Source organism: Herbaspirillum sp. VT-16-41, from assembly GCF_001994935.1.
Lineage (GTDB): Bacteria > Pseudomonadota > Gammaproteobacteria > Burkholderiales > Burkholderiaceae_D > Herbaspirillum > Herbaspirillum frisingense.
The window spans coordinates 1-48,764 of record NZ_MUXB01000222.1 but is presented as its reverse complement, the minus strand read 5'-3'; the positions used below and the strand labels follow the sequence as shown (position 1 = coordinate 48,764).

Sequence of the window (48,764 nt, the reverse complement as noted above, 5' to 3'; positions counted from 1 at the left end):
TCGTAAAACTGGTCATAAGACTATCCTCTATTTTAAGAGAGTCTTCGTGTCCTGAGATTCAAGGGGCTATTCCAAGCGCGTCGTCATCTTCCCCGGGCGTCAACGTCACGTGCTCCAGGCCGTTGTGTACCTCATTGGCATTGGCCAGCCACTGCCAGAGGATGTCCTTCTCTTCGATACCGGGGCGGTCCGTGACCACGGCAGGAAACGGCATGCCCTTTCTCACATAGGCCTGCCGATCCCAGCGATTGAAGGAAGCATGCAAGGGATGTGTATCCGGTAGATAAGGACGCCATATGCCCGTGCGCGGGCAAGGTGAATGGCTTCTGTAGTAGCGCTCCGTTTTCGGGATATCGCTATAGCGCGCTGCGCGGCGGGCCACACGGGGATCGTCCTTGATTGGCGCCGGTGGCAATTGGTCGATGGCCTCGCCCAGATAATGGAAGCGGATGCGCCCATCTTCATCTTGCAGGCCGGTCCGGCTGCGATCGAAGAGCTCCCCCTTCAGATAGCGCATCGGTAGCTGCTGCGCATCCCACGCACGATGACGCTTGCTGACTGGATGCATCAGGCGGGCGATCCAGTAGCCGGTCTCGGGGGCGGCCGTGCTTTCATACTGCGGCACGATCTGGCGTTGTGGTTGCTCGGGGAGTTGCCGGCCCGGTTCGATATGGGCACGGCCGGTAAGCAGCCAGGCTGGGTTCGGTTGGGGCGGAGGTGGTGCGGTGGGTCGGGGAAGAATTGGCTTGGCCGCATCGAGCAGGGTGTTGCGGTCGCCGTTCCACATGGGGAGCTTGGCGGGGGGAAGTGGAAGAATCTTGTCCAGGTTGGGGAAACGGAGGTCGGGATTGCGTCTTAAAGCGTCAAGGAGAACAAAGTATCGTTGTGAGCGATTCTTATCCATTGCACCGCCAGCCAATCTTTCGCCATCATCAAATGCACTGAATAAGTAATTTGCTGACTTGACGCTTCCGAGCCTCACACCTTCCTGCAAAATGCGTAACGCACGCTCATTATTTAGACCAAATTCTACATTTTCACCTCTGATGGCGGCACCCAACTGAAAGGCTGCTTCGGCGTTGCTTTGTTGAAAACCGCACTCTAGGATCTTTAGCGCGACTTTGCGGTTTCCCCAAAAACTAGGGGGACTATCGTAAATTGCATCCAGTTTTTCGCCCAGATACGCCATGGCGCTTGGGCTACCCATATCAGCTGCCAATTCCCAAAATGCATAGGCCCGACTGACATCCTGTTTTACGCCTATGCCATGCATGTGATAGGTCCCCATCACATCAAATGCAGCTGGTATGCCGAGTAGCATAGCGCTCTCCACTATCTTTACTGCCCGCTCCCTATCACGCGCGACTCCCAATCCGTGGGCATAGGCATTGGCTAAATTGAGCATGGCCTTCCAGTGGTTCCTCTCGGCCGCCTGTTGCCATAGCCGAACGGCCTTGACGTAGTCCCTTTGGTTTGGCCATAAGGTATGACTCGTCAGGGCGAGCCCTTCCTGGAACCACTGTTCCGCTTGTTCGTCGATTCCTGGAACGACATCACTTTCATACTTGCAGACAAAATCTTTGCGGTGAGGATCAAATGCCTTAAGTGGCATGTTTCGTGACGGATTTTCCATGGAGCAGGCAAATTCTGTAGAAAAAAAGAAATTGAGGATCAGGAGTTTGATGGGTACTTTCATCAATAGCCTATGCAAGCCGAAACTTGCTGACGCGTTCATCTTTAAAGGGAAAAAGGAAGCCGATAGATGGTTCGCCCCGAGTTCTATTTTTTGAGTTTTCGCCCATCAGGGTCTCCCACTTCTCAACCGCATTGGCAATTTCACTATGACTCCCCCCACCCCCATCCTGCTTCCCACCCGTATGCCTCCCCCACACATGCTTCCTGATCTGCGCACTCATCGCAGGATCATCGCAAGCCACATTGATCTCCGCATCCACTGCCATCGAGCGCAGATTCAGGTTGGCGCTGCCCACCGTAAACATGGAGTCGTCGATCACCATCAACTTGCTGTGGATATAGATTTCACGATAGCGCTCGCCCAGCCTGGCTGACTCACCCTCCTTCAAGGGAGTTCGTGAGCGCCACGCATGGTCGTAGGTCCACAAGGTGCCGATGAGCGTACGCATGCCCAATGTCTTCAGTTGCTCGCTGACGTTCTCCTTGCTGGTACCGGTCGATGCAGCGCTTTGGGCCAGGGCCGAGGGCCCTGCCGGTTTGAGCATGGGGTTCGGCACTTCACCCTTGGCGCGCTTCTCGCTGGCATAGCGCTCCCAGTCACGCTGCTTCTGGAGTTCGTCTTCGATCAGCTTGTCCTGATTGGGCATGGACTCTCCATGGCCCAGGGCGCGTACCGTGTCGTAGGTACGTGGCACCATCTGCGCCAGTTCCGGGGCCGGAATCACCGCCATCACATGCAGCACCGGTACATCGTCCAGGCTCAGGCCGGCGCGCTGGCATCCCTGGACGAAGTTGTTACGGTTTTCCTTGAGTTCCTGCGCCCACTCGGTGTACTGGAAATACTGGTTTTCCACATACAGGTAACTGCGCGCAAAACTGCTGGCCTGGCGATACAGGCGCTTGATGGTCTTGTCGCCTTCTTCCGGCTGGCTGCGCACGATCTGGGCATTGACCGTGGCCTGGCCTCTCAGGGGCTCCCACAGGCCAGGAGGCGGGCGATGCACGTCGTGCTCACGCTTGAGCGAGGAGCCTCGTCCCTTGGCGCGGTTCCAGGCATCGGTGAAGTTCTTGCTGATGCCCACCAGCGCCTCTCCCTGGATGCGGCAGGCATAGTCCTGGTAGGGCTTGAGGCCAGGTTGGCCATCCTTGGTACCACCTTCCCACGACTCGCCGCGGCGTGGATCGTGGAACAGGTGTTCTTCGGTATCCCAGTAGTCGGTCACCGAATTCAGGCCCATCACATACCCGACCGCATGCACACCGCCTTCGTGTTCGTAATCGATGAGAATGGTCTTCTGGTGATCCGTGGCGACCACGGCCATGCCGACGGTCTCCAGCAGGCCGCGCTTGCCGGGTTCCTCGGACAGGCTGCCCAGCACCGCGCTGACGTCGCCATCGCGAGTGCGCAGACTCAGATTTTCGATCAGGCCCTGTTCGGCTTCGTGGTACCACTGGGCGTTGAAGGCTTCGCGCATGCCCTGGGGATCGTCGGCCGACGGGGGCAACTTTTCTTGCCTACCCATGCGGTACAGGTTGCGCACGTTGGGTTCATAGGGGCTGGACTGCCGGAACCCCGGCATGTTCTTGGCCAGCGAGCTGCCGATGAAGCCGTACCACGACAACAGCCGCACCTGCACCGGCTTGCCGCCGTTGTAGCGGCCTGCGGCAACATTGCGCAGCAGTGTGCCCCAGCTCTCGCCACGTGGCCATTGACCTCCTTCACGCTCCAGCTCCATGGCCGGGTCGAAGCCCCAGCAGATGATCTCCACACTGGTGCGGGCTTGCTTGATGTCGTTGAGGATGCTGCGAAAGCCTTCCTCGCCGCAGTAGAGCATGGTCAGCTTGTTGCAGCGGTGGATGGGAGCGTGCTTGTCGTGCTCGCTTTCGAGCAGCCATTGCGCACTGCCCCAGCTGATGGGCGAGGCTTCACTGATGGGGACGCGGGATTTGCGGTGGGTGGTGGGCATGATCGTAGAAGGGTGAAGAAGCGAGAGACAGTCCAAAAAGTCGGCCAGTATCGGCCGACTGTCTGGTCTATCTCGCTTCCTGCTTCGATCTAATGCCTTCCTACCGTAGATATTCGAGGCCCGGGGTAATCACACCGGGGGTTCCATGTCATCGGCCACAACGCCCGGAATATGTAGATGAATCCGCAAAGGCCCTAGAGCCGGCCCTTGCCAATGCGCTGCGCCGCGAACGCCCGTGCTGCTTCAATGGCCTGTTCGCGGCTGTGGGCCGGCAGATTGGTCTCCACCCGCTGCCGTTGGACCACGCAGATACTGCGGCGCGAACTGGAACGGCCGCGGTAGATGGTGACGAAAGGCATCCAACCGGTATTGGACAGGTTGGAAAACGCCTCCAGCACGATCTCGTATTGCCCCATCACTTCGATATCCATTCTTCCTCCGTAGTCGGTTTCCCTTCATCTGGCGCGGGCCGGGAACAGCCGGGATGGACGCAGGATAGAAAGCCTGCGGCCTGCGCGCCACACCATGGCGTGCTGTGCTGTAGCGCGCAGGGCCGCATCTGTACTGCTTTTGCGGCTGTTGTGGTGGTTTTTCCGCGACTGCGAACTGTGTTCCCCCTGGCTGACGGGCTGTGTATGTACCGCGCCCGTGGTGCCGACCCTAGACTGCGTTCCAATCGACCCAATGGCGCCCGCAATGGCGTGAGGAAGGAACCGCATCATGAGAACCAACAGGCAGGGAGGCGATGGCTACAGTCGCACCATGATCGAATGGTGTGCCTATGCGGCCGCACTGGGTTTTTCGGCCTTGCTGATCGCCAACTTCGTGTGGTCCGAGCGGCGTCTGATCCATGCCGACGAGACCACGCGCATGCAGACCCAGGCCCGCATCATCGAAGAAAATCTGGCCCATCAGTTCCAGGGCGTGCGCAATGCGCTGGAGAGTGCCCGCAATGCCCAGGCCGACGGTGCCAGCTGTCATGCGGATTGCCAGAGCCTGCTACTGCAATCGCTCAAGCGCGCCATGCCGGGTGTGCGCGCCATCGTGGTGCTCAATGGCAGCGGCCATATCGTGCGCTCGGCCGACGACATCGCCGATCGCCGTCTGGACGACCGCGATTTCCTCTCGCAGATCCCGCGCATGTCGTCGGGGCAGGTGATGTATGTCTCGCAGCCCTTCGAAAATACGCCGGGCGTGTTCAACATCAAGCTGTCGCTGCCCATCACCACGGCCGATGGCCGCGTCGAGGGCGCGGTCAGCGCCATCCTCAATCCCGAATACTTCGATGCCGTGATGCGTTCGGCGCTCTACGCGGACGACATGAGCATTGCCATCACTGGCGAAGACGGGCGGCGCCTGCTGTTCGTGCCGGCCAATGCGGCCCAGATGCGACAGGCCGGGCAGGGCCGCGCGGGGCCGGACGATTTCCTGCGCCAACATCTGCGCAGTGGCGAGATCACCAGCGTGCAGACCGGCAAGGACGCCCAGGGCCAGGCGCGCATGATGGTGCAGCGGACCATCACCAGCCGCGAGCTGGGGCTGGACAAGACCCTGGTCATCAGCCTCTCGCGTAGCGTCGACCATATCAATGCCGGCTGGCATGAGCCGGCACATTCGTTCCTGCTCATGTGGCTGCTGTTCGCCCTGGCGGCGGCGCTGGTGCTGGCATTGTTGCAGGGACGGCGGCGTGCGGTGCAGGTGCTCACCCACCAGCGCGAGCTGCAGCATGCGGAGATGACCGAACGCATGGAGCTGGCCTTGTCCGGGGCCAATCTGGGGCTGTGGGACTGGCATATCCAGGCCGATACGCGCAGCGTCGACGGGCGTGCCAATGCCATGCTCGGCTATCCGCCCGAGCGCCAGTTCGACGCCCCGGGCGAATGGCGCACACTGGTCAACCCGGAGCACATGGCGGCCCTGGATCATGCGTTGCGCCTGCATCTGGCCGATAGTCGCCATTGCTTCGAGGCCGAATACCAGATGCGCCACAAGGAAGGGCACTGGGTCTGGATACAGTGCCGCGGCAAGCTGGTCGAGCGCGATACGCACGGCCGTCCGCTGCGCATGGTGGGCACGCGCATGGACATCAGCGCACGCAAGGCGGCCGAGGAGGAGATTGCGCGCCTGGCCTATTACGATGGCCTGACCGACCTGCCCAACCGGCGCCTGCTGCTGGATCGCCTGTCACAGGCGGTGGCGCGGTATGCGCGCGCCGGGCAGTATGGCGCGGTGATCTTCGTCGACCTGGACAACTTCAAGGGCCTCAACGACACCATGGGTCACGATACCGGTGATCGCCTGCTGGAACTGGTGGCCATGCGCCTGCAGCAGGTCACGCGCGAAATCGATACCGTGGCCCGCCTGGGTGGGGATGAATTCGTCATCCTGCTGGAAAACCTGGGCAGCCAGATCGAGGAAGCGGAGAACAATGCCGAATGCGTCTGCCGCAAGATCCTCACCGCGCTCAATGCCGGCTACGAACTGCAGGGCAGTGAGGTGCGCAGTACGCCCAGCCTGGGGGTGGTGCTGTTCGGGGCCGGCCGGCATACCGTCAATGACCTGCTGCGCCAGGCCGACATGGCGATGTACGAGGCCAAGGCCGCCGGGCGCAATACCTATCGCTTCTTCTGTCCCTCCATGCAGGAAGTGCTGGACCAGATGGCGATGCTGGAAAACGATCTGCGTCACGCCCTGGTACGGCGCGAACTGCGCCTGCATTACCAGCCCATCGTGCGTGCCGACGGCAGCCTCGCCGGTGTAGAGGCGCTGATGCGCTGGCAGCATCCGCAACGCGGGATGGTGTATCCGGCGGCCTTCATCGGCCAGGCGGAAAAGGCCGGCCTGATCGTGGAGTTCGGACAATGGGCGCTGACCACTGCCTGCGAGCAGCTGGCCGCCTGGGCTGGCGATGCGCAGACGGCCCACCTGACCATCGCGGTCAATGTCAGCGCGCGCCAGTTCCGCCAGCCTGACTTCGCGCAATGTGTGCTGGACATCCTGGAGCGCACCGGTGCCAATCCGCGCCGGCTCAAGCTGGAGTTGACCGAAAGCATGCTGCTCACCGACGTCGATACGCTCATCACGCGCATGGCCATGCTCAAGGAGACCGGCCTTGGCTTCTCGCTGGATGATTTCGGTACGGGCTATTCGTCGCTGAGCTATCTCAAGAAACTGCCGCTGGACCAGTTGAAGATCGATCGATCCTTCGTGCAGGACATGCTGCAGACGCCGCATGCCTGGTCCATCGTGCAGACCATCGTCAACCTGGCGCAAGGCCTGGGGCTGGATGTGGTCGCGGAAGGGGTGGAGACCGGCGAGCAGTGGGCGGCCTTGCGTCGTCTGGGGTGGGGGAAATTGAGGAAACGGGAAAAATTGTACGCTAAGGCTTTTCAGCGTTTCGCAAAGGCCGATACTGCCCTATTTCCAGTCGTTTGCTTTGCCGCCAGAGATAGTCTCCAGTCAGATTGATGTGCTCCCAGCCCAGCGGTGATAAGAATGACAACAGTGCATCCTCAATATCTTTTCCTTGCGCTCGCAACGCCTCAATGACGCGTTCCAGATATACGGTATTCCAAAGCACAATGGCGCTAGTGACGAGCGTGAGGCCGCTTGCACGGTAACGCTGCTGCTCATAGTTGCGGTCGCGGATCTCCCCCAGACGATTGAAGAAGACGGCGCGTGCCAAGGCATTTCTGGCTTCGCCCTTATTTAGGCCGGCATGTACTCTGCGGCGCAGCTCGACATCCTGAAGCCACTCCAGAATAAATAGCGTCCGTTCAATTCTCCCGAATTCCCGCAATGCAATAGCAAGTCCGTTTTGGCGAGGATAGCTACCGAGCTTGCGGATCATCAAGGAGGCAGTCACGGAACCCTGCTTGATTGACGTGGCGAGCCGCAATACTTCGTCCCAATGGGCACGTAGATGCTTAATGTTAAGCGTCCCTCCGATCATCGTCCTTAACGCATGGTAGTCCTGCTCTCTTGATGGCACATACAGCTTGGTATCGGCCAGATCTCGAATTCGTGGCGCAAACTTAAATCCGAGCAAATGCATCAATGCAAAGACGTGATCCGTAAAGCCAGCGGTATCTGTGTAATGCTCCTCGATGCGGAGTTCTGACTCGTGGTAAAGCAAGCCATCAAGGACGTAAGTCGAGTCGCGCACGCCGACGCTGATAGGCTTGCCGTAGAACGGCGAATACTGGTCGGTAATATGGGTATAGAAAAGGTGTCCTGGTTCGGTACCGTATTTTGGGTTGACATGCCCGGTGCTTTCAGCCTTCCCGCTGGCGCGAAATCGCTGAGCATCGGAAGAGGATGTCGTCCCACTACCCCAGTTCGCTGCGAAGGGATTGCGCAATTGAGCATTGGTCAAGTCGGCCAGTCCGGCGGTATAGGTCTCATCCCGTATATGCCAAGCTTGTAACCATGAGAGTTTGGCGTAGGTCGTGCCGGGTGTGGAATCGGCCATCTTGTTTAAGCCCAAGTTAATTGCGTCTGCCAAGATCGCAGAGAGCAATAACGTACGATCTTTTGTGACCTCGCCGGACTTCAGGTGGGTGAAATGCCGGGTAAAGCCCGTCCAGTCATCAACCTCCATGAGTAATTCCGTAATTTTGACCCGAGGTAGGATCACGCTTGCTTGATCGATCAGCGCCTGGGCGGACTCTGGTACCGCCGCATCAAGCGGGGTGATTTTTAGTCCGGAATCCGTAATGATGGCGTCGGGTAGTTCCTGCGCAAGCGCCAGATGATTCACTTTTTCCAGCTGCTCCTGGAGAAGTGCCAGGCGGTTTGTCAATGGAAGTTCCGCATCCCGTCGCATGGCGGTAAATTTTTCGACCGGCAGAAGATAGTCTTCAAAATCCCTGAACTGGCGAGAGCCTCTGACCCAAATGTCCCCGGAGCGTAAAGAATTCTTCAATTCCACAAGGACGCACATTTCGTAGAAGCGACGATCGATTCCATCGTCTGTGAGGACCAAGGGGCGCCAGCGTGCCTTGATAAAGTCGACTGGAGCATCTTCGGTCACCTTCCTGGCACCCTTGAGGTTCATCTCTTTCACCACCTCAATCGCGTCGAGAACGCTCTGCGCGGCTGGCGCCGCCCGGAGCTCCAATACATCCAGAAATTCTGGGGTATAGCGACGCAAGGTATTGAAATGTTCTCCCATCAAATACAGATGATCGAATGACTCAGGCTGTGCAAGATGCGCGGCCTCATCGATGCTTTTGGCAAATTCATCCCATGGCAATACGGCCTCGATCGCGTCATACGGGTCCATACCTGCCAGCTTAGCTTCTACCAGTGCCTTGCCGATGCGGGTGTACAACAAGATTTTTTCGTTGATGGCCTTACCCTGCTGATGGAACCGCTGTTGGTGTTTGTTTTTGGCCGCATTAAACAGGCGCATGAGTATGCGGTCGTGAAGATCCACTATTTCATCGGTCACGGTCGCCATCCCCTCGATGGCAAGCGCTACCAAAGTGGCGTAACGCCGCAGATCTTCGAATCTGGACAAGTCGCGCGGCACCATCTGACCGCCTTCACGCGCTATCTTGAGTAACCGATTCTGATGGACGTAACGACCGATCCCCTCTGGCAGATTCACTGCTTGGAACGCTTTAAGCCGCTCGATGTGCTCCATCATGAAGCGGGAATTTGGTTTTCGAGGTGATTGCCGAAGCCAAGACAACATCGTCACGCCGGTGCCGGGACGGTTTGTCAGCAGCGCGTCCAAGCTGCGCCGATGGATATCGGAGAGCGGCTCTGTCAAGGTACGGTAGATCTTCTTGTTCGCGCGACTGATCCCCTCCGCGCATATCCGATCGATCACAGATACTGCAGGCAGGATTACGCTGCGATTGCGCAGCTGTTGTAATGCGTTGGCAGCGAGAACGATCGGCTTATCTGTCTGCGTCGCCAAGTCTGTCATTTGATGGACGAGGAAGCGATAATCCGCCAGCCCGAACGGACGTACTGACAGATAGCTTCGCAGCTCCTGGAGGTGCTCTCTTCGCGTGGTATCTCTCTGAGCGTAGTCGCCCCACATGTCCGGATTTGCTCGCACTTGACGTGCGACCCACTGCACCACATGGGCTGGCACTTCCCGGTCGTTGCCGAAGGCATATCCAGGAAACCGCAACATACAGAGCTGGACGGCAAAGCCAAGCCGGTTAGCATCGCCTCGACGTTGACGAATCAGGGCCAGATCGGTGTCGTTGAGCGTATAGTGCTGAATCAACTCGTCTTGTGACTCGGGGAAGGTAATCAGGCTCGCCTGTTCAGCGGCTGAAAGAATGGAGCGGCGTGGCATGTCGGTGAATTCCTCTTAAGGCGGGAAGTAGACACTGCTTTCGGCATGAAGAGATTCGTGGCAACCTCTCCTGGGCGGACGAAACTAATTGGCGATTTTTATTTGAAATTTTCCCCCGATGTGCAAAATGGAAAAAACTGTACGCTACGGAATTCGTTGGACGATTGACCGCCGCAAGCAGCGTGTCGCGCTAGCTGTAAAACGCCTGTCCCGGCCAGCAACGGGACATTGCATCAGACGCTGAATGGTTGTCAATGGCAATTTTTCACACTCTTGCGCGTGGTTACTTCCGTAAGCCAACGCAGATCACGACATGAATAAATTGTGTCCACGAGATGCTATAAACTGCAGCACGAAATACAGCAGAACGTGATCGGCTCTGATCAAAACCGAAAAATTGAACAACATTGGCTTGTATGAAAAAACGTCAAACCTACTCCACCATCCTCGAACGCGGCGGCAAAGTCTCATGGCCGAAGGCGTTGACGGACTGGAAGATAGGCCAACGTGTGTTCCTGTCCATTCATGACGGTGCGATTGCCGTCACCACCCGGCCATCGCGCCCGATGAACGGCCGAATATTTTCCACGCGGATCAGCCGCAAATTCAGCAGCAAACATTTCTCAGCTAGCTGATAGCTACCAACTAGCCCGAAATGAGCCGGCTCAAGCTGCGAAATCAACAGATCCTTTAGTCACTAAAGGCGGTAATTTCGCATGCGAAATTTTCCTCCATCGTCGGCTCCCCCTTAATCAAGAGGATCACGTGGCAAGAATTCTTGTAGTTGACCTGGAAGCGACCTGTTCGGACGACGGCAGCATTGCGCCGGAAGAGATGGAAATCATTGAAATTGGCGCTTGCTGGACCACTGAAGGCGGCGTGGTGCTCGAACGCTTTCAACATCTGGTCAAACCGATGGTGCGACCGACACTCACGCCATTTTGCAAACAATTGATCGGTATCACGCAAGAAGAAGTCGATCAGGCCCCCTTGCTCCCTGTCGCAGCACAGGCGCTTCAAGCCTTCGTCAACGACATGGTATCGACCGATGCTGTCTGGATGAGCTGGGGAGCTTACGATCACAAACAGTTGACCAGGGAGGTCCAGCGTCATGGCATCGCCATGCCTTTGACCATGCCCCACCAGAATGCCAAACGGCTTTTTGCAAAGGCCCAGCGCATTGGCAAGGAAGTTGGCATGGTTCGGGCGTGCGCGCTAGCCGGCATCAGGCTGGAGGGGCAGCATCATCGTGGACTGGACGACGCAGTCAACATTGCTAAGCTGATGCCTTGGGTATTGGGGCATGCCACGCTTTCGGGCCAAAGCCAAGGCAGCGCGGTTGTTTAATGAGGGAGTACACGGTGTCGTTCAACGTCTTTATCGATACGGAGTTCACTGACTTCCTTGATCCGCAGTTGATCAGTATCGGCTTGGTGGCACAGAGTGGCGAAGAGTTTTACGCCGAGCTTCGCTACGAGGTGCGCGAATGCAGCGAGTTCGTCAAGGCAGCAGTGCTTCCACTCTTAGGATACGCACCCCATGCCGAAATGACCAAGGACGATCTCTATGTCCAGATGACCAACTGGCTCAGGCTGGTAAGGCCGAAAGATCAAGAGGTCTTCATTTGCTACGACTACCAGACTGATTGGGACCTCTTTTATAACGCCCTGGATGGCCGCGTGCCTCCATGGTGCAAGCGCCGCCTCGTTGCTGATCGCATCAATGAGCTATTGCGTTATGAGTTTCATCAGGAACATAAGCTGCCTGAGCATCATGCCCTCAATGATGCCAGAGCAAATTGTTATGCTTTCCGTGAAGTTCCTTCTAATTCACCGTAGCCCTGAGATGGCCGTTCGATTTTCACATTGTTGAGCGCTGATTCATAATGCGATTGGATAGCTTCCAATAACGGACATCGTCCATCCCAGCACTTATACAGGAAATAGCCTCCTATGATGCTGCCAGCGATGCCTGATAGGGCGAATACCCAAAGTGATGCGTCGAAAACTTCATCTAAGCTAACTAAGTGAAAAATCATCTTAAGGGCACAGGGTAGATACCCAGCAATCATATGAAGCGACTTTGCATGAATTGCTCATTGAAGCAAAAAGCATTCAATGAGCAGACTGTAGGCTATCGATTGCTTGAGGGAAGCATTCGAGTAAGGGTTCCATCTTTCAGAATAATTTGATGGTAGAGAGCAGCGCATACATGTAAGCCGATCAGCGCTAATAGTGCCCAGACCGACGCAATATGCCAATCCCCGATCGTGGCCAGCAAATCGGAATTTGCAGGGAAGATTGCGGGCAGCTGCATCAAGCCGAAGAAGGACAGGTTCCAGCCACGCTCTGCAGCATTCATCCAACCCAGGATGGGTGAGATGGCGAGAAGAAGGTAGAGTCCGCCGTGCACGAACTTGGCTGCAATTACGGTGAGGGTCACACGCGTATGGAGCGGTTTCGGCGCCGGACTGATCAGGCGCCAAACCAGTCTGCCCAGCATGACCAGGAGGATCAGCAATCCGACCGAGATATGGAGACTGACCAATCCTTCGGGCGATTGCAGATCATCCACATCTGCCATGGTCCAGCCGATGGTGCATTGGGCGATGATGAGCAGCACCGTGATCCAATGGAAAAACTTGGCAACGGGCGAATATTGTTCTTGAATACTGTTCGACATAATAGCTCCTTAGATTTCACTGACTTCGACTTCTATCTGGCTCACTAATTGACTCGGAATATTGACCGTCACGCGCAGGCCGGATTGACTAGATTCGTCACGAAAGCCAAGCGTGATGCTTGCACCCAACCTGTCTGCGATGGCCTTCACGATCGACAAACCTAACCCAGAACCGATCTGACCGCTGCCCAGCAACCGGTGGAATGCCTCGAAGATGCGCGCTCGTTCGGCCACCGGGATACCTGGCCCATTATCTTCGACAATCAAGGCCACGCTTTTATCGTCAACTTCGATTGCAAGATCCACCTTGCCACCATTCGGGGTATAGCGAACGGCGTTATCAACAAGATTTCTGAGGAGCGAAAACAGATCGAGCTCGTCAACCAACAGGTGGGCATCTCGCTGACCATCCACGCCGATATCGATTTGCTTGGACTCGGCCAATGGCATCAGGTCCTCCAACACGCGGCGATAAATGAACTGAACGGAGATAGGCGTAGCCACGGCGGAAACGGATGATTGGGCTTTTGCCAACGCTAGCAGTTGATTGAGGAGGTTACGGCCTCTGTCGATTCCTTCCCGTAATGCGCGCAAGCGTTGGCTTGCCTGTTCGGACATGTCAGCCTCTTCCAACCTTTCCGCCTGCAGAGAGATGGCCGTCATGGGAGAGCGCAGTTCATGCGCAGCGTCCGCGACGAATCGCCGCTGCGAGGCCATGGATTGATCTATCCGACCGAGCAATCGATTAATCGCTACTGCAAACGGTCTTACCTCGACAGGGAAATGACTTGCCTCTACCGGATGCAATTGCTCATCCTGGCGTTGGTCCACTTCCTTGGATAATGCCGCAATGGGACGGAACATCTTTCGGATCAGATCGGCGACGATCAACAACAGGACGGGAACCAGAAGCAAGAAAGGCATGATGGTTCTCAGCGCACCGTCTCTGGCGATTTCGTTGCGAAAATCAGATTCTTGGGCGACAGCGATGCGTTCTCCGCCGGGCATCGTCTGAACCAGCACACGAAAATTCTCTCCCGCCGCATCAATGTCGTGTAGGCCATCCGTCAACGTGGACGAAAGAGGAAGTGCTTCTTCAGCATCTATTTCCGCTTTGTTGGCGGAATAACCAAGATGTTGAACAATGACACGAGACTCTTCGTTCGAAGAAGCGTAACTAACCTCTGGCACAGGAGAAGCAGGCGAAAGTCGCTGACGCTCCATCAGGTGAGCGATTTGACGAAGCATATCGTCCTGTAATTCGTGCGATTCATCTAGCGCGGAAACGAATGAAAATACCCCCGCTACTATGGCTACTATTAAAATCGCCAAGCAAAGCATGACGGAGAGCTTCAACTGAACCGATTCGTTCAGCCGGCTTTTGAGACCATCCATCCTACCCCCCTGACGTTTTTGATGATGTCGCTGCCAAGCTTTCTGCGCAAGGAATGGATTAAATACTCGACCGCATTGCTTTCGACTTCCTCGTTCCAGCCATAAATTCTGTCTTCCAATTCGCTGCGCGACAGAATTGCTCCCGGACGCATCAATAATGCCTGGAGCAGAGCGAACTCACGGTTGGACAACTGTATCGAGCCTCCATCTCGCAGACTTGCCTCCTTGCTAGCCGGGTCGAGCGATAGCAGTCCATTGGTGAGTAAAGGAGAAGCGATTCCACCCTTGCGCCGCAAAACCGCGCGCATGCGGGCCAGCAGCTCGGCCATCTGAAACGGCTTGAGGACGTAGTCATCTGCGCCGCCATCTAGGCCTTGCAAGCGATCATCAAGGCCATCACGCGCCGTGATGATGAGCAAAGGAATTGGTATGTCTTTTGCGCGTATGCTCCTCAAAACATCTAACCCGTCCTTGCCAGGTAAGCCCAAATCCAGAAGAGCGATATCGTAGTGTTGGCCAGTGATGGTCGTGATGGCGATTTGTCCGTCCTTGATCCAGTCTACCGCGTACGATGCATCCTTCAAGGCGGCCTGAATCGCCTCACCAATCATCGCGTCATCTTCGACCAGCAGTACTCGCATGTCGCCTCCATTCGAATGGTATCAATGTGATGCCGTTGCCGCTCTCTGCCGGAAGACCAGCATGGCGCACAGCATGAATGCCAGCAATGCGATGGATGCACCGTAGCGGCTCAGAGCCAGGCCACCGGCACTCAAAGGTTTATCGAGAAAGTCGCCCACCACGGCTCCCAGTGGCCGCGTCAATATGAATGCCGTCCAGAATAGCAGTGTGCGAGAGATTTTTGTTCCGTAGTAGGCCAACACCAACAAAGCGAGCAGTCCACCGAAAACCGCAGCCGCGCCGGTATAGCCCAGTCCTGCACTATCCGCTGTCCAGTCCCCAAGTGCCGTGCCCAATGTCTGCGAAAACATGATCGTGATCCAGTAGAACATTTCTGCTCGCGGGCTGCTTACCGTGTTCACAGAAACAGAACCGAGCGTGCGCTTCCAATACAACAGGGACCCCAGTAAAAGCGCGGACAACAAGGTGGTGCCACCGGCGTAACCGATCCCCAAGGAGCGATCCGCAAAATCAGCCAGCGTGGTACCGACGGTGGTAGTGGCGATAATCGTGGCCCAATAGATCAAAGGATGGAAGGTTTTGGACTTGATCTGGTACGCCACAGCGATCAGGAACAGCGCTGCGAAGATGCCCGTGCTAGTTAGATAGCCGAGGTTCATCGACATGGAAGCCGCGTCACCTCCGGTCTCACCAAGCGTGGTCGCTGCGATCTTGATGAGCCAGAATCCCAGAGTCACTTCGGGCACTTTTGCCAATACATTTTCAGAATATGTTTTCATCTATCTTCTTTCGACATTGATTGTAGAAGCGGCAGTTCGTCGAGCTAATGTTTCATCGCCCGCCTGACGTTCAGGCTGATCGCTGCCTGCTGGTACCGACCTGGGCGGCGGCTACCAACATGATGATGACCGCGAGGAACAATGCACTGGTCCACATTGTTCCCATTCCCAAGCCGCCGTCTGCCTTGTTTTGTGTCAGCAGATCGCCCAGCGCTGCGCCGAAAGGTCTTGTCAAGATGTAGCCAATCCAGAAGCTGGTAACCGCATTGCCACCCCGACGCCAGGCGAGGTAAGTGATTGCGATCAGCGTGCCGAAGGTCACCGCTCCCCAAGCAAATCCCAGGCCCCATGCTTCCGTTGCCAGGTCACCGGCGGCGGTGCCCAGAGCGAAGGTACACAGGATGGCGGCCCAATAGAAAAGCTCTCTGCGACGTGACACGATATGGTGAATGGAAAGGCTGTCCTCGACGCGATACCACACTAAGAAGATCAGGGCTAGCAACAGCGAAAAGATGCCGGTGCTGACATACAAGCTAATACCCAGGCTATCGGTCATGAGATCGGTGATCTGGGTGCCCACGATGCTGATCAGTATCACGCTCATCCAATAGAGCCAAGGGATATGACGGCGAGTGTTCAACTGTGCAAAAAGAACGGTGACAAGGAAGGTTGCCATGATCGCACTGGTGATTGCCTGGCCCCATCCAACATTGAAGGCCAGAAAATCTGCCCCGGTCTCGCCTACCGTAGTGGACATGATCTTGATGATCCAGAACCACAAGCCGATTTCGGGAACCTTGTTCATCCAGTACTGGTGGAGCTTGACTTGTTGACTGTCCATGTTGCTCTCCTCATGAAAATCAGATGTTGAGTGAGAAGTCTTAATCCTTGGACTTAGCTCTCACTTAGGTGGCGCCACGAATCCACCCTCTCACGATGAACCTAGAGAATATGCGGCAATGAATACGGATCGCGACGTTGTAGGTGGAACTAAGAAACCCATGAGGAAGATGGTGAATGAGGGTGGTGCTAAGCATCGCCACGAAGGCGGCACCTGCCATGTCGAACGGGAAGTGCACGCCGAGATAGATACGTGCCCATGCCAGCGGTATGCCCAGCAAGCCGAGAACAATCCCAGAGAATCTCAGCGAAGGGGTGAATAGGAAAGTGAAGGCTACCGCCCACCACAAAGACAGATGATCGCTGGGAAAAGAAGAGTCGGCGGCGTGTGGGATTAGTGTGTGTCCCAATCCGATCATGAACGGCCGAGGATGCCACCAGATCATGCCTATCAATTGATTTGTCATCAATGCAGTCAGACCGGCTGCGGTCGCTGCAAGCATGGCTCTGCGCTGACACGCATCACCGCGCAGCCAAATCAGGGCAATCGTAAGCGGAATGATCCAGATCTGGAGTGCTGCAATGACCGTGGCCAGGTCAACGGCAAACTGAGGGGGATGGGCAGCGGCGTTCAACCACAAGAAGAAAATCTTATTGATATTTTCCATAGCGGTGCTTTGGTAGTGAACGATAGCGGGCGCTCAACCTGATGATGGCTTGCATCAATCACGGCGCATCGTTCTTTGTAAAATGATCATGAAGATTGAGAGATGTGGAAATGTATCCCGGAAAACTTAGCCGAGACTGAGTCCACATTAAGCAGTAAAACATTGCCGCAGAAGCTAGATAGCAGATATCGAGGCGGCCTAAGGTCTGGCTAAGTCTTGGTCAATAGGCTCATGCTGCCAGAGTTATTATCTGGCAACATCCATCAACTAAAGGAGCTATCCATGACTTCAGCGATCAGTAGTCTCTCCAGCAGCTTTTACAACAATGTTGTGGCGGCCAATCCGCGCCAGAACGCCAGCAAAGTCGATAGTGACGGGGATCATGACAATAGCCGCCCGGGTGAAGTCGAAAAGGCCAAGCCGATGTCGGGAACCCTGGGCACGATGATCGATACGCACGCCTAAAGTAGCAAGCCGGCCATTTGAAATTTGAATGGCCGGTATGGGGGCAACGCCGTCATCATCTTGCTGGGCTTCTCCGTGCTCTCACGGATGGATTGCACTGGCATAACTCCTCACTACTCGGCGAAGAAGAACGCGCGGCTGGCCGAGGCTCACGCCAAGTGGGTGTATCCCGCTTGGATCCGGTGCAATCAGCTGGTGCGCCTTTTTAGCAGGTGAGCTGCTGCATTTTCTTCGAATCTGCCAGCTTCTTCGATATAGCCCTGTACCGTTCCGTCGTGGCGCCAGCCGCCTTGACGCTTGATATCTCGGAAGTCTGCCCCGGCGCGGTAAGCGCTAGTTGCCATGCCTCGACGCAAACTATGGCTGGAGAGATCCGGCACGTAGTCCAAGCCCGCCATACTTGCGCAATCAGCCAGGATCGCATTGATGCTGGCGGGGTGGATGGCATGCTCGCCTAGCATCGCCCATTTGTTGATGGAGCGAAATACCGCTCCGTCGCCAATTCCCGCGGTCTCCAGCCAGCCTCTTAGAGCGGTCGCTGGGCAGCACGGGCCGGTGCCGTAGGGGATTGCCTTGACGATCCCCTGGCCTTGCTGGTCAGTCTTGGAGCGCTGCAGCATCACGATCAATCCATCCGGTTCCCATGCGAGATCAGAAATCTGTAAGCCTGCTAGCTCACTTCTCCGAAAACCGCCAAAAAATCCCAGTTGTAGCAGCGCGCTATCCCGCTTGGCTTTGAGGGTATCTAAGGAGTCCAGCTTCAAGATGATCTTTTCAAGATCTTCGACCGGGAGGGCCTTGGCCTGTTTTTTTGGACGTCCGTGAGTTCGCCCGATACCTTTCAGTGTCTTGCGGACTGTGGGCGTGCTCGCAGGATCAGCAAAGCCTTGATAGAGATGCCATTGTGATAAGGCCGTCAGGCGCAACGCCAGAGTACGCGCATTGAGGTTGCTAGCGTGTGCCAGCAGGTAGCGGATCACTGCATTCTCGTCAGCCGGCAAGATCCCGCCCCAAGCCAGGAAATGTCGAATGGCCGAACGATACGTGCGCCGGGTATTTTCGGACGTGGCCGCTGCGAGGAAATTCCTGTGAGCCGCTTCAGCATCCGCAGGTAAAAGCGTATCGGCAGCTATAGCACCGCCAATGGCGGTGATAATTTTAGGAGATGGCAATTTGTCGCTCATTTTGGCTAATGTACCGCAACGCGACGGCATAAACGAGGAATGACGCACTATAACATTCGATAACCGACTTTATAGAGTACTATAAGGTGGACTTTTCCATAAATTATGAATTGTATTAAAACGTATTATTACGTATAACGTACTACGATATCTTATTTGATGGAGTTCTCATGGCCCGTGCCGGCATCCTCTACTCACAAGTCGCCAAAGCGGCCTCCAAGCTGGCCGCTGCTGGAAAAGCACCCACCATCGACACGGTTCGCGAAGCACTCGGAGATACGGGAAGCAAGAGCACCATCGCTCCCATGCTCAAGCGCTGGAAGGCCGAACATCAGGAAGTGGTTGCCGGCGGCGACACCGGCTTGCCAGTCGATCTGGTGGAGGCCGTCAAGTGCGTCTACCAGCGGCTTCAGGATGATGTCGTTAAGCAGTTGGAAGCCGCCAACGAGGCACACGAGCAAGCGCAGGCGGTGATGCGTAGCCAGAGAGAGGCAGCCCTGGCCGGCGAAGCCCAACTGCGCCTGGCCCACACCACCTTAGCCCGAGAACACGACCAGACTCAGCAAACCTTGGCGAGATGCCAGCAGGATCTGCAGGCCAATGCGCTTGTCCTCACGGCCGCACAGACTGAGAATGCCGGCCTTCAGCAGCGGCTGACTGATCGTGCCGCCGAGGCTCATGCCTTGAGCCAGCAACTGGCGCAGACCCGCACCCAGTTCGAGCACTTCCAGGAGGCGGCCGCGCGCCAGCGCGCCGAGGAGCGGCAGGCTTTCGAGCAGCGTCTTGCGCGCCTTGAACAGGAAAATATCGCGGGCCAGCGGCGCCAGGAGGCCCAGCAAATGAAGCTTGGCCAACAGGAGGCCACGTTAGCGCACCAAGTGAGCGAACTAGAACGACTTCGCGACGCCCTGTCGGAAGCGCGCGCTGAATTGGATCAGGTTCGCTCGGAGCGAAACCAGCAAGCCGCTCAACTTCAGGAATTGACCGTAGCCCGAGCCGACGCAGAGCGCCGACTCGACATGGCGCAGCAGGCGCTCATCGAGGCCAGGGCCGGTGTAGCGGTCGCCGGCAACCAGGTTGAAATGCTGACGAGTCAACTGGCCATTGCAGAACGCAAGGCCGAGCAAGCCGAGCGGGACAAGGCCGCGTGGATTGATAAGATCTTCGCGCAGCGTCCAGATAACACGGCTGCTGCGGTGTCAAATAGCCATGAAGGTGTTCGCCATGATTAGGCTCCCTGAAATCGGGGGCGCTGTCAGAGCTCGCCGCCAAGAAGTGGGCCTTTCGTCTCAGCAACTGGCCGCTTTCAGCGGCATGGACGCCCAGACCCTCATCGCTTTGGAGAACGGAACTCTTCCCGACATGGGCTATAGCCAGTTGGCCGCTTTACTGCAATTGCTTAGTCTCTCTTTCGGAGGACTGAGCACCTCAGCTCGGCTCACCAAGCGCGGGCTCTGGATGGCAGCGAAGAATATTAGCGTGTCTTATCGAACCGAAATTTCGCCCGACCTGTTGCGTGGTGTGTTGCAGACTGGAAGCTGCTCGCCGGACTACACTTCCAACATCGGCACTTTCCTAGACGAAACGCCCCTTGAGCTGGTCATCATGGCCGTAGAAGAGACTGCGGACGATGCGCAAGCAAGAGCGCACATCTGGCGACAAATTGCCGGTTTAGCATGCCAGCTTGGCTCCGCCAGGAGCGCATTGTGGGGAATTTAATGACACCAGACAGATGAAAATTTATTATTGAGCCATTAATAAGGACGATATATGGGACAAGCGAAGATCAAACAGCGCACCGCCTTTAATCCGCGCTCTATTGGGGAGTGGGAGGCAAATGATTGCGTCAATTTCGCTGTAGCTTTGGCCAGACTTACAGGCTGGCTTCTCCATGTGGATTGGTGGTCGGTGTCCGCCGAACGGCGAGAGGATATTCCGCTGGACCAGCTTACACCGTTGAGGGTATACGTCGCAGACAATCAGGACAGAATTTTTGACGTGCGAGGCGTCAAGAATATAGTTGAGTTCAATGAGGGCATCCTTTTCAAGATCATCCGCAAGAATGGATTTGGAAATGGTTGTGTCTATACCCGTTTTTATGACGAGGCGAAACTCCGGTCATTGCCTCTGAGAAGTCAACCTGATGAGGCATTGATCGCTCGCGCCACTTTAGAGATCCAGGCAAATCCTCACTACGTTGCAGAAATTCCGCGTCGAGTCGAACCGTATATTCCGGCATACAAAGCGGCTCAATACACCTATGGCAACTGCGCCGCGTATGCGGAAGCGTTGCATGAGCTGACTGGCCTGAAGCCAGCAGCTCTATTAGCAGTAAAATTCTCGCCGCTATTCGAAGGCACTAAGCGCGATGAAAGAGGGTATTTCCACAGTGTCGTCCTTCATCCTGATGGCATGGCCGAAGATTCCTGGGGTAAAGCATCCGTCGCCGAGATTGCAAACCGATTTGGGGTAATCGAATTTACGGTCAGCACAGAAGAGCATCCGCGTGTAATTGAGAAAATTCTGGAGTCTTCTGCCGACATTTATGCAGAGGTCCTGCAAGAGGCTAAGAGTGTCATACACGCGCATCGAGTTCGCGGCATTACGTAACCAGTCCGGTATCGTCAGAATTATTATCCATAGCACTCAAAACTTTACTTCGCCACCATGATGCAAGAAGTCCGGAAATCTGGATCGACCCTGAAATGACTTTCATATTTACTGCGAGCCAATTGACTGCTATTTCAAATGCTCTGGGTGATACGAGCATTGGGCTAACGAACTCGGAGATCGACTACCTAATCCTCGAATGTAGATTTAGAGACATCAGCCAAGGGCAAAACAAACGGACGCGAATATTTAACGCTTTCGTTCACGACCAAAATATGCGTCAAGACAGAGTAGGAATATTGGCATTTATCCGGAAATCAATGAGACCCGAGCGGCACCTGAAAGATCCGAGTCGTTTTGAGGCTTTGCGGGTTCTACTGAATCAAGCGCTTTCTTTTGTCGAAATGGCGGTTAATGAATCAGGGGAATTGATTAGTACAGAGAAGGTTTCAACTATTTCGCAAGCTCAAAGGCGAGCAGATGAACTTCGTGCCGACATGGTGCTACGAAAAGTTCATGACGAGGTCCTGAAATATTGCAGAGAGGAGCTTCTTGTTCGCAATTACTTCCATGCCGTTTTGGAGGCTGTGAAAAGTGTCTTTTCGAGGATTCGCTCGCTCACGGGCCTGTCCCTGGATGGTGGGCAACTTGTCGATCTAGCTTTTGGTGGTGACAATCCTATGCTCCGGATAAATTCGCTATCAAACGAGAATGAGAGAAGCGAACAAAAGGGCTTCATGAATCTCCTCAAGGGTACCTTTGGCATGTTTAGAAACCCCGCCGCCCACGAGGCAAAGATTCATTGGGAAATGACAAAAGAAGATGCGCAAGATCTTCTGAGTCTTGTGTCGATGACACATCGCCGACTGGATCGCGTAGCCCGTCAACGCGAAAGCTAGTGGAGCAGGTCAGACCTACAGATCAAACTTGAATATAAAAATCGGTCGCTAATTACTTTTCTGCTTTTATCCAAACGTTTGCTTTCTCGGAGCCGGCTCCCCACAAGGGGTGATGCTGCAGGTTAAGCGCCCACAAAGCAAAAGCCTGATGTAAATGGGAACTCTAGAATTCTATGAATCCACTACGTGAGCGCATTCGAGAAGAACGAGAAATTTTCCGCATGACGGGGCCACGCGCATTCCGGCGGAAACGATTTGTTGCGAAGAAAGATTTACGTCCTCTTCGGGTCGTAATTCGACGATCAATGCCTTTGAAACCCAATCCCAAATGGGGCGTCGTACCCAACATCCATGAGGCGGCTTAGTTACATTTACGCTGATATCCGAAATTTTTCGTTATCTCGGCTGGCTCGCAAGAAGACTGGCGCTTTATTTAAAAAAACAATCAAATCAACTATTTAGCTAAAATTCTGCAAAAATTTCCAGACTCACGGCCGACCCTCTAATGGTGAAATTTTCGGCGGCCACTTGGGAAGGCTGCTGATCAAGGAAAAATCTCAACCGCATTACGGAGTAGTCGTGAAGATTTCTGAACTTACCCGCCGCGACATTATTGATGCCATGTCCGTCGAGAAGGTTAGTTGGTGTGGCCGTCTGGAAGAATCCGGATTCCTCTCGCGGATATACGACCTGTCGGCGATGCCTTCAACGGACCCGCGATTCACCGACGCAGCTGGTGACATCTGGCAGCATCGAGTCAATAACTTCGACTGGGACGACGACTGGATTTTTTACGACAGCCGCTTTAACTTGGCCCACGGCGACGATGAGACATTCCTCCGCTTTCTTTGCGAGACCTTGCATCCTGTGGTTCGCTCCGACCCTACTGAAGTCGAGCGGATCTTGCAGATGTTTAACCAATATCTTCAAAATGACGGTTTCAAGCTTGTCGAGAAGACTAGGATGTCTGGGAGGCCAATTTTCGTAGGTCGTGATGTCGGCCTACTCCAGACGCCTGGAATCGCAGCCGCCCGCGAAGCTCTCGCCATTGCTGATCTTGGATATGTCGCCCAGCAGATCACCAGGATGGAGTCTTCCGTAGTCAATGACCCCGGCTTGGCAATCGGCACGGCAAAGGAGCTCGTCGAAACTTGCTGCAAGACGATCCTCGAAGAACGTAGCGTTGCTTTCTCAAAAAATGCAGACATCCCCGAACTAGTAAAGCTGGCGGTTAAGGAACTCGATCTCACCCCGGCGAACATCCCAGATCAAGCCAAGGCCGCCGATACCATCAAGCGGCTGCTCAGCAATCTAGCCACAATCACCCAAGGTGTGGCAGAGCTTCGCAACCACTATGGGACCGGTCATGGCAAGGCTGCTGGAGCGAAAGGGTTACAGGCTCGCCACGCAAGGCTCGCGGTCGGCGCCGCGTCGACCCTGGCAGTCTTCTTGGCGGAGACTCATTTGGATCGCGGCAGTTGAGCGCATCTTGGGCGCAACTGAGGGAAGACACCTGGCGTGGGCAAGCATCCACACGCGAAGGTCAGGTTTCAACCAATGCCGTCCCATCGTAATACCAGTCAGGCGGCATTGGAGCCGTCAGTTTTCGGTCAAGGGGCTAAGTCCAGGCTAAGATTGCTCGGGCATAATCGTTCCTTCAAAAACTCCAACAATTGTCACTTATGCATTACAACGATTTTTCTGACGACACCGAAGATACTGAACATACCCAACTGGACCGCGCGAAGGCCGCCTCGCAGAGTACTTGGGTTAGTGTTGCCGTAAATCTTATGCTGACGTTGTTGCAAATCATGGTCGGGATATTTTCCAAGTCTCAAGGTCTGATTGCCGATGGCATCCACTCGCTCTCAGATTTGGTTGCTGATTTCGTTGTGCTATTCGCGAACCATCACAGCAAAAAGGATGCTGACGAGGAGCATCCATACGGGCATCATCGATTTGAAACCGCTGCATCACTCGTGTTAGGCGTATTACTCCTTACCGTTGGCGTCGGCATGCTTTGGTCGGCAATAGTCAAACTTGAGAACCCCGAAAGTGTGCAAGAAGTTCACGTCGTGGCATTGTGGGTAGCATGTGGAGCGTTACTGGCTAAAGAGCTCCTGTTCCGTTACATGCTACGAGTCGCAAAGCGAGTGAAATCTAGCATGTTGGTCGCCAACGCTTGGCATGCGCGGTCCGACGCTGCATCATCTTTAGTCGTTGGAGTCGGCATTGTAGGCAATTTGGCCGGATACCCAATCCTCGATCCCATTGCGGCCTTGATAGTAGGTGTCATGGTTATCAAGATGGGTTGGGAGTTCGGTTGGGAGGCACTTCACGATCTGATGGATCGCGCCGTAGATCAAGACGAGGTAGATGCGATTCGGAGCACCCTCCTGGATACTCCCGGAGTAAATGGAATTCACGATGTACGTACCCGAAAGATGGGAGACATGATCGTAGTCGACGCCCATATCGAAGTCGATGCACTGATTAGTGTGGAGGCAGGGCACGAGATTGCTGTCTTAGCCAGGCAGCGAGTAATGCAGCGCCATCGGGTACTTAACCTGATGACACATATTGATCCATGGCACCGGCCGGATCGGGATCACTCCGACTAATCTGGCTCGTTGACATTTTATCGGGTGTGGCGGGAAACAGAATTGAGGGCAATATCGAGCCAGCAGGTGATTTCCCGGGTTGTGATACGGTTGCTTCAAATAATTCTAAGTAGCGCTGCGTCCATGCCTCTGTTATCCCGCTCTCCGTCATGAGCAGGATTCTGGTCTAGGCTCAAGTCTAATCAAAAGCTGACGTTCAAGAGGATTGAGCGTCAGCTTTTTAGTGCCGCAGGGAGCAGACATCGGCTCAGGCAAAACGACAGACTCATTGCCCGCGAGCATCAGGATATTCCTTATAGTGCGGTAATGCGGCTGCATACAGACTTTGAGTCTTTTCCTTATCACACTCCATCAGGGGCTCGGAATGAACATCAAGATCAGCGCACGACTTGCAGCTTGCTTTGCGGTACTCATTGCCGTGATGTGCCTCATCACGGGTGTCGGCTTGCAGAGCCTTAGCAGCATCAGTAAGGCCTCCAATATCTTGGTGGAAGATCGTTACGCCAAGATCGCACTGGCCGGGGATATACGCGACAATGTCAATGCAGCTGCCCGCAACCTGCGCAATGCTTTGCTTGGGCGCAACCTCGAAGAAGCCACGCGTTACCTTGATCGTAGCGCAGCTGCCAGTGCCAAGACAACCGAAGCAATGGCCAAGATCGAAAAGCTGTTGTCGACCCAGCAGGGGCGAGATATCTTCAAGGCCGTCGAAGAAGCACGTGCGGCCTACAATGGGCCGCGCGACAAGCTGCGCGAGCTGATCAAGCAGCAACAGAAAGATGTCGCTATCGAGCATCTCTTCACTGTGGTAATCCCGGCACAAGACAAATATTTCCAGGTGCTCGACCAGTTTGTGTCGCTGCAGAAGTCGCTTATGGAGCAAGGTGTCGCCGAGAGCAACCAGACTGCCGCTTCGGCGATAACCTTGATGCTGAGCCTGTCCGGGGTCGCCATCGTCTTATGCATCATTGCTGCCTGGTGGGTCACGCGATCCATCACCCGTCCGCTTAATGAAGCAGTGGACGTGGCCAGCGCTGTGGCGCAAGGCGACCTGACGGTACAAATCGGTGAGACTAGCAAGGACGAAACCGGCATGCTGCTGGCCTCGCTCAAGTCCATGAATGACAACCTGCACCGTATCGTCAGCGAGGTACGTTCGGGCAGTGACACGATCAACACTGCATCTTCCGAAATTGCCTCCGGCAACCTGGACCTTTCCTCGCGCACTGAAGAACAGGCTGGCGCTCTAGAAGAAACTGCTTCGGCAATGGAAGAGCTGACCTCCACGGTCAAGCAGAATGCCGACAACGCCCGCCAGGCCAACAGCCTGGCAGCCACTGCCTCAGAGGTGGCCGTGCAGGGCGGCAGCGTTGTCGGGCAGGTGGTACAAACCATGGGTGAGATCAACGAAGCATCGCGCAAGATCGTGGATATCATCACGGTCATCGATGGCATCGCTTTCCAGACCAACATCTTGGCCTTGAATGCGGCCGTAGAAGCGGCGCGGGCTGGCGAGCAAGGACGCGGATTCGCTGTTGTGGCCTCCGAAGTACGTACTCTGGCACAGCGCAGCGCTGCCGCAGCCAAAGAAATCAAGTCACTGATCGATACTTCGGTCGAGCGCGTGGAAAATGGCAGCCGTCTCGTAGAGCAGGCCGGTGCGACCATGAGCGAGGTGGTGGCCAGCGTCAAGCGGGTGACCGATGTGGTGGCCGAAATTACTGCCGCCAGTGGCGAACAAAGTGATGGTATCGAGCAGATCAATCAGGCCATCGTCCAGATGGACGAAGTGACGCAGCAGAACGCTGCCCTAGTGGAAGAGGCCGCCGCAGCAGCACAATCGCTGCAGGAACAGTCCAGCCGTCTACAGCGGACAGTCGGCATCTTCAAGCTCAGTGGCAGCGATTTCCGCCGCGTTTCCGCGGCTACTACAAGCGTGGTAGGCAATCACATGGATATCACGCCGCTGCCCGTAGGACTGCTCAGCTAGCAATATGCCAAACAGAACCCCTTGCCAGTGCCGATCTTCCACTGGTAATTCACAGCCCCGCCTCGCGCGGGGCTTTTTTTGACTGTACCTGTGGCACCCGGATGCCCAAGGCGGGAGAGGCCGATTCAGCGCGTGGATTCAGAAAGAAAATATACGGGACGTTGGCGATAGATTGAAAAAGCTTTTTCAATCAATGGCTTAGGAGGTTTTTGGCCAAAATTTCAGGAATCCCGGCCGACCCTCATATAGCGAATGACGTGAGAGGGCAGAGGATCTTTCCCAGCGTATGCGGCAGAACAGTATTTAACCAGTGCTCTTAATAACCGCGGCATCATCGAATAGGGTAGCCATAGATCCAAAAGGCTTAAAGTACAAATTTCTCCGTTTGCTCAGTTTCCCCCGTACTGGCTCTGCGCCACATGCAGGTTGTCGGCCGTGCGATAGCCCCATTGGCCTTCGAAGCGGCCACGCGCATAGGCGAAATATTGCGGATCAGGCTTCTCGCACAAGGCATCGTCGCAGCTCAATAACAGATCGAATGGCTCCCCCAGGGTGCGGGAGAAATGCTGGAGCGCCCAGCTCTGTGCATTGGTCATGGTGACCAGCTTGAAGTGCTTGCGCAGGCGTTGCAGGGCCTGTACCGAATCGGGGAAGGCAGGCCAGCGCGCGACCGAATCGCGCAGGCCGCGAGCCAGCTCGGCGCTGTCTGGCAGGCCCAGACCGGGCGCGATGACATGCCAGCAACGCTCCAGGTCGTCCGGATACCAACCGGTATTGCCATCACTGCGCGCGGCGCGGTAGGCCGTCAGAAAATCTTCGTCAGAGATCTTGCTGTCGGGAACCGCCTCGCGCAGGTAGGCCAGCATGCCTCCCTCGAAATCGATAAGCGTGCCGACGACATCAAACGTGAGTACCTTGAAGTGCTGCAAAGACATGTCCTGCTCCAGAAAGTAGGTGGCGATGGGAGGGGGGAGAGATGACTGCAGATGAAAACAAGTGCGACAGCTTGAGCATACGGAGCAATGGCCGAGCTTTCTTCCGAACTGGGGTGAGCAAACCGCACAGAATTTTTTTCTGCACGGTCGCAACGGCATGTTGTGACAGTCCGACTGCTGCCGATTTGTCAAAACCCGCATGATGTGCGGTCGGGATGGAGAGGGAGATCGATGATGTACGTGCAGCACACGACGCAGGCAGCGCATGCAGCGGGCCTGGCGCGCGTTGTAAAACTTCATATACCAGATTAAAATGAGAATTATTATTATCTAAGTCAATTCTTGTCACCGCCATGTCCGTCCCGCCTCTCGCCGATGCCGAGCGCTTTCAGATGCTTTATCGCGAGCATCATCGCTGGCTGCAGCAATGGTTGCGGGGCAGGGTGGGCAGCAGTTTCGACGCCGCCGATCTGGCCCAGGACACCTTCCTGCGCGTGCTCGGCAAGCCACGTGCGCTGGATGAGGTGCGGGAACCGCGTGCCTGGCTGAGCCGCATCGCGCACGGACTGGTGGTGGACAAGGTGCGCCGTGACGAGGTCGAGCGTGCCTGCCTGCAGGCCATCGCCAGTCTGCCCGAGCCGGAGGTGGTCTCACCGGAAGCGCGGATGCTGCTCATCGAACTGCTGGCGGCCATCGACGCCATGCTCGAAGGCCTGGGCGCCCGGGCGCGCGAGGCCTTCCTGCTGTCGCGCCTGGAACAGATGAGCTATCCCGAGATCGCCACCCGCATGGGAGTGTCGCTGAGCAGCGTGGAGAAATACATGGCCGCCGCGATCCGCCATTGCTACCTGATGCGGCAGTCGCTCCAGGGTTAGCCGCCTGCATTTGTGCCCGCGCCATGCCTGCCTCGCCGCCAGCCAGCTCCAACACACCCGCAGTCGATCCCCTGGTCCTCGACCAGGCCATCGCCTGGCTGGTCCGCTTGCGGGCTGACGCCGGGCGCCACGGTGTGGATGCCCACCTGCAGGCGCAGATTGAGCACTGGTGTCGTGCCGACCCCTGTCATGCGCAGGTATGGCGTGATCTGATGGCTGCTGAAGAACAGTTCCAGCGCCTGGTGGCCCTGCCGGTTCCGGCAGGTCAATGGCAGGGACCACTCAAGCGACTGTCCCGCAGCCGCCAGCAGCGGCAGTCACGCCGTCGCTGGCTGGGCGGTGTCGCACTGGGTCTGGGGGGACTGGCCGTGGCGTCGCTGGCGGCGCGCCAGGCGGGCCTGCTGCACCTGCCGGAGCTGTTGCAGGCCGATGGCTACACCACGGCCACCGGCGCCCAGCGTCGGCTCAGCCTCAGCGACGGCACCCATCTGGCGCTCAACACTGATTCCCACATCCAAGTCCGTTTCGACGAGGAGCAGCGGCTGCTGGTGCTGCGCCAGGGTGAAATCTTCGTCGATACCGGCAAGGATGCCCAGGCCGTGCAGTATCGACCCTTGCGGGTCAGGACTGGACAAGCGCTGCTGCAGGCACTGGGGACGCGCTTCGATGTCCGCCAGCAGGCGCAGAGTACCCGGCTCACGGTGATCGAGGGGCAGGTGGCGGTGCAGACGGCCAGCGGCATGCGCGAGGTCATCTTCCCAGGCGAGATGGTCGAGATCGATGCGCAGGGGCAACTGGCGCGCCAGGCCATCGTGACGGCCGCCATGGACCCCACGGCCTGGCTGGAACAGACCCTGGTGGCGCGCCAGATGCGGCTGGGCGACCTGCTTGTCGAGATGGCGCGCTATCGCCATGGCTGGCTGCTGTGCGATCCGACGGTGGCCGACTTGCGGGTGTCCGGCGTCTTCCAGTTGCAGGACAGCGATGCGGCCCTGGACTCGCTGGCCCGGACACTGCCGGTGGTCGTGCAGCGACGCACGCGGTTCTGGGTGAGGCTGGCGGCGGCCGGCTAGTGTGCCAGGCAGCGGGCCTGGTGGCGAGCCGCACGAGCTGATCGGGCCGGGCCGGATTTTTTTCGCTTCCGCTTACGGGTTTTGGAGGACTCGTTCGGCATCCCAGTGTAGCCCGACGAATCGAACCGCTTGCGCATGCCCTCCACTCCATTCCTGTCCCAGAACTCCCGCATCGCCGGCATCACGCGCATGGCGCTGATGGCGCTGCTGCTGGCCCTCGGCGGCCTGAGCTTGTGGCCGGCCGGGGTCATGGCGCAGGACCGACGTCATTACGAGATCGCCGCCGGACCGCTGGAACAGGCCCTGAACCACTTCGCCCGCCAGGCTGGCATCACCCTGTCGTATGCGCCGGACATGGTGCAGGGCCGGCAGGTAGTGGCGCTGGCCGCTACGCTGGCGGTGGAGGATGGCCTGGCGCAGTTGCTGGCCGGTAGCGGCCTGCAGGCGGTACGCGCCGCCAATGGCAGCTATGGCCTGCAATGGCGCACCGGCATGGGTGAAGGCGGCGCGCCCATGCCGGTGCGCCAGCAGACGCAACGTCTGAAGGACGTCATCATCGACGGTCGTGGCGAACAGGCCGAGTTCGCCGAGGGCAGCGAAGGCTACGCCGTTGCCGCTGGCCAGAGCGCCACCCGCACCGTCACCCCCTTGCTGGAAATTGCCCAATCGCTGTCGGTCGTCACCCGTGCCGAAATGGAAGCACGCGGCGCCGACAGCATCCTCGACGTGCTGCGCTACATGCCCGGCGCCAACACCGAAACGCATGGCGTCGATCCACGCGGCTACGACTACTTCAACCTGCGCGGTTTCATCAATGCCCAGAACACCAGCAACTACCTCAATGGCCTGCGCCAGCCGGTGGCCGGCTTTGGCACGTTCCGCACCGAGGCATACGGGCTGGAACGGGTCGAAGTCTTGCGGGGAGCGGCGTCGGCCAGCTTCGGGCAGGCCGATCCGGGCGGGGTGGTCAACCGTATCAGCAAGGTGGCCGGAGACGATGCGCCCAACGAGATACAGGCCGGTATCGGCAGCTTCCAGCGGCGCCAGCTGGCGGCCGACCTGAGTGCTACCCTGGACGATGCCGGCCGGGTACAGGGCCGTCTGGTGGGCCTGGCGCTGGACAGCAATACCCAGTTCAGCTACGGCAATGGCAGTGCCGTGCCCAACGATCGTCTGTACCTGGCGCCCTCGCTGAAGCTGCAGCTGGGCGGCGACAGCCATCTGATCCTGCTGGCCGACTACCTGCGCGACCGCAGTGGCAGCGGCCGCTGGACGGCGGTACGTCCCGACGGCAGCCTGACCCATACGCTGGTCGGCGACCCCGGTACGGATCATCAGCGGGGCGAGCAATGGTCGCTGGGCTGGATGCTGGATCAGCGGCTGGATGCGACCTGGCGCCTGCAGCAGAATTTCCGCCACGCGGCGCTGCGGTCGGACTACTCGGTCCTCAACCCGGGCAGCTTGAGCGGCAGCGTGCTCTCGCGCAGCAGCGCCCGCTACCAGACGCAACTGACCAGCACCCAGATCGATACCCGCCTGCAAGGCCGCTGGCAACAGGGGCCGCTCGACCATACCGTGCTGCTGGGGCTGGACCTGATGCAGATGCGTCAGGACGAGCAACGTTACCGGGGAACCGCGCCCGCGCTGGACCTGGCGCAGCCGGTCTATGGCATGCCCATAGCGCTGGCTTCCACCCTCTATGCGCAATTGCATGAAGAGATGCGCCAGACCGGCGTCTATGTCCAGGACCAGATCCGCGATGGCGCCTGGGTATGGACCCTGGGTAGTCGCCATGATCGCGTCACCGATAGCACTCGCAACGACATCGGGCCGTCCCGCCTGGATAGCCGCGCCCAGGCCTGGAGCCATCGCCTGGGCCTGGCCTGGACCCATTACCCCGCTCTGGTGCCGTATCTGAACTACAGCACCGCCTTCCTGCCGCAGGCCGGCCAGGACGCCGCGGGCCAGCCCTTTGCACCAGCCTACGGACGGCAACTGGAAGTCGGTCTCAAGTTCCAGCCACAGGGGCAGCGCCTGCTCTATACCGCCGCGCTCTACCAGGTCAGCAAGGACAACGTGCTCACCGCCGACCCGCAACATACCAATGCCTACCTCACCCAGAGCCAGGTCCGCTCGCGCGGGGTGGAACTGGAGGCCAAGGGCAGGCTGCACCCAGGTCTCAACATTGCGGCCGCCTACGCCTATACCCAGGCCATCAACACGCGCCATGTCGATCCCGCCTTGCAGGGCAAGTCACCGGTGCTGGTGCCACGTCATGCAGCCAGCCTGTGGCTGGACTACAGCCCAGGCCCGGTGTGGTCCGGCTGGGGGATAGGAGGGGGCGTGCGCTATGTCGGTCGCAACTATGCCAATGCCGACAACAGCGTGCGCAATGCCGCCGTACTGCTGCTGGACGCCATGCTGCGGCTGGACCAGGGGCATTGGCGCTATGCGCTCAACATCAGCAACCTGACCAACCGCCAGAGCACCTCCTGCCTGGCCGAGCCGACCCTGACCTGCTTCTGGGCCGAAGAACGGATGGCGCTGTTGAGCGCCCGCTATCGCTGGTAGCCAGAGGAAAGGGGATCCATCACCATGCAAGACAGGCAGGCAATACCTCACCACGATGCGACTGCATCGGACCTGCGCGAGCATTTCATCGGCCAAAGGCGGCGTCTGCGTGATGCGGCGCTGCGCATCCTGGGCTGTCCGCATCGCGCCGAGGACGTGGTGCAGGATGCCTACCTCAAGATCAGCGAAGTCCCGGCCGGATTCGATATCCGCCAGCCCTCGGCCTACCTGCTGCGCATCGTGCGCAACCTGGCCATCGATCGTCATCGCCGCAGCGCCTTCGAAAGCGATGTCTTCGCCGTCGAGGAAGAGGGCCAGGCCGTTCACGAAGAGGCGCAGGGACCGGAAGCCATCGCCATCAGCCGCCAGACGCTGGCGCTGATCAGCCACGCTTTGGCCAGCCTGCCGCCGCGCACGCGCCGGGTGTTCGAACTGTATCGGCTGAGTGGCATGAGCCAGCGCGAGATCGCCGCCGAACTGGGGATATCGGCCACGCTGGTCAACTTCCTGATCCGCGACGCCATGGACAGTTGCCGCGCGCAGCTGCAAGCCGGCGCGACCTGCCATGGGACGGGGCGATAAGCTATGATGCGCACTCGTGCCGCCCTGTTGGGTGGCGTGTTTTTTTCCGGTGTTTGCGCCTCGTCCCATCGATCCGTCCTCCATGTCCCAGCCTTCCGCTTATTCCCTGTCGTGGCAGACCGCCGTCTCCTGGGTGATGCGCGAGCACGAACAGGACGGGCTCGACGAGCCTGAACAGCAGGCCCTGCAGCAATGGCTGCAGACCGACCCCGCCCATCTGGCCGCCTATCGCGAAGCCCGCACCCTGTGGCTGGCGCTGGGATTCATTCCCGCCCCCGGGGAGCGTGGCTGACGCGCGCCGCGCTTCTTCCACCAGATCACCACGCCGGTCACCGTCAACAGGCTCACCGCCAATCCCAGCAAAGCCAGCGCGATGCGCCAGGGCAGTCCGAACACATGGCCCATGTGCAGCGCGCCGAGCCAGTTGCTGAAGGTATTGCCGCTGCGGTCGCCTGTCGGCAGCCAGTGGCCACGGATCTGACCGCTGGCGGCATCGATCAGCAGTCCGGTATTGCCAACGTCGCTGCGCAGGTCGGCATTGCTGTGCACCATGTAGGCATACACCCCGCGCCGGCGGTCGTAACTCAGTCTTTCCTCGAAGTCGATCTGCAGTCCGCGTTCCCTGGCGAAACCGGCCATGGCCCGGCGTGCCATGGCATGCGCCTGCGGCCAGGACATCGGTGGTCCCGCCGTCAGTGGTGACGCATGGGCCAGGGGCGGCGCGGGGCGCCAGCTGTAATCGAAGGGCAGCAGGCGCGACATCACCGGCAGATAGATCTGGTCGCGCAGGTTGAACATCACGCTGGACCAGGCCAGCATCAGCAGCAACACCCAACACCACAGGCCGAAGGCGCGATGCAGATCGAGATTGACGCGATAGAAACCGGCCCGCCACTTGACCAGCCAGGCCGGCTTCCATTTCGCCAGGAAAGGTCGACCCCGTGGCCAGGTCAGGATCATGCCGACCAGGCAGTCCAGCGTCCACAGTGTGGCTACCACACCCATCACCAAGGCCCCGGCCACGCGCGGCAAGGCCAGCGAGTGGTGCAGGTTGAACACCAGCGGCATCAGCGCGGAGGGTTCCAGGCTGATCCTCTGGCGGTCCCGCAGCCCCTGGATCGCCCCGGTATGGGGATTGACCAGGACTTCGTCATACCCCAGCCGGAAGGGCTTGCCGGTGGCGCGGTCGATGGCCGGGCCGACCAGGAAACGTACCGTACGACCCGCTTGCGGATGCAGGATCAACTGGCTGACATCGGCCTGTGGCCCCAGCGCCAGCGCCACCCGTTCGCGCAACGCGTACGGGTCCAGCATGGCCGAGGCCGGCTGGCCCGGGGCCGGATGCGCCAGGTGCAACTCCGGCGCCAGCCACAGATCGAGCTCGTCCTCGAAGGCCAGCAGGCTACCGGTCAGGCTGGCCACCAGCAGGAACAGGGCCAGCACCAGGCCGTTCCAGCGATGCAACAGGACCAGCGTGTGGCGATCAGGTGCGTGGCGGCACAGCCAGGCGCTGGCCCGGCCGGCCAGGGTGGGGCGCATTACCATCGGGTGGTCAACTGGAGCAGTCCGGTGCGACGGGCGCCGTATTCACACAGTTCGGAGCAGTACGCATAGACCCGGTCGGTCACGTTGTTGAGCTTGAGCGCCAGCTCGATATTGCGCCACTCGCTGTTGATGCGACCCAGGTCCATCCTCGCCCCGAAGTCCAGCAAGGTGACCGCCGGGGTTTCGAAGGTGTTGAGGGCATTGCCATAAGAGCGACCGATGTAACGTACCCCGGCCGAGAGATGGGCGCCGGCCATGGCGCCACGCTGGAAGCCATAGTCCACCAGTACCCCCGCATTGTGACGGGCCGCGCCCGGCAGCGCCTTGCCCACGGTGCTGGTGGCGCTGCTGCTGGAGGTATTGCTGGTGACCTTTGCATCGGTATAGCTGTAGCTGGAGGTCAGGTTCAACCCATCAGCGAGCGACATCTTGCCTTCCAGTTCCACCCCGCGCGAGCGTGCCTCGCCGGTCTGGATCGAGTAGCCGGCGTGGGCCAGGTCGGCGGTAGCCACGTTCTGCCGGCGCAGGTCGAACACTGCCAGGGTGAACAGCGCATTGGTCCCCGGTGGCACGTACTTGATGCCGGTCTCGTACTGCTTGGCCCGTTCCGGCTTGAGCATGGCGCCGCCATAGCTCAGGCCGGTGGTGGGCGTGAAGGACTCGGTGTAGCTCAGGTAGGGCGAGAAGCCTCCCGCCATCTCATGTACCAGGCCGAGGTTGCGGGTATTGGCGCGGTCGCTGCGGTCGGTGACGGTACGGGCGATGGCATTGCTCACCTTCTGGTCGGAGCGGTCATGGCGCAGCCCGGCCGAGAGGATCCAGCGCTCGGCGATGCGGATCTGGTCCTGCAGGTAGAGGCCCATCTGGTCATCCTGGGTGCGCAGGTTGTAGTTCTCGGCCACCGCCGGCAGGTTGCCGTAGCTGGTGGTGTAGATGTTGGAGAACACATAGCCGGCCGCAGTATTGGGGCTGACGTAGCCGCGCACGGTACCGGCGGTATGGTGCAGGTCCAGGCCCATCAAGACCTTGTGCCTGAGCGGGCCGGTACCGAAGTCTGCCTGCAGCTGCTGGTCGGCGGTGAAGGTATTGGAGTCGGTCCCCAGGCGCCAGCGCTGCAGCGCCGCCACTGCCGACTGCGTGGCGGGGAAGAAGGCGGCGAAACGCAGGTTGTTGCGGGTACCGTTGTAGTCGGTGTAGCGCAGGTTCTGGCGGAAGCTCCAGACCTCATTGAACTGGTGCGAGAACAGCGAACTGAGCGACCAGTTCTCGTAGCGCTCGTTGTTGTCGCCAGTGCGTCCCAGCGCGGTACTGGTGGGAATCTGGCCGTTCGGATTGGGGCTGACCGTGCCGCTGGCCGGCAACAGGTTGTTGGACAGGCCTTCACTACGCTGGTATTCGAAGCGGCCGGTCCATTCGGTGCGCTCGTCCGGGCGCCAGGTGATGGCCGGCGCCAGGAACAGGCGGCGGTCCACGGTCCCGTCGACCTGGGTGCCGGCGTCGCGCGCCAGGCCGGTCAGGCGATAGGACCAGACTCCGGCGGCATCCAGGGCGCCGCCGAAATCGCCGGCTACCTGCTTGCGGTCGAAGCTGCCCACCTGCACCTGCAGTTCGTGCAGCGCGGTGGTGGTCGGCTTCTTGGAGACCACGTTGATCAGTCCGCCCGGCGAATTCTGGCCAAACATCACCGAGGCCGGGCCATGCAGCAATTCGATGCGCTCCAGCCCATAGGGCTCGGGCGCATAGCGGCTGTAGCTGGCATTGGACGAGGTCAGCATGCCATCGCGATAGAAAGAACCGCCATTGTTGAGCGCAAAGCCGCGCAGCAGCGAAGCCGTATCGACGATGGCGAAAGCCCCCGTGGATACCTGCACGCCACTGGTATAACCCAGGGCCTCGGCCACGGTGCGCGCCTGCTGGGTGGCGATCTGGTCGGCCGTCACCACCGAGATCGATTGCGGGGTGTCGGTGATGGCGGTGTCGGTCTTGGTGGCGGTGGCGCTGCGCCGGGCGACGAAGCCGTGCACCGGACCGGTGGCCTTTTCTTCTTCGGTTGCGGTGACGGTGACCTGCGGCAAGGCCGTGCTGGCAGGGTCGTTCTGCGCCCAGGCGGAGGAAGTTGCCGATAACCCGAGCAGGGCCAGTCGCAGGGACTGCACCAGCAGGCGGGGGCGCAGGGGAGAGCAAGGGAGCTTGTTGTTATATCGGTTGGTCATGGTCGAGAGCGAAATACGCAAGAAGGGATCGCCAGCCGGGCTGGCGCGTGCCGGATGGCGCGCTCTCTGATAGACGAATGAGAAGTGTTTGTGTTTAGGAGGGAGTTCGGGCGGCGAAACGCGGCACCGCCTATCCGCCGCCTGCACATGGCGTTGGTAGGTTCGAGCGACTGCATTATGATAGCCAGTCTGCCGACACCGCAGCCTGCGGGGTGCAGACACCATCGAGATGCAGAAAGTGAGTTCTTGCGCAATGACGCACGACGAAGACCCGATATACCAGGATGACCGCGCAGCACGCGGCAGTGCCGGCGAGGTACTGCGTGTTTTTCTCAAGCTGGGGCTGACTTCATTTGGCGGACCGGTGGCGCACCTGGCATATTTCCGCGACGAGCTCGTGGTGCGCCGCCGCTGGATTGGTGAAAGCAGCTATGCCGATCTGGTCGCGCTGTGCCAGTTCCTGCCCGGCCCGGCGTCCAGCCAGGTCGGTTTCGCCCTGGGCCTGTTGCGTGGCGGCCCGTGGGGCGCCCTGGCAGCCTGGGCGGCATTCACCTTGCCATCGGCGCTGTTGCTGCTGGTCTTTGGCCTGGTCGCTGGGAGCATGTCGGGTGTCCTCGGTACCGGTCTGCTGCACGGTCTGAAGATCGTGGCCGTGGCTGTGGTGGCCCAGGCGGTCTGGGGCATGGCGCGCACCATCACGCCCGACCGCCAGCGCATCAGCATCGCGCTGGGTGCGTTGATGATCGTGATCGGCGCCGGCAGCGCCGTGGGCCAGATCGCCGCCATCCTGTTTGGTACCGTGACCGGCTTGTTGTTCTGTCGTGGCCTTGCCGTGACCAGCCGGGGGCAACTGGGATTCGGCGTGTCGCGCGGTGTCGGCCTGGCCTGCCTGGCTGCTTTCCTGCTGTTACTGGTCGGCTTGCCGCTGGTGGCGACGTGGTCCGGGCTGCATGCTGTTTCGGTGTTTGATGCCTTCTATCGTTCGGCCTCACTGGTCTTCGGCGGTGGACATGTGGTGCTGCCCTTGCTGCAGGCCGAAGTGGTCGGCCCCGGCTGGGTCTCCAACGATGTCTTCCTGGCCGGTTATGGTGCCGCGCAGGCGGTGCCGGGTCCGCTCTTTACCTTCGCCGCCTACCTCGGCACGGTGATGCAAGCCTTCCCCAATGGCGTGGCAGGTGCCGTGCTATGCCTGCTGGCGATCTTCCTGCCGGGTTTCCTGCTTCTGTTGGGCGCGCTGCCGTTCTGGGACGACTTCCGGCAACGGCCGCTGGCCCAGGCCGCCATGCGCGGGGCCAATGCCGCCGTAGTCGGCCTGCTGGCGGGGGCGCTCTACAACCCGGTGTGGACCAGTGCAGTGTTCAATGCCCGCGATTTTGCGCTGGCCGTGACCGGCATGGTGCTGCTGATGGCCTGGCGCCTGCCGCCATTGGCGGTGGTGGTGATCCTGGCGCTGAGCGGGGTCCTGCTGCAGGCGCTCTGAAGCCTGGCTGCTGTTGCCGGGCTTGCAATCAGGAAACCCCTGATGGCGTGCGCGTGGTTGCCGTCCTATCGTGAATCCACGATAAGGAGGGGACCATGTGTACCAACGCCATGAGCATCGCACGCCGCCATCTGGGCATCATCGTCCGGCTGTGCGACATGTCCGAACAGGATGAACCGGTCGCCGAACTGGTGCGCGCCACCGTCAGGAACTGCCTGCTGGCGATGCAGACGGCCGGCACCGAAGCGGCCGAGGCCAGCGAGATCATCGGACAGCTGCTGCAGCATGAACTCGCCAGTGTCCCGGCCGACCGGGACAAATACCGCAAGGTACTGGAAGCGGCCCACCTGCATGCCGAATACCTGATGCTGGCCGATCGCAGCGCCGCCCACTGAACGTCGCCACTGCCGGCCGCCGGCCGTCATGGCCTATCCCGTGTGATCAATAGCTGCCGTCGAACTGCTCGGCCGGTACCGGCTTGCCGAACAGGTAGCCCTGGTAGCGGGTGCAACCCAGGGCGGCCAGGAATTGCTGCTGCTCGCGGGTCTCGACGCCTTCGGCAATGACTTCCAGGCCGAGCGCATCGGCCAGGGCGATGATGCTCCTGGCGATGGCGACATCGCTGGGGGTGGCCAGCAATTCGCGGACGAAGGACTGGTCGATCTTGAGCTGGTCCAACGGTAGACGCTTGAGCAGCGACAACGAGGAATAGCCGGTACCGAAATCGTCCAGCGCCAGCGTCAGCCCATGGCGCTTCAACTCCAGCATCTTGTCGATGGTGGCTTGCACGTCCTCCACCATGGCCGACTCCGTCAACTCCAGCTTGAGGTGGGCAGCCTGAGCGCCGGTCTCTTCGATGGTGCGCAGGATGTCCTGCACGAAATCCGGCTGACGCAGCTGGAGCGCGCTCACATTGACCGCGATGACCACCGGTGGCCGACTGCCGTTGTCGCTGCGATTCCAGCGCACGGATTGGCGACAGGCCTGCTCGAACACCCAATGTCCCAGTGGCAGGATCAGGCCGGAGGCCTCCGCCACGGGAATGAAGAGGCCAGGCGGGACCGGGCCCCGGAAGGGATTGTGCCAGCGCGCCAGGGCTTCCACGCCGATCAGGCGACCGGCCTGGTCACGCTGCGGCTGGTAGTGCAGGCTGAACTCTCCGTTCTCGATGGCGCGGCGCAGGTCGTTCTCCAGGCCGGTGCGGAAATGCAGGGCCGATTCCATTTCCTGGTTGAACAGGCAGAAGGTATTGCGTCCCGCCTTCTTGGCCGCGTACATGGCCAGATCACCCTGGCGCAGCAGGTCCTGCACGCTGGCATGCGGATCCTGCATCAATGCCACGCCGACCGAGCAGGTCGCGAAATGGCCGACGCCATGGAAGTCGAAGCGCGCTTGCATGGCATCGATGATGCGCTGGGCGAACTGGCTGGCCAGCAACTGGGCCTGTTGTGCCGGCAGTCCATCCAGCAGCACCACGAATTCGTCTCCGCCCAGACGCGCCACCATGCCGGTACGGCCGACCAGGTTCTGCAGACGCTGCGCCAACTGCTGCAAAAGCTGGTCGCCAACAGTGTGGCCCATGGCGTCATTGAGGTCCTTGAAGTTGTCGACGTCGACGAAGAACAATCCTCCAACGCCTTGACCGCTCTCAGCCCTATGGCCACGGTGGCTGGCGGGCTGGATCTTCTCCAGAAGCAGGCGGCGGTTGGGCAGGCCGGTGAGCGGGTCGTAGAAGGCCAGTTGACGGGTTTCCTCCTGCAGGCGCTTCTGGCTGCTGATGTCCAGCAGCGTCCCGACATAGTGACTCACACCACCGGCGGGGTCATTCACCGCGGTCAGGGTGAGGACGGCATGGAATTCGTCGCCACCGCGACGCTGTACGCAGAGCTCGCCCTGCCATTTCCCCTGGCTCTGGATCAGGGCCCACAGGCTGGTCCGGAAATCCCGGTCTTCCTGCTCCTGACGGCAGGGCGGCATCCCCTGGGCATCCAGGTCAGGGTCGCCCTGTCGATAACCGGTCAACTCGGTGAAGGCGGCGTTGACATCGAGCACGCTACGATCGGCACCCATGACCCAGATCGCCTCCGAAGAATGGAAGGCCGCCGCAGCGATACGCAATGAGGCTTCGCTTTGCCTGAGCCTGGCGGTGCGGCGGGCGACTTCCCGGCGCAGGTAGGCGGCGATCAGCAAGGCGCAGACCAGCAGCGCCAGGGCACCGCCCAGCAACCACCACATATACGTCGGCAGCGAGGTCGCGCCACGGCCCCATTTGCGCAGGATATCGAAGTAGATGGATTGCGGATCAGCCTGCCACTGGGACAGAGCGCGGTCGATGGCCGCCAGGGTCTCCGGGGGCTGTTGCCTGCTGCTGACGAAATACAGCTTGACCGGCTGGAACACGATGCTGGTGTCGGCCAGACGATAGCGGTCGGCCAGCATGTCGCCCGCCTGCTGGCTGGCGATGATGCCATCGATCTCGCCGGCGGCGGCCATGCGGAAACCTTCTTCCACGTTTTTCAATGGCACCAGGGTCAGTTTGATCCCGGAGTTATCCATCAGGGCGCGGAAATAGCTGGCCTGCACCGAGCTGTCGAGCAGGCCGATCTTCTTGCCCTTGAGATCGAACACCGAATCGATCACCACGGACTGGTTGCGATACAGGATGGACCAGCTATAGAGCGCCGGCACGGCGGAGTATTGCAGCATTTTTTCACGCTGCTCGGTCCAGGCCACATCGGGGAGGATATCGATCTTGCCTTCTTCGGCCCATTGCAGGCAGGTCTGCCATTCGCAGGGCACGAAACGCAGTTGCCAGTCCTCGCGGCTGGCGATCTGGCGCAGCAGGTCGATGTGCAGGCCGGAGGCGGTGCCGGCACTGTCGAAGAAGATCTTGGGCGGATTCTGGTAGACGCCGACCGACAGCACCTTGGCCTGGCCCTCGGAAAGGGTCAGCAGGCAGCACAACAGGAGCAGGAGGCGCCATGGACGCCACCCCTTGCTCCACCCCTTGCGCTGCACGCCCGCGGCTACACCCTGGCCCGGCTGCCTTGCCTCTGTCGCAGGCGGATTGCTGGCCGACATGTTTGCCACAGCGATGTGTTCCTTATTTGGTTTTTTGTCTACTTTATAGAACATCAAACCAAATTGGAACGTTTACCGCCATTGCCAGTTACGTCGGTTTGTTGGCATCAGCCGAGGCAAGGGGAAAACGCGAGGGCGTAGCGTACGCCCCCGCGCTCTTAGAAGAATCCCTGGGTCGGCAGGCGGACCTGGTTCGCGCTCAGGTTGCCCAGTGCAAAGGCCTTGTGCGAGGTCGGGTTGTGGGTGGAGATGGTGCGGATGTTGCGCCAGTGACGATCCAGATTGGCCGAGGTGAGGGTGGCCGAGGCTCCGGCGATGTCGAACAGGGCCGTGGCGGCGTGATGGGCGATGCGATCCACCACCACCTTGGCGCGTGCGGCGGCAGCGGCGGCATCCTGCAGGCGGTCGTCGGCATCGGCCGCATTGCTCTTCAGGGCGGCATAGGCGCGGTCGGCCTCGCTGGCGGCGGCCAGCACGATGGCGCGGGTGGCGAAGGCATCGGCATCGCGTTCGCCCAGGGCGCTCAGCAGGATAGGGTCATCGGCCGCCGCCGGTGTGGGGGCGTAGTAGTAATTGCGCTTGCGTTTGGACAGCAGCGCGCTGGCGTCGCGTGCCACTGCGCTGACCACGCCGGCTATGACCGCCGTGAGGAATAGTTGCGCAATGGTCGAGCCCAGCACCGCCTGGCGCGCTGGTACCTGATCCGGCAGCAGCACTTCGTGCGGGGCCACCAGGACATTCTCGAAGTTGGTGGTGCCGCTGCCGGTCAGGCGCTGGCCCATGCCGTACCAGTCGTCCACGGTCTGCACGCCTTCGCGCTGGCGGGGCAGCAGGACCACCGCGCGGCGGCCGTCTTCCACCGACACCGTCACGTGCAGCCAGTCGGCGAAGAGCGAACCGGTCGAATAGAACTTCTGGCCGTTGAGCACATAGTGCTCACCCTGGCGGACCAGACGCGTAGACAGCACACCGGCGCCGCCGATCTGCGCCTGTCCCCGTTCGGTATGGGAGGCGCCGATCAGGTCGCCGGCACGCACGCGCTCGCGCAGTGCGGTCACGCCCGGATGTTGCAGTGGTGCGTTGAGCACGCGTTCCAGGGCCACATGGTGATTGCGCCAGATGTGGGCGATATTGGGATCGGCGGCACCCAGTTCGATGGCGGTCTCCAGGGTCTGAACGAAAGTGGCGCCACCGCCACCGTAATCGGCGTCGAGCCGCCTTGCACCGAAGCCGGTGGCCTTGATTTCTTCGATCAGGGCAAAGGGTTGTTCACGCTTTGCATCGCGCTGGGCGGCGCCGTCGGCAATGCGCTGCAGGAGGTCGGAGGGAAGTGTGCTCATGAGGTCGATGGTGTCCGGGAGAATGGATGCCGCAGGCCGGATGGCCGGGATGAGCACATCATAGAGCTCCGGGCAGGCAAGCCAAACTGCGCATTTCGCATTAGCTTGCTTGGGCCAGTCATATGCGGCCGATATGGCCGATATGGCCGATGTGGCGGACACCAGCGCTCAGTTTTCGCTTACGGTGGGTGGAGAACGTCTGAACCGGGCGATCAGGAACTTTGCGCATTCATAAGCAGGGAAGGCAAGGACGCCCCAGGCAAATGCCATGACAAGCTCAGGCAACGGCAATGACGAGAAATGGAAGGCCTCGGTCAGTGCCGGAACGTACAAGGCCGCCAGCAGCATGGTCACGGCGAGCGCCGAAATAATCAGTGCCGCACCATTGCTCGGGTAGAGCGCCTGCAGGAAGTGGCGTCCAGGGGCCAGCGCCGAAAACATCAGACTGAGATTGAGCACGACCAGCACGATGAACCCGGCAGCACGGGCCTGGCCTGGCGCGAGTCGTTCCAGAAACCAGGCATAGCCGCAGACCGCGAACCCCAGGGCCAGACCGCCCTGCATCACCGCCAGCAGGAGGGTGCGCATTTCCAGCAGCGGCGCGTTGCCATTGCGCCCCGGCGCACTGCGCTCGCTGCCGTCCGTTGCCGCATTCTCAAAGGCCAGCGTACAGGCAGGGTCGACGATCAGCTCCAGGAATGCAATCTGCATCGGATAGAGGATCAAGGGCCAGCCGCAGATGACAGGCAGCAATGCCATGCCGGCGATAGGCACATGCATGGACAGGACGTAGGTCATCGCACTGCGCATTCTGGAAAAGATCCGCCGCCCCGTCAGGATGCCCTCCACGATGGAGGAAAAATTGTCGTCCAGCAGGATCAGCGAGCCGGCTTCCCTGGCGACATCGGTACCGCGCCCTCCCATGGCGATACCGACATGCGCGGCCTTGAGCGCAGGCGCATCGTTGACGCCGTCGCCGGTCATGGCGACGATCTGGCCGTCGGCCTTCAGTGCCGCCACGATGCGCAACTTCTGCTGGGGCGTGATGCGCGCGAAGACGCTGGTGGTGCGCAGCCGGCAGGAGAGTTCGTGCTTATCCATGGCCTGGACTTCATCGCCCAGCAAAATCCGGTCGGCACTGATGCCGGCTTCTCTCGCAATGTTCTGGGCCGTGCCAGGATGGTCGCCGGTGATCATGATGACCCTGATCCCGGCCCGATGACAGGCCTGGATCGCAGCCGGTACGGCCTCTCGCAGGGGATCGGCCAGTGCCAGCAGGCCCAGGTAGCGCAGCGCGAAGCCGGTCTGCGAGGCCGGTAGCGGACCGCTCCAGTTGCAGCTGGCCACTGCGATCACGCGCAAGCCATGGCTGGCCAGGTGCAGGACATCGTGCTGCATCTGTTGCACCTCTGCCGGTGTCAGGCCACACAAGGTGGCAATCGCCTCCGGCGCCCCCTTGGTCGCTACCAGCAAGGGGGTGTCTGCATCGCCTTTCCAGACCAGCGTCATCGCCCGCAACTCGGGACTGAGCGGGTATTCCTGCAGCAGCTGCGTGACCGCTGGCGGTGCGAAGCGTTTGGCGCTTTCCCCGGCCAGCTGATGAAAGGCCTTCTCCATGGGGTCGGTGGGACGCTGGCTGCTCGCCAGGGCTGCGGTTTCCAGCAGCGTGCGCCACTGCGGCGAGGTGATGCCGACGTCGCTCTCATCGAAGTAGAGATGGTGCCCGGCGCTCATCGCCTGTACGACACGCATCCGGTTCTCTGTCAGCGTTCCGGTCTTGTCGGTGCACAGGACCGTGATCGAACCCAGGGCCTCGACCGCCGACAGGCGTCGCGTCAGCACATTGGCCCGCGCCATGCGCCATGCCCCGATGGCAGGAAAGACCGTGAGGATGATGGGAAGCTCTTCCGGCAGCAGCGACATCGACAAGGCGATTCCCATCAACAGGGCCTCGGTCCAGCGGCCATGGGCATAGCCTTCGAGAACCACGAGAAGGGCGCTCAGCGCCAGGCCGGCTACGGCAAACACCTTGACTGCACGAGCCACGTGCCGCTGCATCGGGCTCGGTTCCTCGACCAGCTCATGCAGCAGACTGCTGATCTTTCCCAGTTCACTGCGGGCGCCTGTAGCGCTCACCCGGGCGATACCACTGCCTCGTACGACCAATGTGCCTGATCGCACCAGCATCGCGCTGTCGGTTTGCGCAGGGGAGGGCTGATGCAGTTCGGGTGTCATTGGTGGGCCGCGCTTTTCCACCGGGCAAGCCTCTCCGGTCAGCAATGATTCATCGATCTGCAGATTGGTGGCCTCAAGAACGTCCGCGTCTGCCGGCACCCGGGCGCCTTCCTCCAGAAGGATCAGGTCGCCCCGCACCAGATCCTGGCTGGGCACGCGCACCGTCCGCCCCTCTCGGATTACCCGTGCGGTCGGGCTGTTGAGCACGCGCAGGGCGGACAGCGCATGCTCGGTCTTTCCCTCCTGATAGAGCGTCAGCCCCACGGTGAGCGCAACCATGAACAATAACAACAAGCCTTCGCGCAGATCGCCCAGGGCCAGATAGATGGCAGCGGCCGACAGCAGGAGCACGAACATCGGCTCCTTCAGAACATTGATCAGAGCCCGTCCCATCCGGCGCCGTTCGGATGTCAACACGTTCGGCCCGTCCTCGGCAAGGATGCGCGCCACTTCGGAAGGTAACAGGCCTTGGTAATCATCCTTCGACTCTCGCATCCGAACCTCCCTCGATGTGCATAGCGATACTGCTTCGGCCGATTTATCTGATCTGCATCAGTTCTTCGTCGCGCATGTCGCCCATCATGGACGGCAGCTAGTTCGGCTCGGGCGCGGTTCCTGCCCTGGGTCACCGACGTCAGGACAGACAATGCGAATATTGACTATTCCACTATTGGCGAGCATGGCACTCTTGATCATCTATGTCGTTTTCTACTTCGTCGTTCAGTACGTCGTTCAGGACTGAACGTCAAGGCGGGGAAACTTGCCCCTCCCATCAGGGCGGGATGGCCCGGTAGTGCTGCGCCACCAGGCGCGCCACGGCACAGGAGGCCAGCCTTGTTTCGCGTGAGTCGGCGCGGCTGGTCAGCACCAGCGGCTGGCGCGCGCCGAGCACCAGACCGGCGCTGACGGCGCCACCCAGATATTCCAGTTGCTTGGCCAGCAGATTGCCGCTTTCCAGATCGGGGACCACCAGGATGTCCGCTTGTCCCGCCACATCCGAGGCGATGCCCTTGACCCGTGCCGATACCGGCGAGACCGCATTGTCGAAGGCCAGCGGGCCATCCAGTACGCCGCCGGTGATCTGCCCGCGATCGGCCATCTTGCATAGCGCGGCGGCGTCCAGCGTGGCCGGCATCCTCGGATTGACCGTCTCCACCGCCGCCAGGATGGCCACCCTGGGCAGCTTGACGCCAATGGCCTGGGCCAGGTCGATGGCATTGCGGATGATGTCGGCCTTTTCTTCCAGCGTCGGTTCGATGTTCACGGCTGCATCGGTGATGATGAAGGGTCGCGGGTAGGAGGGCGTCTGCATCAGGTAGCAATGGCTCATGCGGCGCTTGGTGCGCAGCGCCGGGCTGGCCACCACGGCGCTCATGAATTCGTCGGTATGCAGGCTGCCTTTCATCAGCATCTCCACCTGTCCCTGGCTGGCCAGCTCGACCGCACGTGCCGCCGCCGCGTGGCTATGGGGAACGTCCTCGATGGGGAACGCGGAGATATCCAGCTTCTGCTGCGCCGCCAGGGCCAGCAGCTTGGCCCGGGGCGCCACCAGCACCGGCAGGATGATGCCGGCGGCATGGGCGTCCAGTACCGCCGACAGGCTGGCCGCGTCGCAGGGGTGGACGATGGCGACCTTGACCGGCCCCAGCTGGCGCGTATGGTCGAGCAACTGTTGCAGCTCGCCATCGCCCATCTTCATGCTGACTTCCGGCAAGGTGGTCCGGCGTCGCACGATGGATTCGGTGGGTGCGATGACGTCGGCCTCGCCTTCGATCACGATGACATTGTCCTGATTGACGCAGGCGCATTTGAGCGTCAGCCGGTGCCGGGCTTCGTCACGTGCGACCACGGTGACGCTGGTCTGCAGCGTATCGCCGATGCGGACCGGATGCAGGAACCGCAGGGTCTGGCCGAGATAGATCGTGCCTGGCCCCGGCAGCCGGGTCCCCAGTACCGCCGAGATCAGTGCGCCGCCGAACATGCCATGTGCGATCAGCCCGTGGAACCGGCTTTCCTTGGCGAAGGCGGCATCCAGGTGCTGGGGATTGGCGTCACCGGAGATGACCGCGAAGAGCTGGATGTCGGCCGAGGTGAGCGTGCGGGTGATGGTGGCAGTGTCACCGATGGCGATTTCCGCGAAGACCCGGTTGCGGATCAGGCCGAGCAGGTCGTCGCTGGCGTGCGTATCTGTCATGTTGGCGGTACTGGAGGTACTGGCGATGCTGGCGGGGTTGCCTGATGATGCTTCGGTCATGGTGTCCTCGGCTGGGAATGGGCCGGAGCGGATTCCGCGATGTGGCGCTCGCGCTTGCCCGGGGTGGCTCATGCGACGATGTGATAGCCCGCATCGACATACAAGGTGTTTCCGGTGATCACGCTGGACGCATCGCTGGCCAGAAAGCTGCACAGGTCACCGACATCGTCGATATTGGCCAGCCGGCGCAAGGGCGAACGGCGGGCGGCGTCGGTCAGAAACTCCTCGAAACAATTCAGTCCGGAGGCCGCCCGCGTGGCCAGCGGCCCCGGCGACACGGCATTGACCCGGATGCCAGCCGGGCCCAGGTCGCTGGCCAGATAGCGTACGCTGGCTTCCAGCGCCGCCTTGACCGGCCCCATCATGCCGTAGTTGCTGACGACCTCGTCGGCACCGACATAACTCATGGTGATCAGGCTGCCGCCATTCTTCATCAGGGGCTGCGCCAGGCGGGCCATGCGGATGAAGGAATGGCAGGATACGTCCATTGCCTTGGCAAATCCCTCGGGCGAGCAATTCACGACGCGGTCGTGCAGGTCCGCCGCCGGTGCGAAGGCGATCGAATGCAGCACGAAGTCCAGCCTGCCCCAGTGCGTCGTGATCAGTTCGAAGAGATGCTCCATCTGGCCAGGTTGACTGACGTCCAGCGGGCTCATGATGGTGGCCTGCACCTGATCCGCCAGGGGTTCCACATAATGGCGCGCCTTGTCGTTGAGCCAGGTCACGGCCAGCTCGGCGCCGGCCGCGTGCAGTGCACGGGCACAGCCCCAGGCGATGCTGTGCTTGTCGGCGATGCCGACCACCAGGCCTTTTTTTCCTTCCAGCGAAAGCACCATCCTATTTCTCCATGATGTAGGCTCCGGGCGCATCGTCCATCCGCCCGGCTTTTGCACCGCCCAGACGGGGCGGAGTGGTGGGCTCGCCCGAATGCTGCGCCAGCCAGGTTTGCCAGGCGGGCCACCAGGAGCCTTCGGAGACGGGAGTCTCTGTGGCCCATTGATCGGGCGGGCAGTAGGCGCCACCGGCCGGCCGGGTGCGCATCTGGAACTGGCTGCGCGGATGCCCAGGCGGGCTGACGATGCCGGCATTGTGGCCGCCGCTGACCAAGACGAAGGTGATTTCCGCAGGGCACAGATAATGCAGCTTGAAGACCGAGTGCCAGGGCGCGACGTGGTCGCGGACCGTTCCCACCAGGAATACCGGGGTATTGATGTCACTGAGCGCGACCGGCTTGCCCTCCACGGGATAGCGGCCTTCACTCAGATCGTCATCCAGGAACAGCCGGCGCAGGTATTGCGAATGCATGCGAGCCGGCATGCGGGTGGCGTCCGCATTCCATTCCATCAGGTCGCTGTTGCGGGCCGGCGTCCCCATCAGGTATTGGCCGATCACGCGTGACCAGAGCAGGTCGTAGGAGCGCAGCATCTGGAAGGCGGCCGCCATCTGTGTCTGGCTGAGCGTGCCGGCCTCTTGCATCTGGGCCTCCAGCAGGCTGATCTGGCTTTCGTCGATGAACAGGCCCAGTTCACCCGGCTCGCTGAAGTCGGTCTGGGCCGCCAGCAAGGTCAGCGATGCCAGGCGCGGGTCGCCGTCGCGCGCCATCGCGGCCGCTGCAATGGCCAGCAGGCTGCCACCCAGGCAATAACCAGCGCCATGTACTTTCCGACCGGGCACGATGCGGTTGACCGTGTCGAGGGCGGCATGCAGACCGGCGTTCAGGTAGTCGTCCATGCCCAGGTCGCGGTCTTCGGGACCGGGGTTCTTCCAGGAGACGCAGAATACCGTGTGACCGCGCTCGACCAGATAGCGGATCAGCGAGTTCGCCGG

At 59.7% G+C, this 48,764-nt stretch carries 38 protein-coding genes and 1 pseudogene; 19 read left to right on the top strand and 20 right to left on the bottom strand.

Annotation, left to right across the window (positions count from 1 at the left end):
- Positions 1-58: 58 nt before the first annotated feature.
- The 3 genes from BTM36_RS26790 to BTM36_RS26780 form a co-directional block, all read right to left on the bottom strand.
- Complete coding sequence (locus BTM36_RS26790) at positions 59-1,696, bottom strand: DUF6396 domain-containing protein (RefSeq protein ID WP_254427109.1); 1,638 nt, start codon at positions 1,694-1,696, stop codon at positions 59-61.
- 7 nt (positions 1,697-1,703) lie between these two features.
- A complete protein-coding gene (locus tag BTM36_RS26785) occupies positions 1,704-3,662 on the bottom strand; it encodes a phosphatidylserine/phosphatidylglycerophosphate/cardiolipin synthase family protein (protein WP_077238583.1) in 1,959 nt (652 codons plus the stop codon).
- 194 nt (positions 3,663-3,856) lie between these two features.
- Positions 3,857-4,093, bottom strand: a complete 237-nt coding sequence (locus tag BTM36_RS26780) for a hypothetical protein (RefSeq protein ID WP_077238582.1) — start codon at positions 4,091-4,093, stop codon at positions 3,857-3,859.
- A 289-nt stretch (positions 4,094-4,382) separates the two neighbouring features.
- Here BTM36_RS26780 and BTM36_RS26775 point away from each other — a divergent pair, with 289 nt between their 5' ends.
- A complete protein-coding gene (locus BTM36_RS26775; RefSeq protein ID WP_077238581.1) occupies positions 4,383-7,130 on the top strand; it encodes an EAL domain-containing protein in 2,748 nt (915 codons plus the stop codon).
- On the opposite strand, the gene BTM36_RS26770 is transcribed toward BTM36_RS26775, so the two are convergent.
- The gene (locus tag BTM36_RS26770) at positions 7,042-9,978 is read right to left on the bottom strand and encodes a Tn3 family transposase (RefSeq protein ID WP_077238580.1); all 2,937 of its coding nucleotides are present in this window, start codon (positions 9,976-9,978) and stop codon (positions 7,042-7,044) included. The two genes, BTM36_RS26775 and BTM36_RS26770, sit on opposite strands and share 89 nt — an antisense overlap.
- 416 nt (positions 9,979-10,394) lie before the next feature.
- Here BTM36_RS26770 and BTM36_RS28195 point away from each other — a divergent pair, with 416 nt between their 5' ends.
- The 3 genes from BTM36_RS28195 to BTM36_RS26760 all read left to right on the top strand — a co-directional run bounded on the left by BTM36_RS28195 (position 10,395) and on the right by BTM36_RS26760 (position 11,816).
- A complete protein-coding gene (locus tag BTM36_RS28195; protein WP_034302300.1) occupies positions 10,395-10,613 on the top strand; it encodes a hypothetical protein in 219 nt (72 codons plus the stop codon).
- A 130-nt stretch (positions 10,614-10,743) separates the two neighbouring features.
- The gene (locus BTM36_RS26765) at positions 10,744-11,325 is read left to right on the top strand and encodes a 3'-5' exonuclease (protein ID WP_034302298.1); all 582 of its coding nucleotides are present in this window, start codon (positions 10,744-10,746) and stop codon (positions 11,323-11,325) included.
- Positions 11,326-11,339: 14 nt separating this feature from the next.
- A complete protein-coding gene (locus tag BTM36_RS26760) occupies positions 11,340-11,816 on the top strand; it encodes a 3'-5' exoribonuclease (RefSeq protein ID WP_034302351.1) in 477 nt (158 codons plus the stop codon).
- A 295-nt stretch (positions 11,817-12,111) separates the two neighbouring features.
- On the opposite strand, the gene BTM36_RS26755 is transcribed toward BTM36_RS26760, so the two are convergent.
- From BTM36_RS26755 to BTM36_RS26730, 6 genes are all read right to left on the bottom strand, one after another.
- Positions 12,112-12,660: a cytochrome b gene (locus BTM36_RS26755; protein ID WP_051516901.1), complete on the bottom strand. Its 549-nt coding sequence runs from the start codon at positions 12,658-12,660 to the stop codon at positions 12,112-12,114.
- Positions 12,661-12,669: 9 nt separating this feature from the next.
- Complete coding sequence (locus BTM36_RS26750) at positions 12,670-14,055, bottom strand: ATP-binding protein (RefSeq protein ID WP_034302296.1); 1,386 nt, start codon at positions 14,053-14,055, stop codon at positions 12,670-12,672.
- Complete coding sequence (locus tag BTM36_RS26745) at positions 14,031-14,696, bottom strand: response regulator transcription factor (protein WP_034302295.1); 666 nt, start codon at positions 14,694-14,696, stop codon at positions 14,031-14,033. The genes BTM36_RS26750 and BTM36_RS26745 overlap by 25 nt, the downstream gene beginning before the upstream one ends.
- A gap of 21 nt (positions 14,697-14,717) precedes the next feature.
- Positions 14,718-15,476 (bottom strand): hypothetical protein, encoded by a 759-nt coding sequence (locus tag BTM36_RS26740; protein WP_077238579.1) that lies wholly within the window; start codon positions 15,474-15,476, stop codon positions 14,718-14,720.
- Positions 15,477-15,546: 70 nt separating this feature from the next.
- A complete protein-coding gene (locus tag BTM36_RS26735) occupies positions 15,547-16,317 on the bottom strand; it encodes a membrane protein (protein ID WP_034302281.1) in 771 nt (256 codons plus the stop codon).
- A gap of 64 nt (positions 16,318-16,381) precedes the next feature.
- Positions 16,382-16,984, bottom strand: coding sequence for a phosphatase PAP2 family protein (locus tag BTM36_RS26730; protein WP_034302279.1), 603 nt, complete (start codon positions 16,982-16,984; stop codon positions 16,382-16,384).
- A gap of 282 nt (positions 16,985-17,266) precedes the next feature.
- On the opposite strand from BTM36_RS26730, the gene BTM36_RS26725 reads away from it, so the two are divergent.
- Positions 17,267-17,449, top strand: coding sequence for a hypothetical protein (locus tag BTM36_RS26725; RefSeq protein ID WP_034302277.1), 183 nt, complete (start codon positions 17,267-17,269; stop codon positions 17,447-17,449).
- Between the two features lie 188 nt (positions 17,450-17,637).
- On the opposite strand, the gene BTM36_RS26720 is transcribed toward BTM36_RS26725, so the two are convergent.
- Positions 17,638-18,633 (bottom strand): site-specific integrase, encoded by a 996-nt coding sequence (locus BTM36_RS26720; RefSeq protein WP_034302275.1) that lies wholly within the window; start codon positions 18,631-18,633, stop codon positions 17,638-17,640.
- Between the two features lie 170 nt (positions 18,634-18,803).
- Here BTM36_RS26720 and BTM36_RS26715 point away from each other — a divergent pair, with 170 nt between their 5' ends.
- The 7 genes from BTM36_RS26715 (at position 18,804) to BTM36_RS26685 (ending at position 26,753) form a co-directional block, all read left to right on the top strand.
- Entirely contained in the window at positions 18,804-19,865 is a 1,062-nt protein-coding gene (locus BTM36_RS26715; RefSeq protein ID WP_077238578.1) for a DNA-binding protein, read from the top strand.
- Positions 19,843-20,352, top strand: coding sequence for a helix-turn-helix domain-containing protein (locus BTM36_RS26710; RefSeq protein WP_077238577.1), 510 nt, complete (start codon positions 19,843-19,845; stop codon positions 20,350-20,352). Before BTM36_RS26715 ends, BTM36_RS26710 begins: the two co-directional genes overlap by 23 nt.
- Positions 20,353-20,403: 51 nt before the next feature.
- Complete coding sequence (locus tag BTM36_RS26705; protein WP_077238576.1) at positions 20,404-21,243, top strand: hypothetical protein; 840 nt, start codon at positions 20,404-20,406, stop codon at positions 21,241-21,243.
- A 95-nt stretch (positions 21,244-21,338) separates the two neighbouring features.
- The gene (locus BTM36_RS26700; RefSeq protein ID WP_034302262.1) at positions 21,339-22,142 is read left to right on the top strand and encodes a TIGR02391 family protein; all 804 of its coding nucleotides are present in this window, start codon (positions 21,339-21,341) and stop codon (positions 22,140-22,142) included.
- 579 nt (positions 22,143-22,721) lie between these two features.
- A complete protein-coding gene (locus BTM36_RS26695) occupies positions 22,722-23,624 on the top strand; it encodes an abortive infection family protein (protein ID WP_034302260.1) in 903 nt (300 codons plus the stop codon).
- A gap of 200 nt (positions 23,625-23,824) precedes the next feature.
- Entirely contained in the window at positions 23,825-24,763 is a 939-nt protein-coding gene (locus tag BTM36_RS26690; RefSeq protein WP_034302259.1) for a cation diffusion facilitator family transporter, read from the top strand.
- 364 nt (positions 24,764-25,127) lie between these two features.
- The gene (locus BTM36_RS26685) at positions 25,128-26,753 is read left to right on the top strand and encodes a methyl-accepting chemotaxis protein (RefSeq protein WP_034302257.1); all 1,626 of its coding nucleotides are present in this window, start codon (positions 25,128-25,130) and stop codon (positions 26,751-26,753) included.
- Between the two features lie 401 nt (positions 26,754-27,154).
- Here the strand turns inward: BTM36_RS26685 and BTM36_RS26680 are convergent.
- Positions 27,155-27,688: pseudogene (locus BTM36_RS26680) on the bottom strand (HAD-IA family hydrolase); the annotation flags it as partial.
- Positions 27,689-28,041: 353 nt separating this feature from the next.
- On the opposite strand from BTM36_RS26680, the gene BTM36_RS26675 reads away from it, so the two are divergent.
- From BTM36_RS26675 to BTM36_RS26655, 5 genes are all read left to right on the top strand, one after another.
- Positions 28,042-28,563, top strand: coding sequence for a sigma-70 family RNA polymerase sigma factor (locus BTM36_RS26675; RefSeq protein WP_006462213.1), 522 nt, complete (start codon positions 28,042-28,044; stop codon positions 28,561-28,563).
- 23 nt (positions 28,564-28,586) lie between these two features.
- A complete protein-coding gene (locus BTM36_RS26670; protein WP_077238575.1) occupies positions 28,587-29,636 on the top strand; it encodes a FecR domain-containing protein in 1,050 nt (349 codons plus the stop codon).
- Between the two features lie 135 nt (positions 29,637-29,771).
- A complete protein-coding gene (locus tag BTM36_RS26665) occupies positions 29,772-32,207 on the top strand; it encodes a TonB-dependent siderophore receptor (RefSeq protein WP_139347308.1) in 2,436 nt (811 codons plus the stop codon).
- A gap of 24 nt (positions 32,208-32,231) precedes the next feature.
- Complete coding sequence (locus BTM36_RS26660) at positions 32,232-32,789, top strand: RNA polymerase factor sigma-70 (RefSeq protein WP_077238574.1); 558 nt, start codon at positions 32,232-32,234, stop codon at positions 32,787-32,789.
- Positions 32,790-32,871: 82 nt separating this feature from the next.
- Entirely contained in the window at positions 32,872-33,081 is a 210-nt protein-coding gene (locus tag BTM36_RS26655) for a DUF4880 domain-containing protein (RefSeq protein ID WP_077238573.1), read from the top strand.
- Here BTM36_RS26655 and BTM36_RS26650 read toward each other — a convergent pair.
- Positions 33,015-34,328, bottom strand: a complete 1,314-nt coding sequence (locus BTM36_RS26650; protein ID WP_077238572.1) for a PepSY domain-containing protein — start codon at positions 34,326-34,328, stop codon at positions 33,015-33,017. The genes BTM36_RS26655 and BTM36_RS26650 overlap by 67 nt on opposite strands.
- Complete coding sequence (locus tag BTM36_RS26645; protein ID WP_077238571.1) at positions 34,328-36,547, bottom strand: TonB-dependent siderophore receptor; 2,220 nt, start codon at positions 36,545-36,547, stop codon at positions 34,328-34,330. The genes BTM36_RS26650 and BTM36_RS26645 overlap by 1 nt, the downstream gene beginning before the upstream one ends.
- Positions 36,548-36,800: 253 nt before the next feature.
- On the opposite strand from BTM36_RS26645, the gene chrA reads away from it, so the two are divergent.
- Both chrA and BTM36_RS26635 read left to right on the top strand, forming a co-directional pair.
- Positions 36,801-38,027, top strand: coding sequence for a chromate efflux transporter (chrA, locus tag BTM36_RS26640; protein WP_077238570.1), 1,227 nt, complete (start codon positions 36,801-36,803; stop codon positions 38,025-38,027).
- A 95-nt stretch (positions 38,028-38,122) separates the two neighbouring features.
- Complete coding sequence (locus BTM36_RS26635; RefSeq protein WP_077238569.1) at positions 38,123-38,422, top strand: hypothetical protein; 300 nt, start codon at positions 38,123-38,125, stop codon at positions 38,420-38,422.
- A 46-nt stretch (positions 38,423-38,468) separates the two neighbouring features.
- Here the strand turns inward: BTM36_RS26635 and BTM36_RS26630 are convergent, their stop codons facing one another.
- The 6 genes from BTM36_RS26630 to BTM36_RS26605 all read right to left on the bottom strand — a co-directional run.
- On the bottom strand, positions 38,469-41,108 hold the full coding sequence (locus tag BTM36_RS26630) for an EAL domain-containing protein (protein WP_077238568.1): 2,640 nt from the start codon (positions 41,106-41,108) through the stop codon (positions 38,469-38,471).
- Between the two features lie 158 nt (positions 41,109-41,266).
- On the bottom strand, positions 41,267-42,448 hold the full coding sequence (locus BTM36_RS26625; RefSeq protein ID WP_077238585.1) for an acyl-CoA dehydrogenase family protein: 1,182 nt from the start codon (positions 42,446-42,448) through the stop codon (positions 41,267-41,269).
- 168 nt (positions 42,449-42,616) lie between these two features.
- Positions 42,617-45,178 carry a cation-translocating P-type ATPase gene (locus tag BTM36_RS26620; RefSeq protein WP_077238567.1) on the bottom strand — a complete coding sequence of 854 codons (2,562 nt, stop codon included), beginning with the start codon at positions 45,176-45,178 and terminating at the stop codon, positions 42,617-42,619.
- A 277-nt stretch (positions 45,179-45,455) separates the two neighbouring features.
- Positions 45,456-46,877 carry a bifunctional enoyl-CoA hydratase/phosphate acetyltransferase gene (locus BTM36_RS26615; RefSeq protein ID WP_077238584.1) on the bottom strand — a complete coding sequence of 474 codons (1,422 nt, stop codon included), beginning with the start codon at positions 46,875-46,877 and terminating at the stop codon, positions 45,456-45,458.
- Positions 46,878-47,005: 128 nt separating this feature from the next.
- A complete protein-coding gene (gene fabI, locus BTM36_RS26610) occupies positions 47,006-47,773 on the bottom strand; it encodes an enoyl-ACP reductase FabI (protein ID WP_077238566.1) in 768 nt (255 codons plus the stop codon).
- 1 nt (position 47,774) lies between these two features.
- Positions 47,775-48,764 (bottom strand): alpha/beta hydrolase (locus BTM36_RS26605; protein WP_139347307.1); only part of this gene is annotated, 990 nt, incomplete at its 5' end.

Excerpts from the sequence above, each read along its gene's own strand:
- BTM36_RS26775 (WP_077238581.1), top strand. The coding sequence starts at position 4,383 with ATGAGAACCAACAGGCAGGGAGGCGATGGCTACAGTCGCACCATGATC.
- BTM36_RS26645 (WP_077238571.1), bottom strand. The coding sequence starts at position 36,547 with ATGACCAACCGATATAACAACAAGCTCCCTTGCTCTCCCCTGCGCCCC.
- BTM36_RS26700 (WP_034302262.1), top strand. The coding sequence starts at position 21,339 with ATGACTTTCATATTTACTGCGAGCCAATTGACTGCTATTTCAAATGCT.
- BTM36_RS26715 (WP_077238578.1), top strand. The coding sequence starts at position 18,804 with ATGGCCCGTGCCGGCATCCTCTACTCACAAGTCGCCAAAGCGGCCTCC.
- BTM36_RS26735 (WP_034302281.1), bottom strand. The coding sequence starts at position 16,317 with ATGGACAGTCAACAAGTCAAGCTCCACCAGTACTGGATGAACAAGGTT.
- BTM36_RS26740 (WP_077238579.1), bottom strand. The coding sequence starts at position 15,476 with ATGAAAACATATTCTGAAAATGTATTGGCAAAAGTGCCCGAAGTGACT.
- BTM36_RS28195 (WP_034302300.1), top strand. The coding sequence starts at position 10,395 with ATGAAAAAACGTCAAACCTACTCCACCATCCTCGAACGCGGCGGCAAA.
- BTM36_RS26730 (WP_034302279.1), bottom strand. The coding sequence starts at position 16,984 with ATGGAAAATATCAATAAGATTTTCTTCTTGTGGTTGAACGCCGCTGCC.
- BTM36_RS26750 (WP_034302296.1), bottom strand. The coding sequence starts at position 14,055 with ATGGATGGTCTCAAAAGCCGGCTGAACGAATCGGTTCAGTTGAAGCTC.
- BTM36_RS26720 (WP_034302275.1), bottom strand. The coding sequence starts at position 18,633 with ATGAGCGACAAATTGCCATCTCCTAAAATTATCACCGCCATTGGCGGT.
- BTM36_RS26660 (WP_077238574.1), top strand. The coding sequence starts at position 32,232 with ATGCAAGACAGGCAGGCAATACCTCACCACGATGCGACTGCATCGGAC.
- chrA (WP_077238570.1), top strand. The coding sequence starts at position 36,801 with ATGACGCACGACGAAGACCCGATATACCAGGATGACCGCGCAGCACGC.
- fabI (WP_077238566.1), bottom strand. The coding sequence starts at position 47,773 with ATGGTGCTTTCGCTGGAAGGAAAAAAAGGCCTGGTGGTCGGCATCGCC.
- BTM36_RS26710 (WP_077238577.1), top strand. The coding sequence starts at position 19,843 with ATGAAGGTGTTCGCCATGATTAGGCTCCCTGAAATCGGGGGCGCTGTC.
- BTM36_RS26655 (WP_077238573.1), top strand. The coding sequence starts at position 32,872 with ATGTCCCAGCCTTCCGCTTATTCCCTGTCGTGGCAGACCGCCGTCTCC.
- BTM36_RS26780 (WP_077238582.1), bottom strand. The coding sequence starts at position 4,093 with ATGGATATCGAAGTGATGGGGCAATACGAGATCGTGCTGGAGGCGTTT.
- BTM36_RS26650 (WP_077238572.1), bottom strand. The coding sequence starts at position 34,328 with ATGCGCCCCACCCTGGCCGGCCGGGCCAGCGCCTGGCTGTGCCGCCAC.
- BTM36_RS26620 (WP_077238567.1), bottom strand. The coding sequence starts at position 45,178 with ATGCGAGAGTCGAAGGATGATTACCAAGGCCTGTTACCTTCCGAAGTG.
- BTM36_RS26745 (WP_034302295.1), bottom strand. The coding sequence starts at position 14,696 with ATGCGAGTACTGCTGGTCGAAGATGACGCGATGATTGGTGAGGCGATT.
- BTM36_RS26755 (WP_051516901.1), bottom strand. The coding sequence starts at position 12,660 with ATGTCGAACAGTATTCAAGAACAATATTCGCCCGTTGCCAAGTTTTTC.
- BTM36_RS26770 (WP_077238580.1), bottom strand. The coding sequence starts at position 9,978 with ATGCCACGCCGCTCCATTCTTTCAGCCGCTGAACAGGCGAGCCTGATT.
- BTM36_RS26725 (WP_034302277.1), top strand. The coding sequence starts at position 17,267 with ATGACTTCAGCGATCAGTAGTCTCTCCAGCAGCTTTTACAACAATGTT.
- BTM36_RS26670 (WP_077238575.1), top strand. The coding sequence starts at position 28,587 with ATGCCTGCCTCGCCGCCAGCCAGCTCCAACACACCCGCAGTCGATCCC.
- BTM36_RS26685 (WP_034302257.1), top strand. The coding sequence starts at position 25,128 with ATGAACATCAAGATCAGCGCACGACTTGCAGCTTGCTTTGCGGTACTC.
- BTM36_RS26690 (WP_034302259.1), top strand. The coding sequence starts at position 23,825 with ATGCATTACAACGATTTTTCTGACGACACCGAAGATACTGAACATACC.
- BTM36_RS26790 (WP_254427109.1), bottom strand. The coding sequence starts at position 1,696 with ATGAAAGTACCCATCAAACTCCTGATCCTCAATTTCTTTTTTTCTACA.
- BTM36_RS26785 (WP_077238583.1), bottom strand. The coding sequence starts at position 3,662 with ATGCCCACCACCCACCGCAAATCCCGCGTCCCCATCAGTGAAGCCTCG.
- BTM36_RS26675 (WP_006462213.1), top strand. The coding sequence starts at position 28,042 with ATGTCCGTCCCGCCTCTCGCCGATGCCGAGCGCTTTCAGATGCTTTAT.
- BTM36_RS26665 (WP_139347308.1), top strand. The coding sequence starts at position 29,772 with ATGCCCTCCACTCCATTCCTGTCCCAGAACTCCCGCATCGCCGGCATC.
- BTM36_RS26630 (WP_077238568.1), bottom strand. The coding sequence starts at position 41,108 with ATGTCGGCCAGCAATCCGCCTGCGACAGAGGCAAGGCAGCCGGGCCAG.
- BTM36_RS26625 (WP_077238585.1), bottom strand. The coding sequence starts at position 42,448 with ATGAGCACACTTCCCTCCGACCTCCTGCAGCGCATTGCCGACGGCGCC.
- BTM36_RS26635 (WP_077238569.1), top strand. The coding sequence starts at position 38,123 with ATGTGTACCAACGCCATGAGCATCGCACGCCGCCATCTGGGCATCATC.
- BTM36_RS26705 (WP_077238576.1), top strand. The coding sequence starts at position 20,404 with ATGGGACAAGCGAAGATCAAACAGCGCACCGCCTTTAATCCGCGCTCT.
- BTM36_RS26615 (WP_077238584.1), bottom strand. The coding sequence starts at position 46,877 with ATGACAGATACGCACGCCAGCGACGACCTGCTCGGCCTGATCCGCAAC.